The following is a 57,671-nucleotide window of genomic DNA, read 5'->3' on the forward strand; positions in this document are numbered from 1 at the left end:
GCGCAACTGCAGGCGCGGGTCGAGACCAAAGGCGATTACGCGGTGAACGCCCACGGCACATGGACCGCGCCCCTGCCGGACGCCCTGGCGGAAGGCCTGGATACAAACGAAGCGAAGGGTCGACTGGAGCTGGACGGACACCTGCGTGAACGCCTCCGGCTGCACCATGTCCTGAGCGCCGGCGTGGAGCTGACCCTGCAGGCCGAGGTGGTCGATGCGCTGAAGGACCCGCGTTTCGACGCCGAGGCCACCTGGACCCCGTTCACCTACCGTCTCGCCCCGGACCAGACCGCACATGTCACCCCGGGACGGCTCCTTGCCTCCGGCCAACCGGACGACTGGGCGCTGGGCCTGGAGGCGGGCGCGCGACTGGATGAGCTGCCCGCACTCGAACTCGGGTTGCAGGCCCATGGTGATTTGTCCATGGCCGATATCGAGACACTACGGCTGAATTCCGAGGCTGGCCGGCTGGCGCTCACCGGCCCCATCCGCTTCGACGAGGACGCCCTGGGCTGGGACCTGCGACTGGCACTCGACGACCTCGACCCCGCCCCCCTGGGTCTGGAACTCGACGCGGGCCTGGAACGGCTGCGAGCCAACCTGCGGGGACACCTCCCACTGGATACCGAACAGACTCCGCTCGCGGCCCTTGAAGCCACTGTCGACATCGACGAACTCCAAGGCCACTTCGAGGACCATGCCCTGACCGGCCAGCTGGGCCTGACACTCGCGGACGGGACGGCCCGTTTGCGCGAGAGCCAGTTCAAGGTCGATGAAGATGCCCTGACGGCCACCCTTGGCGGCCAGGTCGCGGGACTGGGTGGCGATCTGTCGGATCCGGAACACGTGCTGGATCTCGAGCTGGATCTAGCACTGGAGGCCCCCGATCTCGCCCGCCTCCACGAAGAACTGGAGGGACAGCTGGAACAACTGCAGCTTGCCGCCAGCGGCCACTACACCCCCGCCTCGGGGCAACTCCGGGCCCAGTTGCAGCTGGACCCCCTGCGGGCCCGGAGCCATGGCATCGCGGTGACCGGGGATGGGCGCATGGACCTGACCGAGACCAGCGCCCGAATCGACCGCCTGCGTCTTGCAATGGACGACGGCGGACGCGTGGACCTGGCGGGAGATGTGGATTGGGCCGACGGTCTCGGCTGGGACCTCGCGCTGGCGGCCGAGGGGCTGGACCCGGCCATCATCACACCCGAGGCGCCGGGCCGCCTCGACCTGACACTCAACACCCGGGGCCAGCAGACCGAGGACGGGGCACTGCATCTGCAGGCCGAGCTGGAGCGCCTGACGGGCACACTGCGTGAGCAACCGGTCGAGGGGCGCGGACGGGCCGAGCTGGAAGGCGACGCCCTGACGGTCGATCAACTGGAGCTGGCGCTCGGCGCGAACACCCTGAACGCACATGGCCGCTGGACCGAGGCGCTGGATTTCCGCCTGCGGGTAGATGCCCCGGAACTGCAGCAGCTGTGGCCCGACCTCGCGGGGCGACTGAATCTGGACGCGCATGTGACCGGATCGCCGGAATCACCACAGGTCGCCGCCGAAGGTGACGGTGCCGGACTCCGGCTGGGTGATATCGCACTGGCCCGGCTGGGGTTGAGCGCCCAGGCCGGGCTGGCAGAGGATGCTCCCGCCCGGCTGGATCTGCGGCTTGAAGACCTGGAGCCGGCCACAGGGGTTCAGCTGGCCAGCGTGCGCCTCGGAGCCACGGGGACCATCGACGATCATCGCCTGGATCTGGACGTGGACGGCCAGGAGCTGGGGACGCTGGCACTGTCACTGGCGGGGGGCTTCGACCTCGACGTCACGCACTGGAGCGGCCGACTGACTCGGCTGGACCTGAGCCAGCCCCAGGCGGGGGACTGGTCGTTGCCCGCCCCGGTCGCTCTGGAAGGGGGCCCGGAGTCCGCCCGCCTGGAACGTCTGTGCCTGACCCGGGAAGCCGGGCGCATCTGCGCGGAGGGTCGCTGGCAGGAGACAACTGGCGGCAACTTCAATGCACTACTGGAAGACCTGGAGCTTGGCTGGCTGGAGCCCCTTTTGCCACCTGAATTGGGCATCGAGGGGCAGATCAATGCCGAGGCCAGTGGCCGTCTGGATGACCAGGGGCGTATCGAGGCGGACCTGGCCGTACGGCCGACGGACGGTCGCCTGATGGTGCGCGACGAGGATGGCGAGTTGCAGGATGTGCCTTATCAGGATGCGCACCTCGATGCACGCGTACGCGACCGTGACGTGGACGTCGAGTTTCGGCTCGGCTTTCTCGACGGCGGTATCGCGCGGGCGGCGCTCGAGTTGCGCCCCGACGGCGACGACATGCGCATTGACGGCGACTTCGAGGCACGCCTGGATGATCTTTCCTGGATTGCGGCGGCAAGCCCCGACATTCAGCGTCTGCGGGGCGTGCTGGATGCCCGCCTGACGTTCGGCGGACGCCTGGATGCCCCGTTGGTCGAGGGCGCTGTGCGCTTTAGCGACGGGGGCGTGCTGATTCCGGATGCCGGGATCGACATTGCGATCCCCGAGGTGACCGCCAACGTCGTCTCCGCCGAAGAGATGACCCTGGACGGGCGACTGGAGTCGGGCGATGGTGCGATCGACCTCGCGGGTCGCGTGGACCTGGGGGGCGATGGACCGCGTGCCGAGATGCAACTGCGTGGAGAAGACTTCCTCGCCGTGAATCGGGTGGACGCCGAAGCGACAATCACCCCGGACCTGGAGCTGGTGTTCACCCCCGAGGATGGCATCCGCGTGCGCGGCGAGGTGCTGCTGCCCTGGGCCCGGATCCGTCCACCGGACCTGCCCCCGGGCGCGATCCGCGTCTCCGGAGACGAGATCATTCTGGGCGAGGAGCTGGAAGAGGCGCAGGCGCTGAAGACAGACATCCGTATCCGCATCCGCCTGGGCGATGACGTGCGCTTCGACGGCCACGGGCTTACGGCCCGCTTTGCCGGCGAAGTGGATGTCGAGGAGATCGCCGGGCGCCCGACCCAGCTGTTCGGGGAGATTCGCATCCCGGAGGGCCGTTTCAATGCCTACGGCCAGGACCTGCGCGTGGACCGGGGTATCCTGCTGTTCCAGGGACCCGCGGAAACACCGGAACTGGACCTGCGCGCCGTGCGCACGGTACGCGAATACAATGTAACCGTCGGGCTCGAAATCGGCGGGACCCCGGATAACTTGCGCTCAAGGGTCTTCTCGGAACCCGCGATGGACGAGACCGAGGCCATGGCCTTCCTGCTGACCGGACGGCCACTGTCGGGGGCATCGGAGTCGGACGGCAGCCTGATCGCATCGGCGGCAGCGGCCTATGGTCTGGAGCAGAGCGCGCTGATCACCCAGCGGATCGGGACGGAACTGGGACTGGACGAAGTCACCATTGATACCGAAGGCGGCATTGAGGAAAGCGCCCTGACCCTGGGGCTGTATTTGTCCCCGCGCCTGCTACTGCGCTACTCCGTGGGCCTGTTCGACAATACCTCGCGGGTACTGCTGAGCTACGAGCTCAGCCGTCGTCTGACGCTGGAAACCTCGTCCGGCACTACCGAACAGACCGTGGACCTGATCTACCGGATCGAGCGCTGAAGCCGCCCAGTATTGCGAGTGGCTAACTCGATTCGCCGTTGTCGCGCAGGGCCTGCTGGATACGCTGGCGGATCTGGCTGCGATAAAGCTGCTCGTTGGGTATGCCGATCAGCGGTTCGCCTACCGGATTGCCCTCGGCATCAAAGGCCATGATGGTCGGGACCACTCGCGCACCGTAGGCGCGGCCCAGCTCGTGACCGCGGCGCACCTCGCCATCGAAGTCGCGGACCTCTTCGCGGTCGAGCATCACCTTGCGGATCTGGATGCCGTCATAATTCGCGTCCTCGCTCATCGGGCCCAGATGGCGATGCTCAGCCCGATCACAGTACGGACAGCTGTCCGAGGCAAACATGATCAGGGTCGGCTTGCCGTCGCCATTCTGAGCCAGGGATCGCAGGTCAGTGACCCGCTCGATCCCATGCGCGGAGGCAACACCGGACACCAGCATGCCCCCCAGCATCAGAATGAGCGCCGGGCCAACCAGACCCATCCCCTTGCGCACCTTGAACATATCCAGATTCATGATCGGCAAGACCCTCCGGCTTTTGGACTCAGTCTAGGGCGACTGGCTTAACCGAAACTTAACGGCCCCCGGCATCGCAATCGGCAACCCGAGCTCCGGCCCCCTCATAAAAAAGGCCCCGCCGAAGCGGGGCCTGATTCCCGGACCACCGTACGAACCGGTGGTCGGTTACCGACAAGGGATGACCTTAGTCGACACGCTGGCGCACGTCGGAGGTCACTTCCACGCGGCGGTTGGCCTCGCGGCCTTCGCGGGTAGCGTTGTCGGCGGTCGGGCGCTCTTCACCGTGACCCACGGTGCGGATGTCGCCTTCACGCACACCCTCGCTGACCAGGAAGTCGGCCACGGACTGGGCGCGACGCTCGGACAGACCCTGGTTGTATTCGGCCGGGCCGATGGTGCAGGTGTGACCTTCGACCAGTACCGAGCTGTACTCGGCGTCGTCGGCGGTCAGGCTGCGGGCCAGTTCGCGCAGGGCATCGCGGCCTTCCGGACGCAGATCGGCGCTATCGAAGTCGAACAGCGCCTGGGCGCTCAGGGTGGTGGTCTCGAACTCCGGTTCCGGTTCCGGCTCGGGCTCGGGGGCCGGATCCGGCTCAGGAGCCTCGGCGGTTTCCTGGATGTAGCCCGCGCACTCGGAATGGCGCACGTTTTCCGGCGCCCAGGAACGGGTGCGTACGCACTCGCCTGAACGGTCCATTACAACGTTGCCGCCACGATCGGTGACGTTGGCCGCCGGCGGTTCCTGAGCCACTGCTTGGCTCGCGGTACCGATCAGCAGCGTGGCCACGGACGCGGCCAGAAGATTCTTAACCAGCTTGTGATTCATGTTCATAGCCTCCTTGTAAAAACAAACGACGACTGATCAGAGACAAGCGCGTTGCCGAACGGTTGACTCCCGACCGGAATCTGGAGCAGCGAGCGCCAAGCCCTCTACAGCAGCTTGATAGTGGCACATGCTTTCCGGTTTTGCACGCATTCCAGTCAAGAATTGTATCGGCATCACAACGTTGTCACATTAAGGAAACACCTGTCTGCGATCAGGCGACTCCCTTCTTTTCTCTGGGCAGGGCTACTGCCAGTCAGCAAGTGCGCGATACTGATTAACGCACCTTGTTCCCTTAAGGACACACAGATTACTTGTGGGTTCCTCAGTACAAAAACAGCCCGCCGCGGTCCAGACAAAAGACCCCGCCGAAGCGGGGTCTCGTATGGCCTGGCCAAACAGAAAGGCCGAGCGGCTTACATCATGCCGCCCATGCCGCCCATGCCGCCCATTCCGGCCATGTCGTCCATGCCACCACCGGCACCGCCGCCGTCATCCTTCTTCGGCAGCTCGGCCACCATGGCCTCGGTGGTAATCAGCAGCGCAGCGACGGATGCGGCGTTCTGCAGCGCCGAACGGGTCACCTTGGTCGGGTCCAGGATGCCCATCTCGATCATGTCGCCGAACTCGCCGGTCGCGGCGTTGTAGCCGTAGTTGCCCTTGCCTTCCAGAACCTGATTCAGGACCACGGACGGCTCGTCACCGGAGTTGTAGACGATCTGGCGCAGCGGCTCTTCCATCGCGCGACGCGCGATGTTGACACCCGCGGTCTGCTCTTCGTTCTCGCCCTTGAGCTTGGTGATCGCGGCACAGGCACGCAGCAGGGCCACGCCACCACCGGGGACCACACCTTCCTCGACCGCCGCGCGCGTGGCGTGCAGCGCGTCCTCGACGCGGGCCTTCTTCTCCTTCATCTCGACCTCGGTCGCAGCACCGACCTTGATCACCGCAACACCGCCGGCCAGCTTGGCCACGCGTTCCTGCAGTTTTTCCTTGTCGTAGTCGGAGGTGGCTTCCTCGATCTGGGTCCGGATCTGGTCCACGCGGGCCTTGATGTCCTTGTTCTGCCCCATGCCGTCGATGATCGTGGTGTTTTCCTTGGTCACCTGGACCTTCTTGGCACGACCCAGATCCTCGATCGTGGTCTTCTCCAGCGACAAACCCACCTCTTCGGAAATCACCTGGCCGCCGGTCAGCACGGCGATATCCTGCAGCATGGCCTTGCGGCGGTCGCCAAAACCCGGGGCCTTCACGGCCGCGACCTTCACGATGCCGCGCATGGAGTTCACCACCAGCGTGGCCAGGGCCTCGCCCTCGATGTCTTCGGCGATGATCAGCAGCGGCTTGTTGGACTTGGCCACGCCTTCCAGGATCGGCAGCAGATCACGGATGTTGGAGATCTTCTTGTCGAACAGGAGGATGTAGGCGTCGTCCAGCTCGGCGCTCATGCTCTGCTGGTTGTTGATGAAGTAGGGCGACAGGTAGCCGCGATCGAACTGCATGCCTTCGACGACATCCAGCTCGTTCTCCAGCGAAGAGCCTTCCTCGACGGTGATCACGCCTTCCTTGCCGACCTTGTCCATCGCATCCGCGATGATTTCGCCGATCGCGGTGTCAGAGTTGGCGGAGATCGAGCCGACCTGAGCGATCGCCTTGTGTTCGGTGCAAGGCTTGGACAGCTTCTTCAGTTCTTCGGTCGCCGACTTGACGGCCTTGTCGATGCCGCGCTTGAGATCCATCGGATTCATGCCGGCGGTGACCGCCTTCATGCCTTCGCGGACGATGGACTGGGCCAGCACGGTCGCAGTGGTGGTGCCGTCACCGGCGGCGTCGGAGGTCTGCGAGGAGACTTCCTTGACCAGCTGGGCGCCCATGTTCTCGAACTTGTCGTCCAGCTCGATCTCCTTGGCCACGGACACGCCGTCCTTGGTCACCGTCGGGGCGCCAAAGGCCTTGTCCAGGACCACGTTGCGGCCCTTCGGGCCCAGGGTGACCTTCACAGCGTTGGCCAGGGTATTCACGCCCTTGGCCATGCGGGTGCGAGCGTCGTTACCAAAACGGACTTCTTTAGCACTCATGTCTCGTTCTACTCCTGCAAAAAATGGAAATTGGGGCCGGATCGTGCGGGGGGCTTAGCCCTCGATCACGGCCATGATGTCGTCTTCGCGCATCACCAGGACGTCTTCGCCTTCGACCTTGACCTCGGTGCCGGAATACTTGCCGAACAGCACCTTGTCGCCGGCCTTCACGTCCAGGGCGCGGACTTCGCCGTTTTCCAGGATCTTGCCGTTACCAACCGCGATCACCTCGCCGCGGATCGGCTTTTCGGCCGCCGAGTCCGGGATCACGATCCCGCCGGGGCTGGTGCGCTCTTCTTCCATACGCTTCACGATGACGCGATCGTGCAAAGGCCGCAGGTTCATGGTGCGAACTCCTTATATCGATGTTCTTGACAGGTTGTGAGGATGTCGGGTGGGCGCCCTGTTAGCACCCACCCCGAACGAGTGCTAATAATAGGGACACACCAAGCCGAGTCAAGGGTCTTGACGGAGGAGAATTCTCAGCGGCGGTCGTTGTGGTCCAGACGTTCGTCGGGGGCGGACTCCTCATCGGTGTCGTGGCGACGGAACTCGCCCTCGATCGGATCACCCGGACCGGCCGCACCCGACCCGCTCGTCCGGGCCCGAATCATACCTCGGCGCAAGATACCCTCGGCCGCCCAGCGCCGCAGCGGCGGCACCAGCAATACGAAGCCAGCCGCGTCGGTAAAGAAACCGGGCAACAACAGCAGGACCGCCGCCGACATCAGCAGCCAGCCCTCGACCAGCCCGCGTGCGGGCATCTCGCCGCGCGCCAAGCTCTGCTGCAAGCGACGCCAGTGATAGAGCCCCTGCAGGCGAAACAACAACAAGCCCACGACCGCTGTCGCAACCACCAGCGCCACCGTGGCCAGCGCCCCGACGGCGTCGCCCACCCAGGCAAAACCGAAGATCTCGAGCAACACCAACCCGAGAAAAACAAACAGCGGGAGGAAGGAACTGCGCATGACCAATGGATTCCAGACAAGACGAACGAGTCATTGGAACACGCCCCCACCCCCCTGTCGAACACCCATTCGCGGGGTGCTCCCCAGCCCTCGGACTCGTTCTTCTTTTCCTTGCACCCGTGAGGGAATTGAGGGACGCTCTTGCCCGTCTTAATCGTGAACGACTTCTAAAGATCCGGAGCCCAGTCGCATGAAACCGCGCCGCATCGGCACACTGCTTCCTGCCCTGCTGATGGCCCTGCTCCTGGCGCTCCCGGGGCTGGGCAGCACCGGCGTAGAAGACCCACGCGATCCGAACCACCATTTCTTCGACCCGACCTTCGGAGATTTCCCTGAGGAGCTGGAGGAGGCCCGAGAGGCCGGCAAAAAAGGCATCCTGTTGTTCTTCGAGATGGATGACTGCCCGTTCTGTCACCGCATGAAGAATCAGGTCCTGAACCAACCCGAGGTGCAGGAGTTTTACAAGGAACGCTTCCGCATCTTCGCGGTAGACGTGGAAGGCGCCATCGAGGTCGTCAACTTCGAGGGCGAACCCAAATCGATGATGGACTTCGCGACCCGCGATTTCCGCGTACGCGCCACACCGGTATTCCAGTTCTTCAACCTGGACGGCGAACCGATCGCGCGCTTCACCGGAGCTACGCGTGATGTGGACGAATTCCTGCTACTCGGCGAGTTCGTCGCCGATGGACATTACGAAGACGGCAATTTCACTCGTTTCCGTCGCGAACGCGTCGGGCGATAGGTACCCCAATGCATCCAGCACATGCGGCGCGCCGGAACGGGCGACGCCGGATCGCCACACCCCTTCTGGCAAGCCTCATCGCAGCCACACTGGCTCATCTGCCTGCTATCGCTGCCGCACAGGACGTTCCGGCTGACGGGGTCATCGATGCCGAACCACTGCCCGAACCGCTGCGGCTGCAGAACGCGCTGACCGCGGTCGACGCTCTCCACCCTCAGGTTCGTCGCGCGCGAGCGGAACGCGAGATCGCCGAGCAGGAACTGGCCGGCACCCAGGCCGAACGAGACGTGACCGTCAACGCACGCCTGGAGGCCCGCTGGATCGAGCCCAACGACCTCGCCCCGGACCAGAGCCGCAACGACTCCCGTGCCGCCATCGTCGCCCGCAAGCTGCTGAGCGACTTCGGTCAGTCCAGCGCCCGCGAGGCGGCGGGTACCCAACGCCTGGAGGCGGCCCGGGAGATGGAGACCCTGGCACACGCCCGACACTCACTGCATGTGATGGACCGCTACTTCAACGTCTTGCTCGCCGACCTCGGCTTTGCCCGAGACACCGAGGCCATGGCGGCCGCATTCGTCAGCAAGGAGCGGGCGGAAGAACGCGCCGAGCGCGGGCAGGTCTCGGATATCGAGGTCTTTCGCCTGGAGTCGGAGTACCAGACGCTGCGCGTGCAGCGCCAGCGCGCCCTGCAGAATCAGCGCCGTGCCCGCGACGAGCTGGCCGAGGCCCTGAACCGCCCCGGCGAACGCATCCGTACCGTGTTGCCTCCCGCCCTTCCACTGGAGCTTCCGGACCTCCCGGGGCTCGACGAGCTGATGGCCGAGCTCGAAAGCGCGAATCCAACCCTCGCAGCCGAACGCCTGCAGGTGGAGGCCGCCGCGCGCAGCGTGGACGCGGCCCGCGCCCAGCGGCGTCCACGCCTGTATGCGGAGGCGGAAACGGGCTACTGGAACCGCGAGTTCGGCGGCGATCGCAACCCCTTTGCCGCGGGTCTCGTGCTGGAGGTCCCGCTGTACGAGGGCCGCCGCCAGGACAGCCGGGTGGGGCATGCGGTCGCGGCCCGCCAGCGTGCCGAGGCCGACCTCGGCCAAGCCCGCATCGAGGCCCGCAATCGTCTGCGCGCGCTTTATCACGAGGCCCAGGCGCTGCGCATGCAGCGCGACGAGGCCGAATGGCGCATGGACTACCGCCAGCTGTACATCGACCGCGCACGCTATCTGTACGACATCGAGGACCAGGCCGATCTCGGCGACTCAATGGTGCAGCAAAGTGCCGCGGCCTACTTCAATGCCCAGACCGAATTCGAGCTGGCCATGGTCTACGAGCGCCTGGCGCTACTGACCGGCCGTGGCGATCTGAGCCCCTTCCGCCTGGCCGGCATAGCCACGGCGGAAGGGGAATAACAAACGCGCGCCTCCGGGCGCCCCGAGGGAGAACACCCGATGTCCATCGATCGCCTGATCCCGGACAACCCAGGCCGAAGGCTACTTTCGGTGCTCGCATGCAGCGCCCTTCTGATGCTGACCTCCGTGGGGGCGGCGGCCGAGGATAACGGTGCGCTGGCAGGCCAGCTCGACTGGGGCCAGACCTACCGCATCACGGCCCCGGTCGCCGGCAAGGTTCAGGCGATCGAGGTCCGCCCGGGCGAGCACGTCGATCAGGACGCCGCCCTGTTCCGTCTCGATACCCGAAGGGTCGAGGCCGATCTGCGCGCTGCCCAGGCGGCCATCGAACGCCTGCAACTGGAACTGGACGAGGCCAATCGCGAGGTCGGAAAAGCGGAGGACCTGTACGACCAGACGCTGATCGCCCTGCGCGAGGTGGAGCTGGCGCGCATCCAGCAGGCCACCGTCGCCGCGCGTCTGGCCGAGGCAAGAGCGCAGCGCGATCGCGCACGCGCCGACCGCGATGATGCGACCGTCCGTGCGCCGGCCAGCGGCCGCATCACGCGCATCGATGTGTCCCCGGGGCAGTTCGTGAATCCCGCCCTGGCTCCGGCCGTACTGGCGATACTGGGGCACGGCGATACCATGCGCGCCCGCGCCTTGGTAGCACCGGACCGTATCGACACACTGACCGAGGGACAGGAAGTCACCATCTTCGTCGGCGAGTACGAGTTTTCTGGCACGATTGACAGCATCGGCTGGGAACTTGTGGGGGAAGACGAGGATCAGGGATACCGGATCGAGGCCGAATTTTCCCCGGGCGACGATGCCGTACTGCGCCCCGGGCAACCGGCCCGCATCGAACTTCGCCAGAACTCCTGATGCCCAAGAACCGATGATGCCGGACAAGGAAACCGACAACGCGAACGTGTGCGCCTGGCTTGTGCTCACCACCCTGGATGATCCAGACGAGGCGGAGAGCCTGGCCGGCGATCTCGTCCAGCGCGGGCTGGCCGCATGCGTGCATATCCTCCCCGCCGGACGCTCAATTTATTTGTGGAAAGGGAATATCGAAACCGACTCGGAAGTCACACTGCTGATCAAGACCTCCGTCGATGCCCGCGACGACCTGCAGGCCCACCTGACGGAACATCACCCGTATGAAACCCCGGAGATCATTGCCGTGCCGATCACGCATGGGTCCCCGGATTACCTGAACTGGATAACGCAATGCACCTCCTGAACCTGCGTAACTGGCTGGCGACCTTCCTGGTCGCATTCCTGCTGACTCCGGCCCTGGCGAACGCCATCTTCGATGACGATCTGCTGGATCCGGATGATGCGTTCAGTCTGAGCGCCGAGGCCATTGACGCCGACACGATCCGCCTGACCTGGGAGATCGCGGACGGCTACTACATGTATCGCGAGCAGTTCGAGTTCGAGCCCGAGAGCGAGGGGCTGGAGCTCGGCGAACCGAACATCCCCGACGGCGAGAAGAAGACCGACGAGTTCTTCGGCGAGGTCGAGACCTATCGCGACGAGGTCAGCATCGAGCTGCCCATCCTCGCGGCCGATAGCACCGAGATCGAACTGACCGCGCGCTCGCAGGGCTGCGCGGACATCGGCGTATGCTACCCGCCACATTTCCAGACCGTCTCGCTGGAGCTTCCGGGCCTGCCCGGCGAAAACGGTGAAGAAGCAACCGAAGTAGAGGAAACCACCGAGGACGAGGCGGCCGACGAAGAACGCAGCGCCCTGGATGAATTGGGCGGCCTGACCGGAGACCTGAGCGCTGCGGATGACCTGCTCGAACCGGAAGAGGCCTTCAAGGCGTCGCTCGAGCCGATCAGCCAGAACGCAGTCATCCTGCGCTTCGAAATCGCCGAGGACTACTACCTCTATCGCGACCAGCTCGATGTGCGCATCGCCGAGGGTGACGGGATTGAGCTTGGCCCCGTGAATCCGCCCGAAGGCGAAATGCACGAGGACGAATTCTTCGGCGAAACCCAGATCTACCGCGACGAGGTCGAGATCCTGGTCCCGGTACTGCGCGACGAGGACGACGTTTCCGAGATCACCCTGGCGATTGACTACCAGGGCTGCTGGGACGGCGGTGTGTGCTACCCGCCGCTGACCCAGGAAGTCTCGGTCAGCTTCGATTCCGACCTGGCCGCAGAGGCTGACGCGGACGCCCTGCCGGAAACGGGCGACGAGGCCCTGGACGAGATCGAGACGACCGACGAGGCGGCACCGGAAGAGGACGACGAGACCGCGGCGCCCGTCACCCAGCAGGACCGCATTGCGGCCCAGCTGGCCGATGGTCAGATCTGGCTGGTGGCCCTGGCCTTCTTCGGCTTCGGGCTGTTGCTGACCTTCACCCCCTGTGTGTTCCCGATGATCCCGATCCTGTCGAACATCATCATCGGGCAGAAGAACCTGACTACGCGCAAGGCATTCCTGATCTCGCTGGTGTTCGTGCTGGCGATGGCGCTGACCTACACCATTGCCGGGGTCTTCGCGGGGCTTGCCGGGGCCAACCTGCAAGCGGCCTTCCAGAATCCCTGGATTATCGGCACCTTTGTCGCGATCTTCATCGCACTGGCACTGTCGATGTTCGGCTTCTACGAACTGCAGATGCCGGCCAGCGTGCAAAGCAAGCTTTCGCAGATCAGCAATCGCCAGGAAGGCGGCACCTACATGGGCGCCGGGATCATGGGCTTCCTCTCGGCCCTGATTGTCGGCCCGTGCGTGACCGCACCGCTGATTGGCGCCCTGCTCTACATCAGCCATACCGGAGACGCGGTGCTGGGCGGTATCGCCCTGTTCTCCCTGAGCATGGGGATGGGTGCCCCGCTGCTGGCGATCGGGACCTCCGCCGGCCGCCTGCTGCCGAAAGCCGGCCCGTGGATGGACACCATCAAGGCGGCGTTCGGTGTCGGCCTGCTCGCGATCGGCATCTGGCTGCTCGAACGGGTGATCCCCGGCGAAGTGGCGATGTTCCTGTGGGCCATCCTGCTGATCGTGACCGCGATCTACATGGGTGCGCTGCGCACTCTGCCAGAGGGCACGTCGGGCTGGTACACCCTGTGGAAGGGCCTGGGTGTCGTGCTCCTGATCTACGGCATCCTGCTGATGCTGGGCGCGGCCACCGGCGGCAAGGACGTCTTCCGACCGCTGGCCACGCTGAATCAACCCGCCGTCACCGCCAACGGGGAGCGCGCCGGCCCCACAGAGATGGAGTTCACCTACATCGACAGCCTCGACGATCTCGAGCGCGAGCTGGAGCAGGCGCGCAACAACAACCAGCCGGTGTTCCTGGACTTCTACGCCGACTGGTGCGTGGATTGCGTACGCCTCGATCGCACGACGTTCCAGGATCAGCGCGTGATCAACGCGATGGCGGACGTGCACCTGCTGAAGGCCGATGTGACCGACAACACCTCGGAGCACCGAAACCTGATGCGCGAGTTCAACCTGTTCGGGCCGCCCGCGATGATCTTCTGGGATTCCGACGGCAATGAACTGCGCAACTATCGCAACGTAGGTTATCTGAACGCCGACCGCTTCCTGGCCCATGTGGAAAACGCAATCGGGGTCACGCCATGAAGCATCGCTCGCACACGTTTGGCTGGATCGCCCTCGCAGCCACCAGCACCTTCTTGCTGGCCGGCTGCGAGGAACCTACGCCCGAGATGGATACCGCCGAGGCCAATGGAAGCGGAGCGGCGGAAGCGGCCGCGGAGGAAGCCCAGGGCGACCGCCGTATCGACTTCACGTTGCCGGATCTGGATGGCAACGACCGCCAGCTCAGCGAGTGGGATGGCGATCTGGTCGTGCTGAACTTCTGGGCCACCTGGTGTCCGCCGTGCAAGAAAGAGATGCCCCTGTTCCAGGAAACATGGGAAGAACACCGGGACGCCGGCTTCACGATCGTGGCGGTCGCCGTGGACGAGCTAAGCGCGACCCAGCATTTCGTCGACGACTTCGGTATCGAGTTTCCGATCCTGATCGGTCAGGACGAGGCCGTAGAGGTGGGGCGGCAATACGGCAACCGCATCGGTGCGTTGCCTTATACCGTGCTGATCGACCGCGATGGCATCATCCGCGACACCCATCGCGGCGAGGTCAAGGAAGATGATTTGCAGGCCTGGCTGGACGACTACCTGTAAGGACCGAGTCAGCGTTTTGTCAGCCCTTCGAACCCCGTTTGCTGGAGTTTGCGTTCCGCCAGGCGTACGGCGGACACCAGAGCCTGCTCGGGCGGCTCGCCGGAGGCCAGCGCATCAATCAGGCCGGCATTGAAGGTATCGCCCGCCCCCACGCTGTCGACGACGTGCAGACCCGGCGTGGGCGCGCAGTACACTCGCTGATCATCCTGAACGAGCCAGGCACCCTCGGCTCCGGCCGTCACGGTCACGATGCGGCCTGGGTAACGGCGGGCCAGTTCGGCCGCGGCCTCTTCAGGGCGGGCGGCAATCCCCTCCGCCCAGTCCCGCGACAGCATGAGGACATCGGCCCACTCCAGACACGCCTCCAGCCCTGGGCGCCGCTTTTCCAACTCCAGTGAGATCGGCTGATCGGTGATGGCCTCGCGGACCTGCGGCAGGACCGCTCGTAGGGTCTCCGGACTGCGGCCCTCGAAATGCAGCCAGTCGTACTCCTCCCAGGCAATCGACTGCAGATCTGCCGCGCTCAGTTCAGGCAGATCGCGATGATGCACGATGGTGCGACTGCCCGAGGCGCGCGAACGCAGGATGTGGGATGTCGGGGTCACGCCTGGGTGCCGCGCGCAGGCGTCAATGTCGATGCCGCTTTTGACGAGCCGCTCGCGCAGCCGGTCACCAGACTCATCCTCCGCGAGGACCGCCGCCAGCGCTACGCGATGCCCGAACTGCGCGAGAATACGGGCGGTGTTCGTGGCGTTCCCTCCCGGCTGCGAAGTACTGGCCAATGCACGGATCTCGTCGTCCTCGCACGGATACTGTTCAACATCCAGAGTATGATCCAGGGTGACAATGCCTGTTGCCAGGATGCGCGCCATCGTTGTACTCGTCATTCCACCGATGCGTATTGTGCGCGGTGCGATCGCCAGCGTCATCCGCGACATCCCGATGACAGGCTGCGACAATGCGGGCTCACCCGATGACAGCGAGCGGCATGGCAACCTTCCCCTCCCCGGAAACCGCCGAGGCGGCATTCTACGAGGCCTTTCAGGCTGGCGACTCCAACGCAATGCGCGAGATCTGGCTGGACAGTCCGGAATGCATCTGCATTCACCCTGGCGGCGAGCGGCTGCTGGGCACCGACATCATCCTCGAGAGCTGGGATGACATCCTGCCCAACATGCGTGGCGTGGTGGTCCATCGCACCGAGTTGAACGTGACCCCCGGACAGGACCTGGTAATCCACGCCCTGCGCGAAAATCTCTACGTCGGAGGCGAACGCCGCGGCGTGATGCTGGCAACCAATGGCTATCGTCTGGATGGAGATGGCTGGCGAATGTTCCTGCATCACGCCAGCCCGGACCCGGATCCGCCACCGGCCTGGGATACGGGGCGGATGCACTGATGGGCAGCCCGAGTGACGAATGCCTGGCGGCCTACTATGAGGCCTTTCGCGCCGCGGACATCGAACGAATGATGCGCTTGTGGGCAGAACGCCCGGATATCGTCTGCGTGCACCCGGGCAGCCCGCGAGCGCATCGCGGGGTTTCCGAGGTAATGGAGAGCTGGCTGCTGGTATTCGCACGCGAGCTGAATATCGGGATCGAGCCGCGCATCGTCGGGCGCCAGGAAACCGCCGAGAGCCTGAGTCTCGTGATCGAGGAGGCCATTACCCGCCCCGGGGATGTTGCCGCCACCGGGACCATCCTCATCAGCCAGACCTGGCGCCGTAGTGACGACGGCTGGCGGCTGCAATTCCACCATGCCTCGCACGGCCGGCGCGCACCCCCTTCACAGGAAGGAATGTTCATGCCGGACGGGGGCGGATCCACTCGGCACTGACTTCGAAGCCGTGTTCAGCCCCCCGAACGCGGCTGACACAAGTCGGGGCGCTGGACCTGGAGGGCGTCACAAACCCCGCGAACGGCATCGCGCACCCGTCGTCCGCGCCCCTCCAGCGTCATGCTCGAGACCTCCTGATACAGCGGATCACGGCGCTCGAACAGCTCCTGAAGCTTGGCCCGTGGGTCTGCCACCTCGTTCAGCAGGGGGCGTTTGCGATTGCGGCGCGTGCGCCGGAACTGCTCGTCCACCGGGACGCGCAGGTAGATCACGAAGTGCTGACTCAAGAGATCGCGGTTCTCCGGGCGCTCGACGATCCCGCCGCCCGTGGCGATGACCACTCCATCGCGCTCCAGCAGCGATTGCAGCATCGCCGACTCGCGCTTGCGAAAACCCGCCTCGCCCTCGAACTCGAAGATCGTGGGGATATCCACGCCGGTACGCCGCTGGATCTCCTGATCGGTGTCGAAGAACGGGCGCCGCAGCAGCCCCGCCAGCCCGCGCCCAATCGTGCTTTTGCCGGCCCCCATGGGCCCTACCAGGACAATGTTCTGCATGGCGGCAAGGCTACTGGCCTCGCTGGACAAAGAAAAGCCGGGGACAGGCCCCGGCTTTTCGACCGTCGTGCATCCAGGTGTCAGTCAAGGACGCGCGGCGTCACGAAGATCAGCAGCTCGGCCTTGGTATTCTCCGTGGAACGGTTGCGGAAGAGATTCCCCAGGAACGGGATGTCCCCGAAGAACGGGACCTTCTCGAGGTTGGTGCGGCTGTCGATCTCGTACACGCCGCCCAGCACCACCGTCTCGCCGTTGCCGACAAAGACCTGGGTCTCTACCTCGCGTTTGTTGATCCCTGGCACGCCCAGGATCACGCGCTGGCTTGGCTCGTCCTTCGTCACCTTGATGTCGAGGATCACATTGCCGTTCGGCGTGATCTGCGGGGTCACCTCGGTGGACAGCACCGCCTCGATGAACTGGGTGGAGGTCGCACCGGAGGCAGTGGCCTCCTGGAACGGGATCTCTTCACCCTGCTTGATAGTCGCCGTCTGACCATTGGCCGTGATTACACGCGGACTGGAGATGATCTCACCACGACCCTCGACCTGCAGGGCCGAAAGTTCGAGATCAAGCAGTACACCGCTGCGCAGGAGACTAATCCCGGCTCGCCCTGCATCGCCACTAGCCGGCAGCGAGCTGTTCAGGCGGTCACCGATCGCGATACCCCCCAAACCGGCGGTAGAAGCATCCCGGGCCGCATCCGCGCCCTCGATGGAACCCGCGCCACCGACTCGAGTACGGCGATCCCCCCGCGTTCCGGAGATGCCGAAGCGTGCACCCAACTCGCGGTTGAAGGTGTCCTCCGCAATAACGATGCGGGTCTCGATCAGCACCTGCTGCACGGGCACATCGAGCGTCTGCACCAGACGGCGTACATCCTCGATACGGGTCTGGGTGTCCTGCACCAGCAGGGTGTTGGTACGGCTATCGATGGTGATGCTGCCGCGATCGGACAGGAACTGGCCGGTCTCGTCGCCACGAATCAGCGATGCGATCTGCTCGGCCTGGGCGAAGTTGATCTGAACGAACTCGGTGCGCAGCGGCTCCAGTTCCTGGCGGTCGCGCTGCGCCTCCAGCTCCAGACGCTCGCGTGCCGCGATTTCCTCGCTCGGGGCCACATAGAGCACGTTACCGTCCATGCGCTTGTCCAGCCCACGCGAGCGCAGGATGATGTCCAGCGCCTGATCCCAGGGCACGTTGTTCAGGCGCAGGGTGATATTACCCCCCACGGTGTCGCTGACCACGATGTTGAGATCGGTAAAGTCGGCCAGCAACTGCAGGACCGAGCGCACCTCGATGTCCTGGAAGTTCAGCGACAGACGCTCGCCCTCGAACTGTTCTTCCTCCCGGCGGCGTGCCTCGCGTTCCGCCTCGGTAATCGGTGCCACCTCGAGCACAAAGCGGCGATCGCTCTGGTAGGACAGAACCTCGTATTCACCATGCGCGCCCACTTCCATACGCACACGCTCACGCTCGGCGACGGTATCGATGGTGCGAACCGGTGTGGCGAAATCGAGCACGTCCAGCCGGCGCTCCAGGGATTCGTCCACCCGGGCGCGCGGGAAGGTCAGCTCAACCTTGCCTGCCTGTTCGCGCACATTGACCTCGGCACCGGAACGCGACAGGTCGATCTCGACTCGGCCTTCGCCCTCGGAACCGCGACGAAAATCGATGCCGGTAATCTCGACCGGGCGCGCACTGCGCGTCGCCCGCTCGGAGGGCTCGCCGGCCCGGTCAACCACCTGCTGCACATCGCTGTCGGCCTCGGAAACCCCGCGCCCGAGCGTCAGGATCAGGTTGTTGCCCTCCACCCGGGTCTGATATTCGGAGGGCTGAGTCAGGTTCAGCACCACCCGCGTGCGATCGCCCGATTCGACTGCCGTGGCGGTCAACAGCGGCCCCACATTGAGATCCGTTTCGCGGCTGCGCAGCGCGTTCCCGGCGTTCGGAAGATCCAGCGCAATGCGTGGCGGGGAGTCAATGGCGAAGGCCCGAACATCTTCGGGTGGTGTCCCGGAGAAACGCAGATTCACCTGCACGCGATCACCACTGATGCTGGCCGCCCGAATCTCTTCCAGTTCGGTCGCCGCCACCCCCTGCGAAACCATGAAAAGCACGATCGCCATCACGGTGCCCGCCAGCGCGCGCATGGAAGAACCCATGTGTAGTCCCCTGTAGTTGTTGCCGGTATTGCGGCCCATTCGGTTCATCATTGTTCTGCTCCCCCGACCGCTAGTCGGCCAGCGCCACGGAGTTTTCGCGTTCCACGTACCCGCCGAAGGCATCCGGGACCACCTCGACCAGCTTCACCCGGGTGGCAGTGATCTCGACGATACGGCCGTGGTTTTCGCCCATGTAATTGCCCACTGTCACGCGCTGAATACCCCGATCGGGGGTACGGACCAGGGCATAACGCACCTCGTCCTGCTCCAGCGATCCCACCATCCGCAGGGAATCCAGCGGGAAACTTTCGAGGAATTCGCGTGGGCGATCGGGGTCGATCTCGGCATCGCCGGGCTCGCCCTCGGCTACCGCCAGGCTGGGCTGCGCGATCACGGTGGAATCGAACGGCGAGCGGGTGTGCCCCGGGTACAGATAGGGCTCGTGCGGCTCCAGCGTCGGAATCGGATCGATGCCACTACCCGGGCGCTCGTTGATTTCCGCGATGTAGCGCTCCAGGTCACTCTTGTCCTGGGCACACCCCGACAACCCCAATGTAGCCATCAGGCCGAGCGCGAGGGCCGCCGTCAGGGATCGCTGTGCAGGAGTCCGCATCAGTGATCCTCCAGGTAGCGATAGGTGCGCGCAGTGGCATCCATCAACAGGTCGTTATCCGAGTTGCCCCGACGAATGTGCATATCGTGCATGGTCACCACCCGCGGAAGCGCGGAGGTACCACTGACGAATTCGGCCAGCTCCTCGTAGTCGCCCCGCACCCGCAAACGGATCGGCACCTCGGCATAGAAGTCCCGGCGGTTCTCCCCGCGCGGTTCGAACAGTTCGATCTCGAGCCCGGCCTGCAGACCCGTCTGCGAGATATCCACCAGGAGACTGGGAATTTCTGCAGAACTGGGCAGCAACTCCAGCAGCGAGGCGAACATGCGCTCCATCTCTTCGAGTTGTTCCTCGTAGGCCCCGAGATTCGCGGCTCGCTGCTGCTTGTCCTCGAATTCGGCGCGCAGTTGCTCTTCGCGATTCTCGGCGCGTTCCAGATCGGTGCGCTGATCGCCGATAAAGAAGTAATAGGACAGCCCCAGGATGACCAGAACGATGACGACCAGGATCAGGGCCTTTACGGCCCAGGACGCCTCGCCGATATTGTTGAAGTCGATCTCGTTGAGTTCCTTGATGTTCATCAGGAATCCTCCTCGATATCCGACGGCCGCGTCTGGTTGGCGTCCAGGCGGAAATCACGCACCTGGAGGCGCCCTTCTTCGCGCGTCTCGATGATCTGCAAGTTCGAGTCGGACAACCATGGCGAGGCATCGATGCGGCGCATCAAGGCCGAGATCCGGGTATTGGACTCGGAACGACCCGTCAGGCGGATGCGCTCGCCTTCCTGGCGCACCTCGTTGAGATAGGTGCCGTCCGGCAACGTCTCCACCAACTGATCGAACAGATGCACCGCCTCCGGGCGGCGCGCCTGCAGGGTCTGGATGACCTCCATCCGCGCGATCAGGGCCTGGCGCTGCTCGTCCAGGTCGCGGATGCGGGCAATCTTGCGATCCAGCTCGCGGATTTCGCGCTCCAGCATCTGGTTGCGCGACTGCTGGTGGTCGATCAGCGCATTCATGAAGGTATGCCCGGTGAACGCCAGCAGCACGCCCACCACGAGCGCGCCACCCAGCGCGCCGAAGAATTGCTTGCGCCGCTGCTCACGGGCCTTCTCGCGCCAGGGGAGGAGGTTGATGTAGATCATCCGGCGTACCCCCTGATGGACAGACCACAGGCGGTCAGCAACGCGGGGGCATCATTGGCGAAGCGCTGCTGATTGACACGGCGGGAAAGCGCCATGCCGCGAAACGGGTTGGCAATGGAAACCGGGGTTCCGGAACTTTCCTCGAGCATTTCGTCGACACCCGCAATCGCCGCACAGCCGCCACCGAGCAGGATATGGTCGATCGAATCCTGCGGGCGGGTGACGTAGAAGTACTGCAGCAGCCGCTGGATCTGGTCCATCATCGTCTGCTTGAACGGCTCGAGGATATTGCTGACGTAATCGGCCGGAAGGTCGCCGCTCATTTTGGCGGAGCCCGCCTCCTGATAGTTCATGCTGTAGCGACGCATGATCTCTTCGGTGAGCATGCGCCCGCCAAAATTCTGCTCGCGGGTATAGATTACGCCCTCGGTCTGGCTGACCACATAGACCGCCGTCACCGAGGAGCCGACATCGACGATGGCGACGATGGGCTTGTTCTGGCGGTCGGGGATCTGCTCGACCAGGCGTGAGGAGGCATGCTCGATCGAGTAGGCCTCGACATCCACCAGTTCGGGGGTCAACTTGGCGGATTCGGCGATCGCCACTCGCGATTCGACGTTCTCGCGCCGCGAGGCGACAACCAGGACGTCAACCAACTGAGGGTTCTTTTCGTTCTTGCCAAGAACCTGGAAATCGAGGTTGACCTCTTCCAGGGTGTAGGGAATGTACTGATCGGCCTCGACGAACACCTGGCCCTCGAGCTCGCTGTCGCTGAGGGTGGAGGACATCTGGATGGTCTTGGTAATGACAGCCGAGGACGGGACGGCCATCGCACACTGTTTGAGCCGGGTGCCGGAACGCTTCACCGCACGGGCAAGCGCATTCCCCACCGCCTCGGTGTCCTGGCAGACCTTGTCCACCATCACACCATCCGGCAGCGGTTCCACCGCAAAGGCTTCGACCCGGTAACCCTTACCTTGGCGGGCCAGCTCCAGCACCTTTACGGCGGCCGAACTGACATCCACGCCCAGCAGTCCCTGCTTGCCCTTTCCGAGACTCAGCACACATCCCCCTGTATACCCCAATGAAAGTAACTGGTAGCGTTACAATCAAGTATGCTAGCTCGTTCACAATATACACTCCGAAATCCGGGTTGCAAGTTGCTTTGAAAGCTGATTCTTAACTTGGCCCCACTTTTTTTACAGTCATGAAGCCGATTCTCAAGATTTTTGCGGCGTTGCTGGCCCTGGTCCTGGCGGCCGGAATCGGCGTATCCGCGGCCATTGCGGCCCTTTACGTGCACTACGCCCCCACCCTCCCCGAGGCGGAGGCTGTGCGCGACGTTCGCCTGCAAACTCCGCTACAGGTCCGCACCGCGGATGGCCTGCTGATGGGCGAATTCGCCGAAGAGCGGCGTATCCCCCTGCCCATTGAAGAAATCCCCGAGCAAGTGCGCCAGGCCTTTATCGCGGCCGAGGACGAACGGTTCTACGATCACCCCGGGGTCGACATCGTCGGCCTGGCAAGGGCGGCCATCAATGAGATTTCCACGCGCGGCGATCGCAGCCAGGGTGGGTCCACCATCACCATGCAGCTGGCGCGCAACGTCTTTCTGACACGCGACCGCACCTACGAGCGCAAACTGCGCGAGATCTTCCTGGCCATTCGCATGGAACAGGAAATGACCAAGGACGAGATCCTGGAGCTGTACCTGAACAAGATCTATCTGGGCCAGCGCGCCTACGGGATCGAGGCCGCGGCACGGGTCTACTTTGACCGCTCGGTCGACGAGCTGGAACTGGACGAGATCGCCGTCCTGGCAGCGCTGCCCAAGGCCCCCTCCACAACCAACCCCGTCGCCAGCGCCCAGCGTGCCGAGATTCGCCGCAATTACGTATTGCGTCGCATGTTCGATACCGGCGCGATCAGCGAGTCGGAATACGAGGAGGCCATCGCCCGACCGGTATCATCCGAACGGCACGTGGCCGCGACCGAGGTCGATGCCCACTGGGTGGCAGAGGCGGCCCGCCAGATCGTCTTCAACCTCTGGGGCGAGGATGCCTATCGACGCGGCCTGCAGGTCCATACATCCATCGACTCCCGTTACCAGGAAGCGGCCAACCAGGCCTTGCGCGAGGGCCTGCTGGAATACGACGAGCGCCACGGTTATCGCGGACCCGAGGATCAACTGAGCGACGAAACCATGGCCGACGCCGAATCGCGCATGCGCGCCCTGAAGGCACAGGGCGTTCATGGGCGCCTGCTGTTTCCCGTGGTTGTGATGGAACGCGAGGAAGACGGCACGCTGCAGGTGGACGGCGGCAAGATCGGTGAACTCGTGGTCGAACCCCGCGACCAGCAGTGGGCACGCAACCCCGAGTTCGAACGGGGTGACGTGATCCGCGTCCGACCCTACACCGATGGACGCTGGCGTCTGGCGCAAAAACCGGAAGTGACGGGCGCAGTCATCGCCCAGTCGCCCAAGGACGGGGCCATTGTTGCCCTGGCCGGGGGATTCGACTTCTTCGAGAACCGGTACGACCGGAGCACCCAGGCGCAGCGCCAGCCGGGCTCCGCATTCAAGCCGCTGGTGTACGCGCTGGCGCTACAGGAAGGCTATCGCCCGGAAGGGATGCTGGTGGACGCACCAATGGTCTTCGACGATCCCGCGCTGGGGGCCGAGTGGCGCCCGCAGAACTATTCCCGCCAGTTCCAGGGCGAGATGAGTATGCGCGATGCCCTGGCCCAGTCGCGCAACCTCGCGTCGATCCGCCTGCTCAACAGCCTGGGCCCGCAGCGCGTGCATGAACAATTGCCACGCTTTGGTCTGGACCCGGACAAACACCCGAGTAACCTGTCGATGGTGCTCGGTACCGGGGCAGTTACGCCCCTGCAGCTAAACAATGCCTATGGCGTGTTCGCCTCCGGCGGCAAGCTGCACAGCCCGTGGATCATCACCCGCATCGAGACCGGCGACGGCGAGGTCCTCTATCAAGCGCCGACCGAACGCGCCTGCCCGTCGCCTTGCGAAAACCCGCCCGGCCAGGACCTGTACCTGAATGCCAGCGGGGGGCCACTGCAGTACACCGACCCGGCCCAGGTGCTGGATCCGGGGGCTGCCTGGCAGATGAGCAGCATGCTGGGGCATGTAATCACCGCCGGTACCGGGCGTCAGGCGCAGCAGCTGGGGCGCTCGGACCTGGCGGGCAAGACCGGCACCACCAACAGCTATCGCGATGCCTGGTTCTCCGGATTCAACGCCGATATTGTGGCCACCGCCTGGGTCGGTTTCGACGACAACCGCGAGCTGGGCCGGCGCGAAAGCGGTGGACGCACGGCGCTCCCGCTCTGGGTACGATTTATGGACTCGGTGCTGACCGATGCACCGGAGCGTCCCGTGGAGCGGCCGGATGACCTGCAGCGGGTTGCAATCCTGCCCGACGGCCGTCGTGCACCAAGCGAGGAGACCCCGGGGGCCAACATCCAGTGGCTGATCCCGCAACAGGTACCGGAACGCGGCCAGGCACCCTCAGGCCCCAGCGGGGAGAACGGCCAGAGCCCACCCGAATCGGTGTTCTGATGAATCCTTCCCGCATACGCCAGGAACTGGCACAGGAGGCCGCGCGGATCCTGCTGGACGACGGAATTCGCGATTTCGCGCTGGCCAAGCGCAAGGCAGCGGAGCATCTGGGTATCGAAGCCCGCCACGAGATGCCGGGCAATGCCGAGATCCAGGCGGCCGCCATCGAACGCAGTCGGCTGTTCGCAACGGACGCCAGCCGCCAGGCCTACCGCGAGCGCCTGGAGGCGGCGCGGATCGTAATGGAGCGGCTGGCGGAGCTGGAACCGCGCCTGGTCGGTCCGCTGCTGGACGGGATCGTCGAGCGCCAGCCCCTGGTCAACCTACACGCGTTTGCGGAAACCGTGGAGGAGGTCATCCTCGACCTGGGCGAACGCGGCATCCGCTGCCAGACAGGTGAACGCCGCTACCGCAGCCGCCAAGGGCGCGAGCAGCGGGTACCGTTTCTGAGTTTTCGCGGGCCGAATGACACGGACATCGAGCTGACCGTATTCCCGCTGGATGGACTGCGCCAGGCGCCGCCGTCGCCGGTGGACGGCAAGCCCATGGCCCGCGCGGGTCGCGCGGACGTGGACAGACTGCTGGACGCCGCAAACACCGACGCAGCACAGGCCGACGCGTCCTGACGCCAGGGAGACGGCGCCTTAAGGAGACGCTGATGTAATCGCACGTCCGCGTTGGTGCCCCCTGTTTTCCGAGACAAGGCGCGTCGTGCAGCGGGTAGTGGTTCTACCCGCAAGCGGCGCAACGCAGGATCGGGGAACAGGGGGCACCAACCCCACAAGCCGTTGAAAGCAGGGGCTCGGCCGCCCGTTGTTGATCAAAAACGGGCGCGGGAACGGCGTTGCGGTTCCCTTGTGCAGAATGACTGCACGGCAGTCACCGCGCCTTGTTCCCACGCAAAAGCGACTCGAGCGCGGACGCGCGATTAAATCAGCGTCTCCTTAAGGAGACGCCGACTCAATCGCGGCGGTAGGAGGTGACCGTCTCGACCAGGGTCGCAACCCGGTCCGGGTCAATGCCCGGATGGATCCCGTGCCCGAGGTTAAAGACGTGACCGGTGTCCCGGTCGAACCCGTCCAGCACCCGCAGGGCCTCCTCGCGCACCACTGCGTCCGGCGCGTACAGCACCGACGGATCCAGGTTCCCCTGTAGTGCCACACGGTCCCCGACGCGACGGCTGGCCTCGCCAATCTCGATCGTCCAGTCCAGCCCCAGCGCATCGGCACCGGTCTCGGCCTGCGCCTCGAGCCAGGCATCGCCACCCTTGGTAAACAGCGTAACCGGCACGCGGCGGCCGTCGTGGTCCCGGATCAGACCATCGACAATGCGCTGCATGTAGGCCAGCGAGAACTCGCGATAGCCGCGCGGCGTGAGCGACCCACCCCAGGTATCGAAGACCATCACGGCCTGTGCCCCGGCGCGAATCTGCGCGTTCAGGTATTCAGTAACGGCGCTGGCGACCTTCTGCAGCAGCGCATGCATCGCCTGCGGCTCGCCGTACATCAGCCGCTTGGTTTCGGCGAAGTCACGCGAGCCCTGACCCTCCACCATATAGGTGGCCAGCGTCCACGGGCTGCCGGCAAAGCCGATCAACGGGACTTCGCCATTCAGCTCGCGCCGGATCAGGCGCACCGCGTCCATCACATAACGCAGTTCCTGCTCCGGATCGGGCACCGGCAGGTTCTCGATCGCCTCGAGCGAACGGATCGGGTCGCGAAAGCGCGGACCCTCGCCGGTCTCGAAATAAAGCCCCAGGCCCATCGCATCCGGGATGGTCAGGATGTCCGAGAACAGGATCGCCGCATCCAGCGGGAATCGGCGCAGCGGCTGCATCGTGACTTCGCAGGCCAACTCCGGATTCTGGCACAGGCTCATGAAGCTACCGGCCTGGGCGCGGGTCTCGCGGTACTCCGGCAGGTAGCGTCCGGCCTGGCGCATGATCCAGATCGGCGGGCGGTCCACGGGCTCGCGCAGCAACGCACGCAGCAGGCGGTCATTCTTCAGGGTCTGGGACATCGAAAGGCTCAAACGCCGAGATATTCAAGGATGCCTTCGGCGGCCTCGCGGCCCTCGAAGACAGCGGTTACGACCAGGTCCGAGCCGCGCACCATGTCGCCGCCGGCAAAGACCTTCGGGTTGCCGGTCTGAAAGGCGTGTGAGCCAACGGCCTGCACACGCCCGCCCTCGTCCACGCCGATCTTGAATTCGGCGAACCAGTCCGCCGGGGACGGACGGAACCCAAAGGCAATGAGCACGCGGTCGGCCGGGATTACGTGTTCGGAGCCCGGCACTGGCTCCGGACGGCGGCGGCCGCGCTCGTCCGGTGCGCCCATCTGGGTGCGCACCACCTTGACGCCCTCGACCTTGCCATCGCCTACGATCTCGACCGGCTGAACATTGAACTCGAACTGCACACCTTCCTCGCGCGCATGCACGACTTCCTTGCGCGAACCCGGCATGTTCTCCTCGTCGCGGCGATAGGCGCAGGTCACCGAGGCCGCGCCCTGACGGATCGAGGTACGGTTGCAGTCCATCGCGGTGTCGCCACCGCCGAGGACCACCACACGCTGGCCGGCCACGTCGATGAAACCATCTTCATCGTGCTCCCAGCCCATCACCTGACGGATGTTGGAAATCAGGAACGGCAGGGCCGGATACACCCCCGGCAAATCCTCGCCAGGGAAGCCGCCCTGCATCGCGGTGTACGTCCCCATGCCCAGGAATACGGCATCGTATTCCTCCAGCAGGGCGTCCATCTGGATATCGCGGCCGATCTCGGTGCTCAGGCGGAACTCAACGCCCATGCCCTCGAGGATCTCGCGGCGGGTGCGGATCACGTGCTTTTCGAGCTTGAACGGCGGGATACCGAAGGTCAGCAGACCGCCGATCTCCGGGTGACGGTCATACACCACCGCCTGCACGCCGTTACGCGCCAGGATATCGGCACAGCCCAACCCAGCTGGACCGGCGCCAATCACGGCCACGCGCTTGTCGGTCGGGGTGACGTCAGAGAGATCCGGACGCCAACCGGCCTTCAGGGCCTCGTCGGTAATGTACTTCTCCACCGAACCGATGGTGACCGCGCCGAAACCGTCGTTCAGCGTGCAGGCACCTTCGCACAGGCGATCCTGCGGGCAGACACGGCCGCAGACCTCGGGCAGGGAGTTGGTCTTGTGCGAGAGCTCGGCGGCGGCGAACAGGTTGCCCTCTTCCACCAGCTTCAGCCAGTTCGGGATGAAGTTGTGCACCGGGCACTTCCACTCGCAATACGGATTGCCGCAGGCCAGACAGCGGCCCGCCTGCTGCCCCGCGGTCGCCGGATCGAACTGACCGATGATCTCGCCAAATTCGTGGATACGAATCTCGGCGGGGGTCTTCTGAGGGTCCTGGCGCGGCAGGTCCAGGAACTGCATCGGATTGAAAGCCATGGATCACTCGCTCCGACGGGAACCGGCGGCATGACGCCTCGGGGTTCAACCGTTCATGCGTTCAGGAATGGATCGTTTCGCGCTTGAGCGCGTAACGGTCAGGCCAGCGCGGTACGGACCTTCTGACTGACGACGCCCATGTCCGCGCGGCCGAATACTCGGGGCTTGAGCACGCCCATCACCTTGCCCATGTCACTGGCGCCGGCGGCGCCGGTCTCGGCAATCGCCTCGCCGATCATCTGCTCCAGCTCGGCGTCGCCCAGCGGTTCGGGCATGTAGGCCTCGATCACCGTGATCTCGGCGGCCTCGCGCTCGGCCAGGTCCTCGCGACCACCCTTGCGGTACTGGTCGATGGAGTCGCGGCGCTGTTTGAGCATCCGGTTGAGGATCGCCAGCACCGTGTCGTCATCGGCCTCGCGCCGCTCGTCGACCTCGAACTGCGAGACCTCGGCCTGGATCAGACGCAACGCCCCAAGGCGCTCCTTCTCACGGGCCCTCATGGCCTGCTTCACGTCATCCTGCAAACGGGCCTTGAGCGACATCAAAGGGTCCTCGATCCGGGCCTGATGCCCGACAGACGATTCTACGTAAAGACGTTCAGTACAAACGCACCCGACGGGTCATGTCGCGGGAATTCTTCTTCAGCTGGCGCTTCACCGCTGCGGCGGCCTTGCGCTTGCGCTCGGTGGTCGGCTTTTCGTAATACTCGCGGCGGCGGACTTCCGCGACCACACCGGCCTTCTCACAGGTGCGCTTGAAACGGCGCAGGGCAACCTCGAAGGGCTCATTCTCGCGAACTCGTACGTGCGGCATACAATCTCCGGATGCGAATGCTGATTCGTCTACCAAAACAAAAACGCCACCCGAAACACTCCGGGCAGCCATGCAGAACTCCCTATGGTAATCCAACCGGCGCCATTTGCAAAAGTCCGTGAAACGATGCCCATCCTGACCGCGCACACGCTTACGCCCACAGCAGCACGCACGCTATGATGCCCCTGATGAACGCACCCGGCATGCAAAACCTGAACGTCGAGCTGGGCGAGCGCAGTTACCCTATCCGGATCGGACCGGGCCAGCTCGCCGCCGCCGACACCCTCCGCCCGGCGCTCGAGGGCCGCCGCGTGGCGGTGGTGACCAACACCACCGTGGGCCCGCTGTACGGCGAGGCTCTGCGCGAAACACTCGACCACTGCGAGATCGCTGGCGAGCCCCTCTGGATCGAGCTGCCCGATGGCGAGGCCCACAAGACCCTGGCCACAGTGGAATCGATCATCACCCGCCTGCTGGAGGCCCGGTTCGACCGGGGCAGCCGCATCGTCGCACTGGGCGGGGGTGTGGTGGGCGATATCGCGGGCTTCGCCGCTGCGATCTACCAGCGCGGGATCGACTTTGTGCAAGTCCCGACCACCCTGCTGGCCCAGGTCGACTCCTCGGTGGGCGGCAAGACCGGGGTCAACCACCCGCTGGGCAAGAACATGATCGGGGCCTTCCATCAGCCGCGCGCGGTGCTGGTCGACACCGACACCCTGAAGACACTGCCCGAGCGCGAGCTGCAGGCCGGACTCGCCGAGGTCATCAAGTACGGCCTGATCCGCGACGCCGAGTTCTTCGCCTGGCTGGAGGCGCATATCGACGAGCTGCGCGCCCTGGAACCCGAGGCGCTGGCCCGGGCCATCCACCGCTCCTGCGCCTGCAAGGCCGAGATCGTCGCCGCCGACGAACGCGAAGGCGGCATCCGCGCCCTGCTGAACCTGGGCCATACCTTCGGCCACGCGATCGAGGCCGGGATGGGCTACGGCGAATGGCTGCACGGTGAGGCCGTGGGCACGGGCATGGCAATGGCCGCGCGCATGTCGGAACGCATGGGCTGGTTGAGCCCGGCCGAGCGCGAACGCGCCGAGGCCCTGATCCAGCGCGCCGGCCTGGCACTGGATCCACCGGACCGCATGACCGCCGACCGTTTCCGCGAGCTGATGGCGATCGACAAGAAGGTCGCCAGCGGCCGCCTTCGCCTGGTGTTGCTGCGGGGGATCGGCGAGGCCGAGATCACCGACCAGTTCGACGTGTCGGCACTGGACGCGACCCTGCACGAGGGCGCCCGTGTCGCCTGAGGCCCTGGCCACCACACCCCGGGTCGACCGCGCCTCCGGGCTCGCGACTTACGCCGCCGACCCTGCGGCCTCGCGCGGCCGGGAACACACGGAAGCGCCACCACGCCACCGCAGCGCCTTCCAGCGTGATCGCGACCGCATCGTGCACTCCAGCGCGTTCCGCCGCCTGGAATACAAAACCCAGGTCTTCATCAGCCACGAAGGCGACCTGTTCCGCAACCGCCTGACCCACTCGCTGGAGGTCGCGCAGATCGGGCGCTCGATCGCGCGCGCGCTGCGCCTGAACGAGGACCTGGTCGAGGCCATCGCCCTCGCGCACGACCTCGGCCACACCCCGTTCGGCCATGCTGGCCAGCATGCCCTGAACGACTGCATGAAGGCGTATGGTGGCTTCGAGCACAACCTGCAGTCGCTGCGTATCGTCGACCTGCTGGAGCGCCACTATGCGGAATTCGACGGCCTCAACCTGACGTTCGAGACACGCGAGGGCATCCTCAAGCACTGCTCGCCGCAGCGCGCACGAGAACTGGGCGCGATTGGCGTGCGCTTTCTCGAGAAGCAGCAGCCCTCGCTGGAGGCGCAGCTGGCCAACGTGGCCGACGAGATCGCCTACAACAATCACGATGTCGACGATGGCCTGCGCTCCGGGCTGCTCGGCATGGACCAGTTGACGGAGGTCCGTCTGTTCCGCGAATGCCTGGAGGCGGTGCGCGCCCGCTACCCGGACCTCGAACCACGCCGGGTTCAGCATGAGACCGTTCGCCGCATGATCGACGCCCTGGTATCCGACCTGATCGAGAACAGCCAGGCCGCAATCGACCTCCATCAACTCCACACCCCGGACGACGTCCGCCAAGCCGGCCAGCCGCTGATCCGCTTCAGCCCGGAGATGGCCGACCAGGCGCACGAGCTGAAGGTCTTCCTGCGCGAGAACTTGTACCACCACCATCAGGTCCACGCGGTGATGCACAAGGCCCGCCAGCTGATTCAGGAACTGTTCGCCGCATTCGACTCCGAGCCGCGGCTGATGCCCGAGCACTTCCAGCGGCATGCCGAACAGATCGCCGAGGCCGACCCGAATGCGCCGCAGCGCGCAATTGCCGACTACATCGCGGGCATGACCGACCGCCACGCCATCCGTGAACACCACCGCCTGTTCGATCTGGGCACGCTGACCTGAGACTCAAACCCATGGCGCTCTCTGACCAATGTCTTAAACAGCTCGGCCTGCACACGGCTCCGTTCGACGAAACACCCGACGAACACTTCATCTACAGCGACCCGTTGCTGGACGGATTGCTCGAGTCGGCGCGCGCTGCCCTTGATACCCCAGGCGCCATCGTGATCATGACCGGCGAGAATGGCTCCGGACGCAGCCTGCAACTGATGCGTCTGCTGGCCATGCTGCCCGAACCCTTCGAGCTGATCGCCTTTCGCGCCCGCATCAATACCCAGTTCGAATCGGTGGATCACACCATTCGCAGCTATCTGCGCTCACAGAATGCAGACGACCCCGACCGCCCCCTGACCGAACTGCTGGCCGAGCGCGTTGCGATTGGCATGGACCCGGTCATCGCGATGGACGATGCCCATCTGGTGGGTACCGACATCGTGAACAATCTGATGCGCATGCGCAGCGAGGTGCTCGAATCGCAGGGGCGAGCGCCACGCGTAGTGCTGGTGGGCTCCAGTGGCCTGCTCCGCCGGCGCCTGTACCTGCCGGACCCGTCCGACGAGGATCAGGTCACGCGTGTCAACCTGCGCGCCTTCAACCTCGAACAGACGGCAGCCTACCTGCGTCACAGACTGCATGCAGCGGGTCTCGACGACCCGGAACGCCTGCTCGACCAGGACACGATTCACCACCTGCAAACCACCAGCCAGGGCCTGCCCGGCAACCTGAACCGCGAGGCCAATCAGGTCTTGGAACGCCATTGCCGCAGCGAGCGCCACGCCACCGGCGCGGCTGCCGCATCCTCGGCAGCGGGCACCGCTACTTCCGGCATCGCGCTGGGTGACGAAGCCGAACGCGAGGACGAATCGGCGGCCACGACATCCGAGGCGGCGGGTGTCACCCTGGACTCCGATGCCGAGCCCGATCGCGGAACCGACGTCGAACCGGTGCTACGCGCCCAGCGCGACGAGGACGAATTCACCCCGGCTGCCGAAGCCCTCACGCAAACAAGCGCCAGTGAGGAGCCAGAATGGCGGCCAGAGCCCGATTACGAACTCGAAGAACCCTCGCAAGAAAAACACGCCGCGCCCTTCTGGAACCAGCGCTGGTTCGTGCCGGCGGTCGCGGCCACAGTCGCGATTGGTATCGCTGCACCCGTCGCCATGCAACTGATGGACAGCCGCGAAACCGAGGCGGAGCAGGAGGTCGTCGAACTCCCGTTGCCCGAAACCCGACCCCCGGCATCCGAGGAGGAGGACGATCTTGTCGTCCCCGACCCTCTGGAGCATACCGGCGACACATTGACCAGCCCGGACATCGATCCCCTGCCCGGCCAGGAACGCCCAAGCGGTGACCCGATCGCCGGCATTGAGGCCGAGCCAGCCACCGAGCCGGAACCGACCGAACCCGCACCGGAGCCAGAACCGGAGCCAGAACCGGAGCCAGAACCCGAACCAGAGCCCGAGCCCGAGCCCGAACCGGAACCCGAGCCAGAGCCAGAGCCAGAGCCAGAGCCAGAGACGACGACCGAGGCCCTGGCCGACGAGGATGGTGACGGCGAGCGCCTGCGCGGCGATCTGGAGTGGCTGAGCAACCAGTCTTCCGATGCGTTCACCATCCAGCTGATCGCGGCACCGGACATGTCCACGGCCCGCAGCTATGCGGATCGCCACAATCTGGGTGGCATCCGCTACATCCCCACGCGCGTAAATAATCGCGACTTCGTGGTCGTGCTGGCCGGCTCATTCGCCAATCGAGACGCCGCCGAAGGCGCAGCCTCGGACCTGCCCGAAGCAGTACGCAACGAAGGCCCCTGGATCCGCTCCATCGGCTCGGTCCAGGGCGTGGCGCGCGAATAGGCAGGCCATCCCGGCACCCGCCCAACCCGCGTCGCCCCATGAGTACTTGACCGGCCCCGGTTTGCCGGGAGAATGACGGTTCGGCTATATTCCTGCGCCTTTTTCCGTGTTCTTTTCCAGCCTTACGCGCCGCGCCAAGCGCGCCGTGACCGGAGTTCACCGATGCGACAGAACCAACTGAACGGCACCCTCTACCGTCCCGAATTCGAGCGCGACAACTGCGGCTTCGGCCTCATTGCGCACATGGACGGCGTCGCCAGCCACTGGGTAGTGGACACCGCGATCAAGGCCCTGGAACGCATGACCCACCGCGGCGCGATCGCCGCCGACGGCAAGACCGGCGACGGCTGTGGGCTGCTGATGAAGACCCCCGAGGCCTTCCTGCGCACCTTGGCCGGCGAGGCCGGCATCGAACTGGCCGAGCGCTTCGCCGCTGGCATCGTGTTCATCAACCCGGAGAAGATCGCCGAGACCCGGGCCGCCGTGGAGAGCGCGATCGAGCGCGGCCCGCTGAAGCTTGCCGGCTGGCGCGAGGTGCCGATCAACGCGGAAGACGCCTGCGGGGCCGAAGCCCTGAAGAGCCAGCCGCACATCCTGCAGGTGTTCATCAACGCCCCCGCCGACATGGACGGCGACGACTTCGAGCGCGCGCTGTTCGTGGTGCGCCGTCGTGCCGAGATCGCGATGGGCGACGACCCGGTGTTCTACGTGCCGAGCCTGTCCGCGCGCGTGGTCTCCTACAAGGGCCTGGTGATGCCGGAAAACCTGCCGGTGCTCTACCGCGACCTGCAGCGCCCGGAGCTCGAGACCTCGATCTGCGTGTTCCACCAGCGCTTCTCCACCAACACCTTCCCGCAGTGGGGCCTGGCGCAGCCGTTCCGCTTCCTCGCCCACAACGGCGAGATCAACACCGTGCAGGGCAACCGCAACTGGGCGGTCGCGCGTCAGCACAAGTTCGCCACCGAGAAGCTGCCGGAACTGGCCGAGCTGGAGCCGCTGGTGAACCTGGAAGGCTCCGACTCGCAGAGCCTGGACAACATGCTGGAGGTCCTGCTGGCCGGCGGTATGGACCTGTTCCGCGCGATGCGCCTGCTGGTCCCGCCGGCGTGGCAGAACGTCGCGCACATGGACTCCGACCTGCGCGCCTTCTACGAATACAACTCCATGCACATGGAGCCCTGGGACGGCCCGGCCGGGATCGTACTGACCGACGGCCGCTACGCCGCCTGCACCCTGGACCGCAACGGCCTGCGCCCGGCCCGCTACGTGATCACCAAGGACCGCCACATCACCCTCGCCTCCGAGATTGGCGTGTATGACTACTCTCCCGAGGACGTGGTCGCCAAGGGCCGCCTGAAGCCCGGGCAGATGCTGGCCGTCGATACCGAATCGGGCGAGCTGCTCCATCCCGAGGACGTCGACCGCATCAACCGCACGCGCCAGCCCTACCGCCAGTGGCTGCGCGCCCACGTGAAACACCTGAAGAGCCAGCTGGACGACAACCAGCTGTTCTCCGGCGAGCCGATGCCGGCCGAGCGTCTGGAGACCTACGAGAAGCTGTTCGACGTGACCTTCGAGGAGCGCGACCAAATCCTGCGCGTGCTGGCCGAGGCCGGCCAGGAGGCCGTGGGCTCGATGGGTGACGACACCCCGTTCGCCGTGCTCTCCCGCCACACCCGCTCGCTGTACGACTACTTCCGCCAGCAGTTCGCCCAGGTCACCAACCCGGCGATCGATCCGCTGCGCGAGAGCATCGTGATGTCGCTGGAGACCTGCTTCGGCCGCGAGCAGAACCTGTTCGAGGAGACCCCGGACCACGCCCACCGTCTGGTGTCCGACTCCCCGGTGCTGTCCGAGGCCAAGTTCCGCGAGCTGTGCAACCAGACCGAGGACGCCTTCCGCGTCGAGCGCATGGACCTGAACTACGACGTCCACGCGCACTCGCTGGAAGACGCCCTGAAGACCCTGACCGAGCGCGCGGTCGACGCCGTGCGCGAAGGCGCCGTGGTGCTGGTGCTGTCCGATCGCGGCATCGACCCGGAACGCCGCCCGATCCCGGCCGCACTGGCCGTGGGCGCGGTGCATCACGCCCTGATCCGCGCTAAGCTGCGCACCGACGCCAACATCGTCGCCGAGACCGCCACCGTGCGCGACCCGCATCACTTCGCGGTCCTTCTCGGCTACGGCGCCACCGCGATCTATCCGTACCTGGCCTACTCGGCGCTGCACGGCATGTGCCAATCCGGCGAAATCCCGAACGCGGACCCGCTGACGCTGGCGCAGAACTACCGCCGCGGCATCAACAAGGGCCTGTTCAAGATTCTGTCGAAGATGGGCATCTCCACCATCGCCAGCTACCGCGGCGCGCAGCTGTTCGAAATCGTCGGCCTGGCCGACGAGGTCGTGGCCACCTGCTTCACCGGCACCACCAGCCGCATCAAGGGCACCCGCTTCGCCGATATCGAGGCGGACCTGGAGACGCTGTCCAAGCGTGCCTGGAATCCGCGCAAGAGCGCCGGCCAGGGCGGCCTGCTGAAATACGTCCATGGTGGCGAGTACCACGCCTACAACCCGGACGTGATCCAGACCCTGCACCGCGCCGTACAGTCCGGCGACTATGGCGTGTACCAGGAGTACGCAGCACTGGTAAACGAACGCCCGGTAACCGTGCTGCGCGACCTGCTGAAGGTCCGCGACGACATCGAGCCGATCGATATCGACGAAGTCGAGCCCGAGGCCGAGATCCTGCCGCGCTTCGACTCCGCCGGCATGAGCCTGGGCGCGCTGTCGCCGGAGGCCCATGAGGCCCTGGCCACGGGGATGAACCGCCTCGGCGGGCGCTCCAACTCCGGCGAGGGCGGCGAGGCCGTCTCCCGCTACGGCACCGAGCGCATGTCCAAGATCAAGCAGGTGGCCTCCGGCCGCTTCGGCGTGACCCCGCACTACCTGGTCAACGCCGAGGTGCTGCAGATCAAGGTCGCCCAGGGCGCGAAGCCCGGCGAGGGCGGCCAGTTGCCGGGCCACAAGGTCAACAAGATGATCGCGGAGCTGCGCTACTCGAATCCGGGCGTGGCCCTGATCTCGCCGCCGCCGCACCACGACATCTACTCCATCGAGGACCTGGCGCAGCTGATCTTCGACCTCAAGCAGGTCAATCCGGATGCGCTGGTCTCGGTGAAGCTGGTCTCCGAGGCCGGGGTCGGCACGATCGCCGCCGGCGTGGCCAAGGCCTACGCCGACCTGATCACCATCTCCGGCTACGACGGCGGCACCGGCGCCAGCCCGCTGACCTCGGTCAAGTACGCCGGCACCCCCTGGGAGCTGGGCCTGACCGAGACCCACGCGACCCTGCGCGGCAACGACCTGCGCGACAAGGTGCGCCTGCAGACCGACGGCGGCCTGAAGACCGGCCTCGACGTGATCAAGGCGGCGATCCTGGGTGCCGAGAGCTTCGGCTTCGGCACCGGCCCGATGGTCGCGCTGGGCTGCAAATACCTGCGCATCTGCCACCTGAACAACTGCGCAACGGGTGTCGCCACGCAGGACAAGGTGCTGCGCATGAACCACTTCATCGGCCTGCCCGAGATGGTCATGCACTACTTCCAGTTCGTCGCCCGCGAGACCCGCGAGTGGATGGCGAAGCTGGGCGTGCGCAGCCTGACGGACCTGATCGGCCGCACCGATCTGCTGGAGATCCTGCCGGGCGAGACGCCGAAGCAGCAGCACCTGGACCTGAACGGCCTGCTGGCCAGCGGCGACCTGGCCGACAAGCCGCGCTTCTGCAAGGAGCCGAAGAACGAGCCGTTCGACAAGGGCGAGCTGGCGGAAAAGATGGTCGCCGAGATGCTCGAGGCGATCGAGAACAAGGCCGGTGGCGAATACCGCTTCGACGTCGCCAATACCGACCGCTCGATCGGCGCGCGGCTGTCCGGCGAGATCGCCAAACGCCACGGCAACCAGGGCATGTCCGATGCCCCGATCACCGTGCGCATGAAAGGCACGGCCGGGCAGAGCTTCGGCGTCTGGAACGCCGGTGGCCTGCACCTGTACCTGGAAGGCGACGCCAACGACTACGTCGGCAAGGGCATGACCGGCGGCAAGCTGGTGATCCGCCCACCGGAAGGCTCGAACTTCGCCAGCCAGGACACCACCATCATGGGCAACACCTGCCTGTATGGCGCAACCGGCGGCAAGCTGTTCGCCGCCGGCCAGTGCGGCGAACGCTTCGGGGTGCGCAACTCCGGCGCGATCGCTGTGGTGGAAGGCATCGGCGATCACGGCTGCGAGTACATGACCGGCGGCGTGATGGTGGTGCTGGGCAACACCGGCATCAACTTCGGCGCGGGCATGACCGGCGGCTTCGCGTTCGTGCTGGACCGGGAGAACGACTTCCCGGACCGCATCAACAACGAGCTGATCGACCTGCACCGCCTCGACACCGAGGACATGGAGGCCCACCGCAACTACCTGGAGGAGCTCATCACGGAATTCGTGCACGAGACCGACAGTGACTGGGGCCGCGAAATCCTCGAGCAGTTCGACCACTACCAGGGCTCGTTCTGGCTGGTGAAGCCCAAGGCCTCCGAACTCCGGGGCCTGCTGGCCAACCTGCGCCAGGCCGCCTGACCCGCCACCCGGCGGAATGCAGATACGGGCCCCTGACGGGGCCCGTTTTGTTTTGACCCAACTCAGTGCGAAACCGGGCGGGGGGGTTGAAGAACCGCCGGGCACACCAGGACTACTGCTAGACTGGAGTCCATGGAAACGAGAGCCGAAATTGCGGATGTCCGGCGCGTACTGGAACAACATCCGGAACTGGAGCTGGCCATCCTGTTCGGATCGCTGGCTCGCAGCGGCGCACGGTTCGATAGCGACCTCGACCTCGCCGTCAGCGCCGGATCGCCTCTGGACACCCAGGCGCGCATCGCGCTGATCGATGCCCTGGCCGCGTCCACCGGGCGTCCGGTGGACCTCGTGGACCTGACGCAGGCGGGCGAACCCCTGCTGGGCGAGATCATGACCCGGGGCATCCGCGTGCTTGGCAGCGACGAGGCCCACGCGCGCTACCTGACCCGTCACCTGATCGAGCAGGCCGATTTCCTGCCCTACCGTAATCGCATCCTGGCCGAGCGGAGAGACGCGTGGACCCGCGCGTAGTCGAGCAGAAACTCGAGACCCTGCGGTACTGCGTTAACCGGGTCAATCAGCGTTGCTCCGCCACGGCCGAGGAATTGGCCCGGGACCCGGACACCCAGGACATCATTGCCCTGAACTTGTCGCGCGCCGTGCACAACTACGAACGCATCAACTGGGACATCACCCACGCAGTCTGTTCCCGTCATCGGGATGATTTTCGGGCCTTCGCACGCGTGGTTTCGGACCGGACCTGACCCACAAGCCGGGCAGCCGGTATCATCTGATACCCCCACGGATCAGGTACCCCCAGCAGACCCCCATGGCAGGCCTCATTCCACAGGCATTTATCGACGAGCTGCTCGAGCGCAGCGATATCGTCGAGGTGATCCAGCGCCGCGTGAGCCTGAAGAAGGCCGGGCGCGAGTTCGCCGCCTGCTGCCCGTTCCACGGCGAGAAGACCCCCTCGTTCTACGTCTCCCCGCAAAAGCAGTTCTACCACTGCTTCGGCTGCGGGGCGCACGGCACGGCCATCAGCTTCCTGATGGAGTACGAGAACCAGAGCTTCCCCGAGGCGGTGGAGCAGCTGGCCGAGCAGGCCGGACTGGAGGTCCCGCGCGAGGCCGGGGGCGATGACAAGCGCGAGGCCCACGCGCCGCTGTACGAGGCCCTGAACGCGGCCGCCGAATACTACGTGCAGCAGCTGCGCCACACGCCGAAGGCGGTCGAGTACCTGAAGAACCGTGGCATCGACGGTAACACCGCCCGCGACTACCAGATCGGCTGGGCCCCGCCCTCGGGCCTGATCGAGGCGCTCAAGCCACGCTTCACCCCGCAACAGCTGGTGGATGCCGGCCTGGCCGCACGGCGCGACGACGGGCGCATCCGCGAACGCTTTCGCGCGCGCATCATGTTCCCGATCCGCGACCGGCGCGGGCGCATCACCGGTTTCGGCGGGCGCCTGATCGAGGACGGCGAGCCGAAGTACCTGAACAGTCCGGAGAGTGAAGTCTTCCACAAGGGACAGACCATCTACGGCCTGTTCGAGGCGCGCAAGGCCGGCACCCGGCTGGATGACATCGTGGTGGTCGAGGGCTACATGGACGTGGTCGGGCTCGCCCGCGCCGGTTTTCGGCGCGCGGTGGCCTGCATGGGCACCGCCCTGACCCGCGCCCACCTGGACAGCCTGTTCCGCCAGGTCTCGCGCATCACCCTGTGCTTCGACGGCGACGCCGCCGGACGCCGCGCGGCCTGGCGCTCGCTGGCCGAGGCCCTGCCCGCAATCCAGGGCTTGCGCGAGGTGCGCGTGTTGTTCCTGCCCGAGGGCGACGACCCCGACAGCCTGGTGCTGCGCGACGGCCTCGCCGGCTGGGAGGAACGCCTCACCGGCGCCCTGCCCCTGTCCGAGACGCTTGTGCGGCTGCTGCGCGAGGAACACCCGACCGACACCGCCGAGGGCCGCACCCGCTTCGCGCACGCCGCGATGAAGCTGGTCGCCACCACCCGTGATCCTCTGTTCCGCGACCAGCTGATCGAACGTGTCGCCCAGGAGACCCACCTGAGCCCGGAGCGACTGGGCGAGCAACTCCGCGATGCCGAAGACGGGAGCGCCCGCGCGACGGCCCCGGCCTCCGCACCCACGGACATCCCCGAGGCACCAGACAGCGAGCCGGCGGGCGCCGCGCAGGAGACACCCTCCGCCCTTTGGGGGGCGCTGCTTGCGCGAATCCTGCAGCACCCGGAGCTCGAATGGTCCCAGCCCGAGCTGGCCGAACTCACGGCCTTCCCCGGTACCGCCGCGCAAACACTGGGCAAGCTGCTGGAGGCCCTGCGCGAACGCCCCGGCTGCAGCAGCGCCCACCTGCTGGAACGTTTCCGTGACGATCGCCACTTCAACCGCCTGCAGGCCCTGGCAGCGCGGGAGCTTGGAGATGGCGATCCGAAGGTGACCCGGCAGGTGGCCATGGACTGCGCCCGCCAGCTCCTGCTCCAGCAGGCGCGCACACGGATTCGTGAACTCACTCGCGCAGGCCGAGAACTCGCCACGGAACAACGCGAGGAGCTCGCGCGTCTTACTGCACTACTGCAGAAGACAAACACCGGTTAGGCTCCCCCGAAGTACGCCCATCGAAGGCCGTAACCCATTGAAATCGAAAAGCCTACCCCCAAGTCTCTTGTCGGGATTTCCGTGACCCGGCAGAGGGTTTGGCGGGCGAATCCCGGCAATATAAGAATCTTCTGCTACAATGCAGGATTGATTTTTCTACGACCCATTCAGCGACCCAGGCACCTCGGAGTACGACGTCAATGAACCGTGAAGAGCAACAATCCCAGCTCAAGGAACTGATTGCCAAGGGCAAGGAGCAGGGATACCTCACGTATACCGAGGTCAACGACCACCTGCCCGACTCGATCATCGACTCCGACCAGGTCGAGGACATCATTGCGATGATCAACGACATGGGCATCGCAGTGCACGAGCAGGCCCCGGACGCCGACAGCCTGCTGCTGTCCGACGGCTCCGTTTCCGCTGACGAGGACGCCGAAGACGCCGTGGCCGCGCTCGCCTCGGCCGATTCCGATTTCGGTCGCACCACCGACCCCGTGCGCATGTACATGCGCGAGATGGGCACGGTCGAGCTGCTGACCCGCGAAGGCGAGATCCGCATCGCCAAGCGCATCGAAGAGGGCCTGATGCAGGTCCTGTTCGCGCTCGCCCACCACCCGGGCGCGATCGAACACCTGATCCGCGAATACGACCAGATCGTCGAGAACAACGGTCGCCTGACCGATCTCGTGGTCTCCTTCATCGACCCGAAGAACCCGCTGGACGGCGAAGCCGTCGCGCGCGGGCTGGTCTCCCCGGAAGACGCCCAGAAGGCCGAAGAGGCCCAGAAGGCCGCGGCCGCCGAGGCCTCGCCGGAGCTGGATGCGATCGTGGAAGAGGTCGAGGACTCCGAGGAAGAAGACGCCGAACCGGTGGACACCGGCCCCGACCCGGAAGAGGCCCGCGAACGCTTCAACAAGCTGCGCAAGCTGCACGCCAAGGCCCACAAGGCCTTCGAGAAGGGCGACCGCAAGGCCTACGCCACCGCGCGCGAGGCCACCGCCAAGTACTTCATGGAGTTCAAGCTGGTGCCGCGCATGGTGGACCAGCTAACCACCAAGCTGCACGGCACCATCGACCGCATCCGCAGCCATGAGCGCCGCATCATGGAACTGGCCGTGAACCAGGCGCAGATGCCGCGCAAGGCGTTCATCGACAGCTTCCCGAAAAACGAGACCAACCTCGACTGGATCAAGCAGGCCTGCAAGGCCAAGGGCAAGTACACCAACGCCCTCGCCGAGCACGAGGAAGAGATCGTGCGCCTGCAGAAGAAGCTCGCCGAGATCGAACACGAGGCCAGCCTGAACATCTCCGAGATCAAGGAGATCAATCGCCGCATGTCCATCGGCGAGGCCAAGGCCCGCCGCGCGAAGAAGGAGATGGTCGAGGCCAACCTGCGCCTGGTGATCTCCATCGCCAAGAAGTATACCAACCGCGGCCTGCAGTTCCTCGACCTGATTCAGGAAGGCAACATCGGCCTGATGAAGGCCGTGGACAAGTTCGAATACCGTCGCGGCTACAAGTTCTCGACCTACGCCACCTGGTGGATTCGCCAGGCCATCACCCGCTCCATCGCGGACCAGGCCCGGACCATCCGCATCCCGGTGCACATGATCGAGACGATCAACAAGCTCAACCGCGTCTCGCGTCAGATGCTGCAGGAGATGGGCCGCGAGGCCACGCCGGAAGAGCTGGCCGAACGCATGGAGATGCCCGAGGACAAGATCCGCAAGGTGCTGAAGATCTCCAAGGAACCGATCTCCATGGAGACCCCGATCGGCGACGACGAAGACTCCCACCTGGGCGACTTCATCGAAGACGAAAAGGTCGCCTCGCCGTCGGACTCCGCCGCGCGCGAGAGCCTGTCCGAGGCCACCCGCGAGATCCTGTCCACGCTGACCCCGCGCGAGGCCAAGGTCCTGCGCATGCGCTTCGGCATCGACATGAACACCGACCACACCCTCGAGGAAGTCGGCAAGCAGTTCGATGTCACCCGCGAGCGCATCCGCCAGATCGAGGCCAAGGCCCTGCGCAAGCTGCGCCACCCAACCCGCGCCGAACTGCTGCGCACCTACACCGACGCCGAATAACCGGCGTCCCGGCCAAACCGCCGGAACCTGCCCTGCCGATGCGGCGCCATCCCTGCCTTTCCGGGTAGAATGGCGCCGCAGTCGTTTGTACCCTCCCCAAATACGGGCCTGTAGCTCAGTTGGTTAGAGCAGGGGACTCATAATCCCTTGGTCGTCGGTTCGAGTCCGACCGGGCCCACCACTCGCTTGCGCTCCTGTTGGGCGGGTCGGACTATTCCAGTCGCGCGCCTGCCGGCGCACGCCGTTCCGGCCTCGCGAAGACAGGCTTCGCGCCGCTGCGCGGCCGGCCTCCACCCAACCGGGCCCACCAATCGCTTGCGCTCATGCTGGGCGGGTCGGACTATTCCAGTCGCGCGCCTGCCGGCGCCCGCCGTTCTGGCCTCGCGAAGCCATGCTTCGCGCCGCTGCGCGGCCGACCTCCACCCAACCGGGTCCACCAATCGAACCCTTGCTTCCAGCGCGAGGTCATTCCAGGAGCATTACGCTCAGGCTGCCTCGGCAGTGATGAGGCCTCGCTGAAGGTCGACGGTGATTCGCTGACCCTCTATGACCGTGGCACAGGCCAGCAGGAAGATTTCCACGAACTCGTTGCGCTCCTCCTCCGGCATCTCCGAGGAGGTATTGGAACCATTGAAGGTGCCGAACATGGTGTCGTGGGCGCCTGCTACGTAGAGGATCAGGCGCTGCATGGCGGCCTGGTCGTCCGGCGATGGCGCGGCGGTATCCAGGACTGGCTCGTCCAGCTTCTGCTTGATGGTGGAATAGAGATGGAACAGATATTCCGCCGCGCTCTGGCGACCCCGCCGATCCTGCAGGGTGAAGTTGGCCGACACCGCCTCGCCACTGCGAGCACGCAGGAGGATGTGCTTCGGCTCGGGCTGATCGTCGGCGTACGGGTTCAGGATGTTGGCCACGATGTCTCCCGTGGGGTATGGACGAGTGGCGGGCCAGAGTACGAGACCGCCTTCGAGATTTCCATGACGCCCCCGCCAGCCGTGTAGCTATCCACTGTGGTGGATGCTGAAATGTGGACAGACCTCTAGGCGACCGGCCTTAATCCCACCCGGCGCACCAGCTGTGGCGCGCCCGCTCACGCACCTCGACGGAGGCACTTGAAGGGGCGCACCCTTGCTGGCACGTTTCAAGTCAAAAGCGTGTTCGTGCCGATTCCGGCCCCAAGTGGAGCACCACGATGGCGAAATCCGTTTTGATGTGCCGACCGGAACACTTCGCTATCCACTATGAGATCAACCCCTGGATGGACCTTGAGTGCCCCGTGTGTCCGGAGACCGCGACCCGGCAATGGGAGGCGCTTTATCAGCTGTATACGGAGACCCTTGGCTGGGACGTGCACCTGATCCCGCCCGTCGAGGGGTTCCCGGATATGGTCTTCACGGCCAACGGCGCGCTCGTCGTGGATGACAAGGTGGCGCTACCCACCTTCCGGCATCCAGAGCGTCAGGGCGAGACCTGGTGGTTCGAAAGCTGGTTTCGCGAACAGGGATTCACGGCGCTCTACCAGCCCCGCCACGATTTCGAGGGCGAAGGCGACGCGCTAATCTGGAACGACACGATCTTCGCCGGCTACCCCTGGCGCAGTGATCAGGCGGCACACGCCGAGCTCGCGTCGTTTCTGGATCTGGAAGTCGTTAGCCTGCAGTTAACCGATGCCCGCTTCTACCACCTCGACACGGCTTTCACGGTGGTCGACGGCCAAACCGTTGCGCTCTATCCGCCCGCTTTTACCCAAGAGAGCCTGGAGGCGGTACGACATCGTGTGCCCAATGTGATCGAGGCGGACGAGGCCGATGCGCTGGCTTACGGCCTCAATGCGGTTAGTGATGGCGAGCGAATCGTCCTGAGCGACCGGGCCGCGGGGCTCGCCGAACGCTATCGGCAGCACGGCATGGAGGTGCACCGGGTCGCGATCGACGAATTTCAGAAATCCGGTGGCGGCATGAAGTGCATGACGCTGGACCTGAAAGGGAGACTGAAAGGACACTGACCCCACAGTGCTCCCCTAGCACTTCGAGTAGCCGCAGTCGCGGCAGGTAGGGCAACCGTCGATGATCTCGAGGTGACCGCCGCACTGTGGGCAGGGCGCGGCGCCTGTGGCCACCCGATGCGGGGCTTCCAGGATGGTGGAGGCTTCCGGGGTTCGGGCCCTGTCGCGATAGGCGGCGACCAGTTCGCGGAGCGGGCGGGGGTGGCCGTCGGGGTCCAGGAAACCACGGCGCTGGAGGATGCGTTGCAGGGCGTGGGCGATCGCGGCGACCTCGGAGGGGTGGTACAGCGGCTTTCCGTATTCGTTCTCGCCGCAACGGACCGGGCCGCGGTCCCAGGTGACCTTGCGCAGGTCGCGCAGGGCGCGGGCGGCATAGCCGCCACGGGCCGCCAGCGACAGGCTGCGCATGGTCGCGGAGATCCACTGGTAGGACTCGGAGTGCTGCCCGGTGGGCAGGAAGAACTCGATCGGGCGCTCGATGGTCACGCGCTCGCCGCTGACCGTGCCGGAGACGGCCACGAAGCTGACCACCAGGTATACCGTCTGCGGCCCGTCCTGGGTCCAGTAGCGCACCTTCTCGGTGACCGACTCGAGTTCGCCCTCGGGGCGCGACGGGATGCGCTTGCCCAGCGGGTGGTCGTCGCCGCTGGACGCGCCCTCGCCCTGCGGGGTGTCCGAGCGGCGAAAGGCGATGATGGGCTGGTCGATCCGGTGCATCGTGTCCTCCCAGACGGCGTCAGACGTCGTCGTAGTAGCCCTCCTCCAGCGCGGCGAAGAGATTCGCGGCGTTGTGGATCTGGCCTTCGTATTCGACTTCTTCGTCGCCGCGCAGGGTCAGCTCCCGGCCGTCCACCAGGGTGAAGGTGTACCAGGTGCTGCGCAGGCGTTCGGGGTCCATGAGCACGCCCATCTGTGCCTGCGGGTTGGGCCGGTAGGTGGTGCAGCCCTTGAGCCCGGAGCGCCAGGCCTGCAGGTAGACCTGCTGGAAGTCCTCGAACGGAATATCGCTCGGGACGTTGAGCGTCTTGGAGATGGCCGAGTCCACCCACGGCTGCGCGGCGGCCTGCATGCAGATGTGAGCGTCCACACTGACCTGGTCCGCGGTGATCGCGTTGGCAGGGAGATCCCCCGGCCCGGCCTCGGCATCGATCCGGGCGCGGTAGGCCAGCAGTTCGTAGGAATAGCAGTCCACCGCCTCGCGGGTGCGCCGCCCGGGGCGACGGATATTACGCGTGGTGTGGTGCAGAAAGGTCGGTTCGATCCCGTTGCTCGCGTTGTTGGCGACCGAGAAGCTGATGGTGCCGGTGGGCGCGATGGAGGTGGCGTGGGTAAAGCGCGCGCCCTCCTCGGCCAGCGCCGCGGCCAGCGCCGGATCCTCCTCGGCGATGCGCTGCATGTAGGGGCTGAAGCGCGCATGCAGCTCCCGTCCCTTCAGCACGTCGCCCACCTGATAGCCGGCCTCGGCCAGCGCCGACTGACGCCGAAACATGTCCGCGGTCAGCGTAAACTCCTCGTCCATGATCGGCGCAGGGCCCTTCTCGCGCGCCAGATCCAGCCCCGCCCGCCAGCTCTCCAGCGCCAGGCGGCGACAGACCTCCGCGGTGAAGTCGGCGGCCGACTCCGAGCCGTAGGTCTCCCCCAGCATTGCCAGGGCCGACCCAAGCCCGAGGATGCCCATGCCGTGGCGACGCTTGCGCAGCATCTCGGCGCGCTGTTCCGGCAGCGGCAGCCCGGAGATGTCCGCGACGTTGTCCAGCATGCGCGTGAACACGCGCACCACCCGCTCGAAACGCGCCCAGTCGAAGGCCGCGTCGGCGCTGAACGGCGCGGATACGAACCGAGTCAGGTTCACCGACCCCAGCAGACAGGCCCCGTCCGGTGGCAGCGGTTGCTCCCCGCAAGGATTGGTCGCCCGGATCACCTCGTCGAACGAGGCGTTGTTCTGGCGGTTGACCTGATCGATCAGGATGACGCCGGGTTCGCCGACGTCATAGGTGCTGCGCATCAGCGTGTCCCACAGCTCGCGGGCGCGCACGCGGCGGTAGATGCGACAGGCGACCTGGCCCTGATCGTCGACGCGGTAGCCGTCCTCGACCACCGGCCAGTCGCGATAGACAAGCTCGGATGTCGCCACCCGGTCCTGCTCGACGGGCAGAAGCGGGAAGGCGAGCGCCCATTCGTCGTCGCGCTCCACGGCCTCCAGGAAGGCATCGCGCACCAGCACGGACAGGTTGAACTGGGTCAGCCACCCCTTGCGGCGCTTGGCGAGGATGAAGCGCTCGATATCCGGGTGGCCGATGTCCAGCGTCGCCATCTGCGCCCCGCGTCGGCCACCCGCCGCGCCGATGGTGCGGCAGGTCTGGTCAAAGATCTGCATGAAGGCGACCGGGCCGTTGGTCGGCGCGCCGGCACCCGCGACCAGCGCACCCTTCGGGCGCAGGGTGCTGAAGTCGTAGCCGATGCCGGCCCCGGCCTTGAGCGTCAGGCCGGCGGCGGTAGTGGCATCCAGGATGGCCTGCAGCGAGTCCCGGATCGTGCGCGAGACGGTGCAGTTGATCAGGGTCGTCTGCGGTTTGTGGGCCTCGGCCCCGGCATTGGCCAGGATGCGCCCGGCCGGGATGGCGCCATTGTCCAGCGCCCAGCGGAACTCGCGCTCGATCGGCGCGCGCTTGCCGGGTGCCTCGACCGCGGCGAGGGCCCCGGCGACACGGTCGAACATCGCCTCGACCGAGGGATCCACCGGCTCGCCTTGGGCGTCACGCAACTGATAGCGCTCGACCCAGATCGAAGCCGAGGAGGGCTGCAGGGGCACGTCGGGCGACGTGTCTCGTGGGAGGCGATCGTTGTCCTGCCATTGCCGGCTCTTGCCCATGCTGGCCCGCCGCGTTGCGCTCGATCGAAGGGCGCTGCGCACCCTTCCCCGATCATGGGCGCCGACGCCGCAGGCTGCAAGAACGCACCGCGACCAGTGTCAGAAGCGATCGAGACCCGCGAGCGGGTTGGAGAGCTCGCGCACGCGCATCCAGGAGGCGATGCTGGCGCGCCAGCGACGCGTGGGCAGCACCGCGTGCGGCACACTCTGGCTGAGGAACATCACCAGCGTGCCGGCCGTGGGCTGGATGCGCTCGCATTCGCGGTCCGCATCGTCATAGATCGCGAGCTGGCCTCCGTCCCGCTCGTGCCAGTCGCGGTTCAGGTAGAACACCAGCGACAACCGGCGGCAGTTGCCGGCCTGAAAGGCGTCCACATGCCGGGCGTAATGGGTACCGGGCGGGTACAGGGCAAAGTGCGATTCGGTCTCGAACAGACCCGGGATCAGCGTGCGGCTCACCTGCAGCCGGATCGCATCCAGGCGTTCCATGAACGCCTGCTGGGCCGGGCTGGCGCCATCCAGCCAGTGGATCCAGTCACCACGGGTGGCCCGATCGCGGTGGCGCTCGCCCCCGCGGCCGATGCGCGCCTGCGCCAGCTGCGCGGCATCGCGCAAGGCATAGACCTCGTCGTGCAGCGCATCGACCGTCTCCTCGGGCAGGAAGTCGGGCCAGACGCACCGCTGATCGTGCACCAGCGCATCCAGCCAGCCTGCAGGCTCGAGGGCCTCGGGAACCGGGGATTCAATGACGGCCGGCGCACGGGCCGGAAGTGTCTCGACAGGGTGCGACCACTCGGGGCCGGGAACAGGCAGGTTCACGTGCGGGGTCTTCCATTCGGGCCGCGGATGCGGCACGCAGGCAAGTGCCTGCCCGATGCAATATACCGGGAAAGCAGGGGCGCGCAAGCCCCCACTGGACCGCGCGACACGACCCTGTCAGTGGCTCAGAAAGCCCCCGGAAATCAGCTGCTGGCGCAGCGCGGCCTGTCCCTCGGTAACCCGGGCGCGGGGACCGCGCAGGCCCAGCTCGACCTGCGGGGCCTGGCGGTCCATCCGCGGCAGGCAGGAGATGCGCAGGTCGGGGAAGGCGGCCTCCATGGCCTCGAGCACCGGGACCAGGCGGCTCTCGGTCACGTTCTCGAGCACCAGGACCTCCTCGACCGAGCCGGCAGCGGCGTCACGTCCGGGGAAACGCTGGTCCAGCACCCAGCGCACCATCGGTTCGGCCATGACCGGGAATCCCGGCACGCAGTGATGACGCTGGCAGCTAAGCCCCGGGATACCGTTGACCGGATTCGGGATCAGGCTGGCCCCTTCCGGCAGTTCGGCCATGCGCACGCGGTGCGGCCAGGCCTCTGCGCCAAAGCGTTCCTCGAGGATGGACATGAAGTCCGGGTGCGGCTGCAGGGGAAGCCCAAGCGCCTCGGCGAGGCAGGCGCGGGTGCGATCGTCCGGCGTGGCGCCGATCCCGCCAAAGCTGAAGACCTCCGCCCCGGTCGCCAGCGTCTCGCGAAAGGTCTGCGTCAGGCGGCCTGCGTGGTCCCCGACAATACGAATCCAGGCCAGCTCCAGCCCCTTCTCTGCCAGAGCGGCAGTGAGGTGTTCCTGATGCCGGTCACGGCGCTTCCCGCTGAGCAGCTCGTCGCCGATGATTACGGCGCCGATCTCGGTCTCGCCGGTTTGCTCGGCTCGCCCGGGCGCGGTGGTCTCGTCCATTGCGGCCTACTGCTGCGCGCCCAGGGCCAGCGCCCGTTCGCGGGCGGCGGCGCGGGCCTCGGGGGCATTGTCCGGATCGTCCAACCACGGGGCGATGTGCTGGTGGGCCAGCCCGGCCAGGAAGTCGAGATGGTCGTCCCGGTCGTTCAGCGCCGGGATGTAGTGGAAGCGTTCGCCACCGGCCTTGAGGAAGATCTCGCGGTTCTCGTCGCCAATCTCCTCGATGGTTTCCAGGCAGTCGGCCGAGAAGCCGGGGCAGATCACATCCACCGAGCGCACGCCCTCCTTGGGCAGTGCCTTCATGGTCTTGTCGGTATAGGGCTTCAGCCACTCCTCGCGGCCGAAACGCGACTGGAAGGTCACCTGCCACTGGTCGTCGTTCAGGCCAAGTTGGGCCGCCAGCTTCTGGCCGGTGGCATGGCACAGACAGTGGTACGGGTCGCCCTTGAGCAGATAGCGCTTCGGGATGCCGTGGAACGACATCACCAGGCGGTCTGCCCGGCCGTGCGTATTCCAGTGCTCGCGCACGCTGCTGGCCAGGGCCTCGATATAGCCGGGCTCGGCGTCGTAGGAGGCGACGAACTGCAGATCCGGAACCCAGCGCCAGCCCTTCAGTACGTCGGCCACCGCGTCGAAGGTGGAGCCGGTGGTGCTCCCCGAATACTGCGGATAAAGGGGCAGCACGATCACGCGGCGAACGCCCTGGCGGCGCAGCTCGTCCAGGCCCGCCTCGATCGACGGGTTGCCGTAGCGCATCCCCAGCGCGACCGGCACCTCCTCGCCGACCTGTTCGGCCAGGCGGTTGCGCACGCCCTCGGCCTGACGCCGCGAGATGGCCAGCAACGGCGAGCCGTCGTCGGTCCAGACGGTGGCGTACTTGGCGGCCGAGCGCCGCGGGCGGATGTTCAAAATGACGCCGTTGAGGATCAGCCACCACAGCGGGCGCGGGAACTCGACCACGCGCGGGTCCCAGAGGAATTCCTTCAGATAGCGCTTGAGCGCCGGGGCGGTGGGCTCGTCCGGCGTACCGAGGTTGGTCAGCAGTACGCCCGCCTTGCGCGGCTGGCCATGGCGGTAGTCCGCCTCTCCGAAGTACTTCATGGTGCTCCCTGCGGCAATAGAGGATGGATGACTCCTGTCGGAGTCACGCGGGTCAGGTTGGTTCCCTGCCAAGGATAGCGCGACCCACGCGCGGGGCGCGCGGGTGCGATCAGCCGAGGCGGCCGCGCAGGGGGCTGGTCCGGGGGAAATGTGCCAGCAGGAACTCCATCTGGTCGGCCAGCACCCGCTTGCCTTTTAGATAGATGTACTCCGCATGGGTGGGCGTGAACGGGATCGCCAGCAGCTGCATGTCGGCCTGCTCGGGGGTGCGCCCGGCTTTGTGGTTATTGCAGCGCTTGCAGGCGGTGACCACGTTGTTCCAGGTGTCCGCCCCGTTCTGGCTGATTGGGGTGACATGGTCGCGCGAGAGATCGCGCTCGTAGAAGTGCTGGCCGCAGTACAGGCAGAGATGCGCGTCGCGACGGAACAGCGTGGTGTTGTTGAGCGGCGGGGTGTAGTGATTGAAACGGGACTGGCGGGTACCGAAGGTGGCGATGATCGAGTTGACCTCGACCCGGGACTGCAGCCCGGTGCGGGCGTTGATGCCACCACGCACGCGATACAGCAGACTCCCGCAGGCGTAGGCGACCTGCTCGGTGTAATAGAGGCGCACGGCCTGCTCCAGGCCGATCCACTCCAGTGGCATGCCCGCTGCATCCGTACGCAGGACCTGATGCTCGGTCGGCAACATGACCTCGTCCCGTCTCCAAGGAAACACGGATTTGCTCACGCGGAATTTGAGCAGGCTCTACGCCGCCGGGCGTGAGCAAATCCATGCCCCCTTCGCCAAGTGGGCCGCTTGTGCGGCGCGGGATCGCACGAAACTTGCTTGACAATAAACAGGCCGAGCCCGCAACGCAATTACAGCCGCCTGAACACCGGTTGGCCACGTGGTTGCGGGCCCGGAGAACGCGCCCCATCAACGGGCTGTTTAAGCGCGAAGGCGATTCCGCTACACTTGCTGGCCGTTTTTTCCGCCGAACGGGCCACAAAAGCCACGTCCGGCGTCCTGATTTACCACCCGCGAGCGCGGCCGAACGTCCCGGAGGGATTGCGGGAACGTTTGGCCCGGGGAGAGAGCGCATGGCAATCAAATTATCCGTTCCCAAGGAGAGTGCCAGCGGCGAGCGCCGCGTGGCCCTGGATCCGACGGTGGCGGCCAAGTTCGCCCAGTTGGGTGTCACCGTGCAGTTGGAGAAAGGGGCCGGCACCAACGCCCATTTCCCGGATGCCTCTTACGAGTCGGCCACCGTGGTCGACACCGAGACGGCCTACGGCCAGGCGGACCTGATGGTCCGCGTGGCACCGCCGACGGTGGAAGAGGTCAATCAGCTGCCGGAGGGCTCGACCGTCGTCAGCCTCTTCCACGCCCATCGCAACCCGGACGTGGTCAAGGCGATGCAGGAACGCAAGATCCTGAGCTTCGCGATGGAACTGATCCCGCGTATCTCGCGCGCCCAGAGCATGGACGTGCTGTCCTCGCAGGCAGCCGTGGTCGGCTACAAGGGCGCGATCATGGGGTCGGATCTCTCCTGCCGCTTCTTCCCGATGCTGACCACCGCGGCTGGCACCATCCGCCCGGCCAAGGTCATCGTGATCGGTGCCGGCGTGGCCGGGCTGCAGGCGATCGCCACGGCCAAGCGCCTGGGCGCGATGGTCGAGGCCTACGACGTGCGCTCCGCGACCAAGGAGCAGGTCGAATCGCTGGGTGCGAAGTTCCTGGATCTGGGCGTCTCCGCCGAGGGTGAAGGCGGCTATGCCCGCGAACTGACTGCGGAAGAGAAGAAACAGCAGCAGGATGCCCTGAGCGAGTTCATCGCCAAGGCCGACGTCCTGATCACCACCGCCGCGATTCCGGGCCGCGAGTCCCCGAAGCTGATCCCGAAGGACATGGTCGAGGGCATGAAGCCGGGCGCGGTGATCGTGGATCTCGCGGCCGAGGGTGGCGGCAACTGCGAGCTGTCCAAGCCGGGCAAGACCAGTCGACACAAGGGCGTGATCATTCACGCCCCGCTGAACGTGCCCTCGCAGGTCCCGCTGCATGCCTCCGAGATGTATGCCAAGAACCTGCTCAATTTCCTCACGCCAATGATCGCCGAGGGCGGCGAGTTCAAGCCGGACTGGGACGACGAGGTCATCGCCAAGAGCGTGCTGACCCGCGACGGCGAGATCGTGCACGAGGCCACCCGTGAGGCCCTGAAGGGAGCGCAATCATGATCATCGAAGGCTTTATCGCGCTGTACATCTTCATGCTCGCGGCCTTCACCGGCTACGAGATCATCTCCAAGGTGCCGGTCATCCTGCATACCCCGCTGATGTCCGGTTCCAACTTCGTCCACGGCATCGTGCTGGTCGGGACCATGGTCGCGCTGGGCCATGCCCAGACGCCGCTGGAACAGGCGATCGGCTTTGTCGCCGTGATCCTGGCCGCGGGCAACGCCGTGGGCGGCTATGTCGTCACCGAACGCATGCTGGAGATGTTCAAGACCAGCAAGGACGACAAGAAGGGAGATAAAGCATGAGCCTGATCATCAACCTCGCCTACTTCGCGGCGGCGGTGCTGTTCATCGTCGGCCTCAAGCAGATGTCCTCCCCGACCACCGCGCGTCCGGGGATCATCTGGGCCGGCGTGGGCATGGTGATCGCCACGCTTGTGACCTTCGTGCATCCGGAGATCTCCGGTGGCGTGAACTACACCCTGATCATCCTGGGTATCGCCATTGGTGGTGCACTGGCCTGGTGGAGCGGCAAGAAGGTCGCGATGACCGACATGCCGCAGATGATCGCGCTGTACAACGGCATGGGCGGCGGCGCCGCAGCCGGTATCGGTGCGATCTACCTGCTGCAGGCCACCCCGGAGACGGTCACCAACACCGGCCTGGCGATCGCCGTGACCGGCTCGCTGATCGGCTCGGTGGCTTTCTCCGGCTCGCTGGTGGCCTACGCCAAGCTCGAAGGCCTGATGAAGAAGACCTTTACTTTCGGCGGCCAGCAGATCGTGAACATCGCGATCTTCGCGATCACCGTGTTGCTGGGCTTCATGATGGCCACCAGCGGCGGCGAGATCGGCTCGTTCAGCCTGCTGCTGTTCTTCGTGCTGGCACTGGCCTTTGGCGTGCTGATGACCCTGCCGATCGGCGGCGCCGATATGCCGGTGGTCATCTCGCTGTACAACGCCCTGACCGGCCTCGCGGTCGGCCTGAAGGGGATCGTCCTCGACAACCCGGCCCTGATGATTGCCGGTATCGTGGTCGGTGCGGCCGGTACTCTGCTCACACAGCTGATGGCCAAGGCGATGAACCGCCCGATCAAGAACATCCTGTTCAGCCAGTTCGGCGGCTCCTCCGGCGGTGCCGAGGAAGAGATCGAAGGCACGATGAAGGAGATCCAGGCCAACGACGCCGGGATCATGATGGCCTACGCCGAGAAGGTCATTATCGTGCCGGGCTACGGTATGGCCGTTGCGCAGGCGCAGCACAAGATCTGGGAGTTCACCCAGCTGCTGCAGAAGCGGGGCGTGGACGTGAAGTTTGCGATCCATCCGGTCGCGGGCCGCATGCCCGGGCACATGAACGTGCTGCTGGCCGAGGCCGGCGTGCCTTACGACATCATCTTCGATCTCGACGAGATCAACGAGGAGTTCAAGACCGCGGATGTTGCAATGGTGATCGGCGCGAACGACGTCGTGAACCCGGTGGCCCGGACCAATCCGGATTCGCCGATCTATGGCATGCCAATCCTGAACGCCGACCAGGCCCAGAACGTCATCTGCGTGAAGCGCGGCAAGGGCGCGGGATTCTCGGGCATCGAGAACCACCTGTTCTACGCCGAGAACAACCAGATGCTGTACGGCGATGGCCAGAAGGTGGCCGCCGAACTGGTAGCCTCGGTCAAGGCCCTCGGCTAGGCCAAAGCTGGGCCTCGCGCCCGGTACTCGCTTGCGAGCCCGGCCCCGTTTTTCGGCGGCCGGGCTTTTTTGTGCGCGGCCCCGGCAGGCGAATATCGAAGCAATCCCTGTACACGACCTGTACAGGATACCCACAGGCCGGGCCAAACGATGGCAGTTAGATGACAAAACACCCAACCGGAATCACGAATATCTTTTAAGATACTGATAAATATAAATAAAAATGGATTGGTCGGTTTTTAGCCATTCTGACACGACCCAAGCAGCAACAAGCATTTAGTGCCTTTCACCCCATTTCCTCCACAGAGTTGTCCACAGGTTTTGTGGATAACGATCACACTCTTGTGTCCACACGGACTGGCGTAGACTAGCCACATGCCCGAGACCGGAATTGCCCAGGTCGTACTCGACCGACCGCTGGATCAAGTGTTCGACTACCGCATCCCCGTCGGCACCGATCTGACGCCCGGACAGCGGGTCCGTGTGCCGTTCGGACGGGGTGAAACCATCGGCATCGTCGTCGCACTCGCGAACCAGAGCGACGTGCCCGAGAACAGGCTGCGCGAGGCGCTGCCCTCCCCCGATGCGGGACCCATCCTGACACCCACGGTACTGGAACTTCTGCGCTTCGGGGCCCGCTACTATCACCACCCGCTGGGCGAGGCTGCCTTGGGCACACTGCCACCCGGCCTGCGGCGGGGCCATCCCTTGCCCACCCTGACTCCGGAACCCCTTTGGCGGCTTACCTCGGCAGGTCACACGGCGCTCGCGGAAGGGCAGGTACGGGGCCGCCGACAACTCGCCATCCTGCGCGCCCTGCCCGCGCTCGGGGCCGCGCTGGACCGGACGACGCTGTCCACCACGGCTGCCCTACAGATCACTGCCAAGGACCTGCGACAGCTGGAGGAACACGGCTGGCTGGAACAGACGCGCGCCGATCCGCGCGAGCCCGTCCCCCCAACCGGTACCGACTACACCCTGACTCCCGAGCAGGAGACGGCCATCGCAACGGTCTCACCGGACGATCCTCGCCCGATGCTGCTGGAGGGCGTCACCGGCAGCGGCAAGACCGAGGTCTATCTGCGCATGGCCGCCGATGCGGTCGCGCGCGGCCGTCAGGTCCTGTTCCTGATACCGGAAATCGCGCTGACACCGCAGCTCGCCGGGCGCATCCAGCAGCGCTTCCCGGGACAGGTGGCGCTGCTGCACTCTGGACTGGCCGAGGGCGAGCGCCTGCGCGCCTGGGAGGCCGCCCGGCAGGGCGAGCGCCGCATCGTGGTCGGGACCCGTTCGGCCCTGTTCGTCCCGTTGCCCGAGCCGGGCCTGATCATCGTCGATGAGGAACACGACAGTGCGTTCAAGCAGCAGGACGGCTTTCGCTACAGTGCGCGGGATCTGGCGGTCAAGCGTGGCCAACTGGAGCACACCCCGGTCGTGCTGGGCTCGGCGACGCCCACCCTGGAGACCCTGCACGCCGCGCGCCAGGGCCGCTACACCCATGTACATCTGCGCACCCGGCCGGACGGCACGCAACCACCCGGTGTGGAAACGATCGATACCCGCGTGCACAACCCGGACGAGGGCCTGACCGCACCGCTGCTGGATGCGATGCAGCAGACCCTGGCCGAGGGCCAGCAGTGCTTTGTCCTGCTCAACCGACGCGGCTTTGCCCGTGTCCTGACTTGCGAGACATGCGGCTGGGTCGCCGACTGCCCGGACTGCGATGCTCACCTGACCGTGCATGCCCATGATCGCCGCGCGATCTGCCATCTGTGCGGGCACCAGGAGTCCCGCGCCGAACGCTGTCCGGAATGCGGCGAGACTCTGTCCCATCGCGGACTGGGCACCCAGCGTCTGGAGCAGGCCCTGGCCCGGCACTTCCCACAGACACCGATCATCCGTCTCGACCGCGACAGCGTGCGCCACAAGGGCGCCTTGGAGGCCGCACTGGATCGTATCCGGCAGATGGACGCCGCGATCGTCGTCGGCACCCAGATGCTGGCCAAGGGCCATGACTTCCCGCGCGTCGGACTCGTCGGCGTGATCGACGTCGATCAGGGGCTGTTCAGCGTGGACCTGCGTGCCACGGAACACACCCTGCAACTGATCGTGCAGGCCGCCGGTCGTGCGGGCCGGGGTGACGGTGGCGGGCGGGTCCTGTTGCAGACCGGCCACCCCGATCACCCGCTGATGCGCGGACTGGATGCCGGTAACTACCCGGCGATGCTGGAACCCCTGCTGGCGGAACGCGAGGCGGCCAGGATGCCGCCGTACGGGCATCTGGCCCTGGTCCGCGTCGAGGCCGCCGAGGCCGCGGCGGCGCACCGCCACGCGGAGACCATTGCGGGACACCTGCTCGCGACGCGGCACGGGGACCTGCGCGTGCTGGGCCCGGCCCCCGCCCCGCGCCACCGCGTGAACCGGCGTTTCCGCGAGCAAGTCCTGCTGCGTGCGGCCGAGCGCCAGGCCCTGCACCGAACGCTCGCGCAGGCGCGGCATTCCTGGCAGACCGAGGATCTGCCTCGCGGGGTTCGCATCGCAATCGACGTAGACCCAGTCTCGCTCGCTTGAACCCCGCATCCAGCGGGCACCGGGACCGGATTCTGGTTAGAATGCGGGCCTTTTGAGACGACGGACCCGGTTCCCTTGAAAGACGCCCTTACCCAGGCCCTCGCGGCCGCCCTGGAGACCCTGGTGGCCGATGGCCGTGTACCCGCCGATCACGGTGTCGAGGTACAGGTCACGCGTGCCCGCGACCGCGAGCATGGCGACTTTGCCAGCAACCTGGCGATGCAGCTCGCGCGCCCAGCGAAGACCAAACCGCGCGACCTGGCCGAGGCCCTGTGCGCCGCGATGCCGGCCGTGCCCGGCCTGGCCGGCACCGAGATCGCCGGCCCCGGCTTCATCAACTTCCGCCTCGCCGCGGATGCCCGCACCCAGGTGCTGGGCCGCATCGCCACCCAGGGCGCCGACTTTGGCCGATCGAGCGTGGGGAACGGCCGCCCGGTGCAGGTGGAGTTCGTCTCCGCCAACCCCACCGGCCCGCTGCATGTCGGCCACGGCCGCGGCGCGGCCTTCGGTGCCACCGTCGCCGACCTGCTGGATTTCTGCGGCTTCGACGTCACCCGCGAGTACTACGTGAACGACGCCGGGCGGCAGATGAACATCCTCGCCGCCAGCGTCTGGCTGCGCTACCTGGAACAGCACGGCGTGCAGGTCCTGTTCCCGGCCAACGGCTACCAGGGTGACTACATCTACCCGGTCGCCGAGTCCCTGACCGCGCAGATCGGCGAACAGGCCGTACACCCGGCCGAGGCCGTGACCCGCGACCTGCCGCCGGACGAACCGGCCGGCGGCGACAAGGAGATCTACATCGACGCGGTGATCGCCCGTGCCCGCGAGCTGCTGGGCCCGGAACTGTACCGCACGGTGTTCGACTGTGGACTGAACGCGATCCTCGAAGACATCCGCGACGACCTGCGCGAGTTCGGGGTCGAATACCAGTGCTGGTTCTCCGAGCGCAGTCTGGCCGACTCCGGCGCGATCGACGCCGCGGTGCAGGATCTCGAGGCGCACGGCGCGCTGTACGAGAAGGACGGGGCGCTGTGGTTCCGCTCCTCCGACTACGGCGACGACAAGGACCGCGTGGTGCGCCGCGAGAACGGCGACTACACCTACTTCGCCTCCGACATCGCCTATCACCGCGAGAAGTTCCAGCGCGGCTTCGAGCGCGTGATCAACATCTGGGGTGCCGACCACCACGGCTACGTCCCGCGCGTGCGCGCCGCGCTGCAGGCCCTGGGCCTGGAGGCCGACCGCCTGGACGTGTTGCTGGTGCAGTTCGCGATCCTCTACCGCGGGGGCGAACGCCTGCCGATGTCCACCCGCGCCGGGCAGTTCGTCACCCTGCGCGAGCTGCGCGACGAGGTCGGGTCGGACGCCGCACGCTTCTTCTACGTGCAGCGGCGCTGCGACCAGC

General features: G+C 65.8%; 48 protein-coding genes and 1 tRNA gene (2 of these 49 cut by a window edge). 26 read left to right on the forward strand and 23 right to left on the reverse strand.

From position 1 onward, the window contains the following. Positions 1-3,597, forward strand: partial view of a translocation/assembly module TamB domain-containing protein gene (locus tag C935_RS0101765; RefSeq protein ID WP_018860798.1) — the 3' portion only. 552 nt of this gene lie to the left of the window's left edge; only the last 3,597 of its 4,149 coding nucleotides appear in the window; its start codon lies beyond the left edge, outside the window; the stop codon is at positions 3,595-3,597. Positions 3,598-3,619: 22 nt separating this feature from the next. Here the strand turns inward: C935_RS0101765 and C935_RS0101770 are convergent, their stop codons facing one another. The 5 genes from C935_RS0101770 to C935_RS0101790 all read right to left on the reverse strand — a co-directional run bounded on the left by C935_RS0101770 (position 3,620) and on the right by C935_RS0101790 (position 7,992). After that, positions 3,620-4,120 carry a thioredoxin fold domain-containing protein gene (locus C935_RS0101770; RefSeq protein ID WP_018860799.1) on the reverse strand — a complete coding sequence of 167 codons (501 nt, stop codon included), beginning with the start codon at positions 4,118-4,120 and terminating at the stop codon, positions 3,620-3,622. Positions 4,121-4,307: 187 nt separating this feature from the next. Further along, positions 4,308-4,949 carry an OmpA family protein gene (locus C935_RS0101775; protein ID WP_026278585.1) on the reverse strand — a complete coding sequence of 214 codons (642 nt, stop codon included), beginning with the start codon at positions 4,947-4,949 and terminating at the stop codon, positions 4,308-4,310. A gap of 413 nt (positions 4,950-5,362) precedes the next feature. Further along, entirely contained in the window at positions 5,363-7,024 is a 1,662-nt protein-coding gene (groL, locus tag C935_RS0101780; RefSeq protein ID WP_026278586.1) for a chaperonin GroEL, read from the reverse strand. Positions 7,025-7,078: 54 nt separating this feature from the next. Then, positions 7,079-7,369: a co-chaperone GroES gene (gene groES, locus C935_RS0101785; RefSeq protein ID WP_018860802.1), complete on the reverse strand. Its 291-nt coding sequence runs from the start codon at positions 7,367-7,369 to the stop codon at positions 7,079-7,081. 137 nt (positions 7,370-7,506) lie between these two features. Next, positions 7,507-7,992 carry an FxsA family protein gene (locus tag C935_RS0101790; protein WP_018860803.1) on the reverse strand — a complete coding sequence of 162 codons (486 nt, stop codon included), beginning with the start codon at positions 7,990-7,992 and terminating at the stop codon, positions 7,507-7,509. Between the two features lie 190 nt (positions 7,993-8,182). Between C935_RS0101790 and C935_RS0101795 the strand changes: the two genes are divergently transcribed. The 6 genes from C935_RS0101795 to C935_RS0101820 are packed head-to-tail and all read left to right on the forward strand — an operon-like array spanning position 8,183 to position 14,291. After that, a complete protein-coding gene (locus C935_RS0101795; RefSeq protein ID WP_018860804.1) occupies positions 8,183-8,737 on the forward strand; it encodes a thioredoxin family protein in 555 nt (184 codons plus the stop codon). Between the two features lie 8 nt (positions 8,738-8,745). After that, entirely contained in the window at positions 8,746-10,140 is a 1,395-nt protein-coding gene (locus tag C935_RS0101800) for a TolC family protein (RefSeq protein WP_018860805.1), read from the forward strand. A 39-nt stretch (positions 10,141-10,179) separates the two neighbouring features. Beyond that, the gene (locus C935_RS0101805) at positions 10,180-11,004 is read left to right on the forward strand and encodes an efflux RND transporter periplasmic adaptor subunit (protein ID WP_018860806.1); all 825 of its coding nucleotides are present in this window, start codon (positions 10,180-10,182) and stop codon (positions 11,002-11,004) included. A gap of 13 nt (positions 11,005-11,017) precedes the next feature. Then, positions 11,018-11,365 carry a divalent-cation tolerance protein CutA gene (gene cutA, locus C935_RS0101810; protein WP_018860807.1) on the forward strand — a complete coding sequence of 116 codons (348 nt, stop codon included), beginning with the start codon at positions 11,018-11,020 and terminating at the stop codon, positions 11,363-11,365. After that, positions 11,353-13,728 (forward strand): protein-disulfide reductase DsbD, encoded by a 2,376-nt coding sequence (gene dsbD, locus C935_RS0101815; RefSeq protein ID WP_018860808.1) that lies wholly within the window; start codon positions 11,353-11,355, stop codon positions 13,726-13,728. The genes cutA and dsbD overlap by 13 nt, the downstream gene beginning before the upstream one ends. After that, entirely contained in the window at positions 13,725-14,291 is a 567-nt protein-coding gene (locus C935_RS0101820; protein WP_018860809.1) for a peroxiredoxin, read from the forward strand. Before dsbD ends, C935_RS0101820 begins: the two co-directional genes overlap by 4 nt. Positions 14,292-14,299: 8 nt before the next feature. Here the strand turns inward: C935_RS0101820 and C935_RS0101825 are convergent, their stop codons facing one another. After that, positions 14,300-15,163: a carbohydrate kinase family protein gene (locus C935_RS0101825; protein WP_026278588.1), complete on the reverse strand. Its 864-nt coding sequence runs from the start codon at positions 15,161-15,163 to the stop codon at positions 14,300-14,302. Positions 15,164-15,279: 116 nt separating this feature from the next. On the opposite strand from C935_RS0101825, the gene C935_RS0101830 reads away from it, so the two are divergent. Both C935_RS0101830 and C935_RS0101835 read left to right on the forward strand, forming a co-directional pair. Continuing rightward, positions 15,280-15,690, forward strand: a complete 411-nt coding sequence (locus C935_RS0101830; protein ID WP_018860811.1) for a nuclear transport factor 2 family protein — start codon at positions 15,280-15,282, stop codon at positions 15,688-15,690. Beyond that, positions 15,690-16,127 (forward strand): nuclear transport factor 2 family protein, encoded by a 438-nt coding sequence (locus C935_RS0101835; protein WP_018860812.1) that lies wholly within the window; start codon positions 15,690-15,692, stop codon positions 16,125-16,127. The genes C935_RS0101830 and C935_RS0101835 overlap by 1 nt, the downstream gene beginning before the upstream one ends. Positions 16,128-16,141: 14 nt before the next feature. Here the strand turns inward: C935_RS0101835 and C935_RS0101840 are convergent, their stop codons facing one another. The 6 genes from C935_RS0101840 to C935_RS0101865 all read right to left on the reverse strand — a co-directional run bounded on the left by C935_RS0101840 (position 16,142) and on the right by C935_RS0101865 (position 21,667). After that, positions 16,142-16,684 carry a shikimate kinase gene (locus C935_RS0101840; protein ID WP_018860813.1) on the reverse strand — a complete coding sequence of 181 codons (543 nt, stop codon included), beginning with the start codon at positions 16,682-16,684 and terminating at the stop codon, positions 16,142-16,144. A gap of 80 nt (positions 16,685-16,764) precedes the next feature. After that, positions 16,765-18,885: a type IV pilus secretin PilQ gene (pilQ, locus tag C935_RS0101845; RefSeq protein ID WP_018860814.1), complete on the reverse strand. Its 2,121-nt coding sequence runs from the start codon at positions 18,883-18,885 to the stop codon at positions 16,765-16,767. Between the two features lie 31 nt (positions 18,886-18,916). Further along, positions 18,917-19,459 carry a pilus assembly protein PilP gene (locus C935_RS0101850; RefSeq protein ID WP_018860815.1) on the reverse strand — a complete coding sequence of 181 codons (543 nt, stop codon included), beginning with the start codon at positions 19,457-19,459 and terminating at the stop codon, positions 18,917-18,919. Then, complete coding sequence (locus tag C935_RS0101855; protein WP_018860816.1) at positions 19,459-20,040, reverse strand: type 4a pilus biogenesis protein PilO; 582 nt, start codon at positions 20,038-20,040, stop codon at positions 19,459-19,461. Before C935_RS0101855 ends, C935_RS0101850 begins: the two co-directional genes overlap by 1 nt. After that, positions 20,040-20,603 (reverse strand): PilN domain-containing protein, encoded by a 564-nt coding sequence (locus C935_RS0101860; protein ID WP_018860817.1) that lies wholly within the window; start codon positions 20,601-20,603, stop codon positions 20,040-20,042. The genes C935_RS0101855 and C935_RS0101860 overlap by 1 nt, the downstream gene beginning before the upstream one ends. Further along, positions 20,600-21,667, reverse strand: coding sequence for a pilus assembly protein PilM (locus tag C935_RS0101865; protein ID WP_018860818.1), 1,068 nt, complete (start codon positions 21,665-21,667; stop codon positions 20,600-20,602). The genes C935_RS0101860 and C935_RS0101865 overlap by 4 nt, the downstream gene beginning before the upstream one ends. 143 nt (positions 21,668-21,810) lie before the next feature. Here C935_RS0101865 and C935_RS0101870 point away from each other — a divergent pair, with 143 nt between their 5' ends. Next, on the forward strand, positions 21,811-24,183 hold the full coding sequence (locus C935_RS0101870; RefSeq protein ID WP_018860819.1) for a penicillin-binding protein 1A: 2,373 nt from the start codon (positions 21,811-21,813) through the stop codon (positions 24,181-24,183). Beyond that, positions 24,183-24,809 carry a hypothetical protein gene (locus C935_RS0101875; RefSeq protein ID WP_018860820.1) on the forward strand — a complete coding sequence of 209 codons (627 nt, stop codon included), beginning with the start codon at positions 24,183-24,185 and terminating at the stop codon, positions 24,807-24,809. The genes C935_RS0101870 and C935_RS0101875 overlap by 1 nt, the downstream gene beginning before the upstream one ends. A gap of 334 nt (positions 24,810-25,143) precedes the next feature. Here C935_RS0101875 and hemE read toward each other — a convergent pair whose 3' ends face one another. From hemE to rpsU, 4 genes are all read right to left on the reverse strand, one after another. Then, positions 25,144-26,202 carry a uroporphyrinogen decarboxylase gene (gene hemE / locus C935_RS0101880; RefSeq protein ID WP_018860821.1) on the reverse strand — a complete coding sequence of 353 codons (1,059 nt, stop codon included), beginning with the start codon at positions 26,200-26,202 and terminating at the stop codon, positions 25,144-25,146. A gap of 8 nt (positions 26,203-26,210) precedes the next feature. Next, positions 26,211-27,614, reverse strand: coding sequence for an FAD-dependent oxidoreductase (locus C935_RS0101885; RefSeq protein ID WP_018860822.1), 1,404 nt, complete (start codon positions 27,612-27,614; stop codon positions 26,211-26,213). A gap of 98 nt (positions 27,615-27,712) precedes the next feature. Next, complete coding sequence (locus tag C935_RS0101890) at positions 27,713-28,156, reverse strand: GatB/YqeY domain-containing protein (RefSeq protein ID WP_018860823.1); 444 nt, start codon at positions 28,154-28,156, stop codon at positions 27,713-27,715. A gap of 55 nt (positions 28,157-28,211) precedes the next feature. Beyond that, entirely contained in the window at positions 28,212-28,427 is a 216-nt protein-coding gene (gene rpsU / locus C935_RS0101895) for a 30S ribosomal protein S21 (protein WP_012981683.1), read from the reverse strand. 176 nt (positions 28,428-28,603) lie between these two features. Here rpsU and aroB point away from each other — a divergent pair, with 176 nt between their 5' ends. From aroB to C935_RS0101940, 9 genes are all read left to right on the forward strand, one after another. Beyond that, the gene (gene aroB / locus C935_RS0101900) at positions 28,604-29,728 is read left to right on the forward strand and encodes a 3-dehydroquinate synthase (protein WP_018860824.1); all 1,125 of its coding nucleotides are present in this window, start codon (positions 28,604-28,606) and stop codon (positions 29,726-29,728) included. Beyond that, positions 29,718-30,908: a deoxyguanosinetriphosphate triphosphohydrolase gene (locus C935_RS0101905; RefSeq protein WP_018860825.1), complete on the forward strand. Its 1,191-nt coding sequence runs from the start codon at positions 29,718-29,720 to the stop codon at positions 30,906-30,908. The genes aroB and C935_RS0101905 overlap by 11 nt, the downstream gene beginning before the upstream one ends. 11 nt (positions 30,909-30,919) lie before the next feature. Continuing rightward, the gene (locus tag C935_RS0101910; RefSeq protein WP_026278590.1) at positions 30,920-32,761 is read left to right on the forward strand and encodes an SPOR domain-containing protein; all 1,842 of its coding nucleotides are present in this window, start codon (positions 30,920-30,922) and stop codon (positions 32,759-32,761) included. A 162-nt stretch (positions 32,762-32,923) separates the two neighbouring features. Then, on the forward strand, positions 32,924-37,387 hold the full coding sequence (gene gltB / locus C935_RS0101915; RefSeq protein ID WP_018860826.1) for a glutamate synthase large subunit: 4,464 nt from the start codon (positions 32,924-32,926) through the stop codon (positions 37,385-37,387). Between the two features lie 132 nt (positions 37,388-37,519). Beyond that, the gene (locus tag C935_RS0101920; protein WP_018860827.1) at positions 37,520-37,918 is read left to right on the forward strand and encodes a nucleotidyltransferase family protein; all 399 of its coding nucleotides are present in this window, start codon (positions 37,520-37,522) and stop codon (positions 37,916-37,918) included. Continuing rightward, on the forward strand, positions 37,903-38,151 hold the full coding sequence (locus C935_RS0101925; RefSeq protein ID WP_018860828.1) for a hypothetical protein: 249 nt from the start codon (positions 37,903-37,905) through the stop codon (positions 38,149-38,151). Before C935_RS0101920 ends, C935_RS0101925 begins: the two co-directional genes overlap by 16 nt. A 65-nt stretch (positions 38,152-38,216) precedes the next feature. Beyond that, positions 38,217-40,001, forward strand: coding sequence for a DNA primase (dnaG, locus tag C935_RS0101930; protein ID WP_018860829.1), 1,785 nt, complete (start codon positions 38,217-38,219; stop codon positions 39,999-40,001). A gap of 200 nt (positions 40,002-40,201) precedes the next feature. Further along, positions 40,202-42,091 carry an RNA polymerase sigma factor RpoD gene (gene rpoD / locus C935_RS0101935; protein WP_018860830.1) on the forward strand — a complete coding sequence of 630 codons (1,890 nt, stop codon included), beginning with the start codon at positions 40,202-40,204 and terminating at the stop codon, positions 42,089-42,091. Between the two features lie 104 nt (positions 42,092-42,195). Then, positions 42,196-42,272 (forward strand) — tRNA-Ile (locus C935_RS0101940). A gap of 304 nt (positions 42,273-42,576) precedes the next feature. On the opposite strand, the gene C935_RS0101945 is transcribed toward C935_RS0101940, so the two are convergent. After that, the gene (locus C935_RS0101945; RefSeq protein ID WP_018860831.1) at positions 42,577-43,005 is read right to left on the reverse strand and encodes a hypothetical protein; all 429 of its coding nucleotides are present in this window, start codon (positions 43,003-43,005) and stop codon (positions 42,577-42,579) included. Positions 43,006-43,166: 161 nt separating this feature from the next. Between C935_RS0101945 and ddaH the strand changes: the two genes are divergently transcribed. Beyond that, entirely contained in the window at positions 43,167-44,096 is a 930-nt protein-coding gene (ddaH, locus tag C935_RS0101950; protein ID WP_369771387.1) for a dimethylargininase, read from the forward strand. 15 nt (positions 44,097-44,111) lie between these two features. Here the strand turns inward: ddaH and C935_RS0101955 are convergent, their stop codons facing one another. The 6 genes from C935_RS0101955 to C935_RS0101980 form a co-directional block, all read right to left on the reverse strand. Next, positions 44,112-44,813: a hypothetical protein gene (locus C935_RS0101955; RefSeq protein WP_018860833.1), complete on the reverse strand. Its 702-nt coding sequence runs from the start codon at positions 44,811-44,813 to the stop codon at positions 44,112-44,114. Positions 44,814-44,832: 19 nt separating this feature from the next. Further along, positions 44,833-46,968 carry an adenosylcobalamin-dependent ribonucleoside-diphosphate reductase gene (locus tag C935_RS0101960; protein ID WP_018860834.1) on the reverse strand — a complete coding sequence of 712 codons (2,136 nt, stop codon included), beginning with the start codon at positions 46,966-46,968 and terminating at the stop codon, positions 44,833-44,835. A 99-nt stretch (positions 46,969-47,067) separates the two neighbouring features. Then, positions 47,068-47,787 (reverse strand): 2OG-Fe(II) oxygenase, encoded by a 720-nt coding sequence (locus C935_RS0101965; protein ID WP_018860835.1) that lies wholly within the window; start codon positions 47,785-47,787, stop codon positions 47,068-47,070. A gap of 117 nt (positions 47,788-47,904) precedes the next feature. Next, the gene (locus C935_RS0101970) at positions 47,905-48,684 is read right to left on the reverse strand and encodes a molybdopterin-binding protein (RefSeq protein ID WP_018860836.1); all 780 of its coding nucleotides are present in this window, start codon (positions 48,682-48,684) and stop codon (positions 47,905-47,907) included. Between the two features lie 6 nt (positions 48,685-48,690). After that, entirely contained in the window at positions 48,691-49,785 is a 1,095-nt protein-coding gene (gene hemH, locus C935_RS0101975) for a ferrochelatase (RefSeq protein WP_018860837.1), read from the reverse strand. Between the two features lie 109 nt (positions 49,786-49,894). Further along, positions 49,895-50,476, reverse strand: a complete 582-nt coding sequence (locus C935_RS0101980) for an HNH endonuclease (protein WP_018860838.1) — start codon at positions 50,474-50,476, stop codon at positions 49,895-49,897. Between the two features lie 392 nt (positions 50,477-50,868). Here C935_RS0101980 and C935_RS0101985 point away from each other — a divergent pair, with 392 nt between their 5' ends. The 5 genes from C935_RS0101985 to argS form a co-directional block, all read left to right on the forward strand. Continuing rightward, on the forward strand, positions 50,869-52,002 hold the full coding sequence (locus C935_RS0101985; RefSeq protein ID WP_018860839.1) for an NAD(P) transhydrogenase subunit alpha: 1,134 nt from the start codon (positions 50,869-50,871) through the stop codon (positions 52,000-52,002). Beyond that, positions 51,999-52,307, forward strand: a complete 309-nt coding sequence (locus C935_RS0101990; RefSeq protein ID WP_018860840.1) for an NAD(P) transhydrogenase subunit alpha — start codon at positions 51,999-52,001, stop codon at positions 52,305-52,307. Before C935_RS0101985 ends, C935_RS0101990 begins: the two co-directional genes overlap by 4 nt. Beyond that, positions 52,304-53,692, forward strand: coding sequence for an NAD(P)(+) transhydrogenase (Re/Si-specific) subunit beta (locus tag C935_RS0101995; RefSeq protein WP_018860841.1), 1,389 nt, complete (start codon positions 52,304-52,306; stop codon positions 53,690-53,692). The genes C935_RS0101990 and C935_RS0101995 overlap by 4 nt, the downstream gene beginning before the upstream one ends. 375 nt (positions 53,693-54,067) lie before the next feature. Further along, entirely contained in the window at positions 54,068-56,263 is a 2,196-nt protein-coding gene (locus C935_RS0102000) for a primosomal protein N' (RefSeq protein WP_018860842.1), read from the forward strand. Positions 56,264-56,338: 75 nt separating this feature from the next. Further along, positions 56,339-57,671, forward strand: the 5' portion of a protein-coding gene (argS, locus tag C935_RS0102005; protein WP_018860843.1) for an arginine--tRNA ligase. The gene runs 431 nt beyond the window's last position; 1,333 of the gene's 1,764 nt are visible here — the first part of the coding sequence; its start codon is at positions 56,339-56,341; the stop codon falls past the right edge of the window.

This window comes from Thioalkalivibrio sp. ALJ3, assembly GCF_000377205.1.
Lineage (GTDB): Bacteria > Pseudomonadota > Gammaproteobacteria > Ectothiorhodospirales > Ectothiorhodospiraceae > Thioalkalivibrio.

What these genes read in the sequence shown, in the direction of transcription:
- C935_RS0101770 (WP_018860799.1), bottom strand. Translation starts at nt 4,120, where the DNA reads ATGAATCTGGATATGTTCAAGGTGCGCAAGGGGATGGGTCTGGTTGGC.
- C935_RS0101775 (WP_026278585.1), bottom strand. Translation starts at nt 4,949, where the DNA reads ATGAATCACAAGCTGGTTAAGAATCTTCTGGCCGCGTCCGTGGCCACG.
- groL (WP_026278586.1), bottom strand. Translation starts at nt 7,024, where the DNA reads ATGAGTGCTAAAGAAGTCCGTTTTGGTAACGACGCTCGCACCCGCATG.
- groES (WP_018860802.1), bottom strand. Translation starts at nt 7,369, where the DNA reads ATGAACCTGCGGCCTTTGCACGATCGCGTCATCGTGAAGCGTATGGAA.
- C935_RS0101790 (WP_018860803.1), bottom strand. Translation starts at nt 7,992, where the DNA reads ATGCGCAGTTCCTTCCTCCCGCTGTTTGTTTTTCTCGGGTTGGTGTTG.
- C935_RS0101795 (WP_018860804.1), top strand. Translation starts at nt 8,183, where the DNA reads ATGAAACCGCGCCGCATCGGCACACTGCTTCCTGCCCTGCTGATGGCC.
- C935_RS0101800 (WP_018860805.1), top strand. Translation starts at nt 8,746, where the DNA reads ATGCATCCAGCACATGCGGCGCGCCGGAACGGGCGACGCCGGATCGCC.
- C935_RS0101805 (WP_018860806.1), top strand. Translation starts at nt 10,180, where the DNA reads ATGTCCATCGATCGCCTGATCCCGGACAACCCAGGCCGAAGGCTACTT.
- cutA (WP_018860807.1), top strand. Translation starts at nt 11,018, where the DNA reads ATGATGCCGGACAAGGAAACCGACAACGCGAACGTGTGCGCCTGGCTT.
- dsbD (WP_018860808.1), top strand. Translation starts at nt 11,353, where the DNA reads ATGCACCTCCTGAACCTGCGTAACTGGCTGGCGACCTTCCTGGTCGCA.
- C935_RS0101820 (WP_018860809.1), top strand. Translation starts at nt 13,725, where the DNA reads ATGAAGCATCGCTCGCACACGTTTGGCTGGATCGCCCTCGCAGCCACC.
- C935_RS0101825 (WP_026278588.1), bottom strand. Translation starts at nt 15,163, where the DNA reads ATGGCGCGCATCCTGGCAACAGGCATTGTCACCCTGGATCATACTCTG.
- C935_RS0101830 (WP_018860811.1), top strand. Translation starts at nt 15,280, where the DNA reads ATGGCAACCTTCCCCTCCCCGGAAACCGCCGAGGCGGCATTCTACGAG.
- C935_RS0101835 (WP_018860812.1), top strand. Translation starts at nt 15,690, where the DNA reads ATGGGCAGCCCGAGTGACGAATGCCTGGCGGCCTACTATGAGGCCTTT.
- C935_RS0101840 (WP_018860813.1), bottom strand. Translation starts at nt 16,684, where the DNA reads ATGCAGAACATTGTCCTGGTAGGGCCCATGGGGGCCGGCAAAAGCACG.
- pilQ (WP_018860814.1), bottom strand. Translation starts at nt 18,885, where the DNA reads ATGGGCCGCAATACCGGCAACAACTACAGGGGACTACACATGGGTTCT.
- C935_RS0101850 (WP_018860815.1), bottom strand. Translation starts at nt 19,459, where the DNA reads ATGCGGACTCCTGCACAGCGATCCCTGACGGCGGCCCTCGCGCTCGGC.
- C935_RS0101855 (WP_018860816.1), bottom strand. Translation starts at nt 20,040, where the DNA reads ATGAACATCAAGGAACTCAACGAGATCGACTTCAACAATATCGGCGAG.
- C935_RS0101860 (WP_018860817.1), bottom strand. Translation starts at nt 20,603, where the DNA reads ATGATCTACATCAACCTCCTCCCCTGGCGCGAGAAGGCCCGTGAGCAG.
- C935_RS0101870 (WP_018860819.1), top strand. Translation starts at nt 21,811, where the DNA reads ATGAAGCCGATTCTCAAGATTTTTGCGGCGTTGCTGGCCCTGGTCCTG.
- C935_RS0101875 (WP_018860820.1), top strand. Translation starts at nt 24,183, where the DNA reads ATGAATCCTTCCCGCATACGCCAGGAACTGGCACAGGAGGCCGCGCGG.
- hemE (WP_018860821.1), bottom strand. Translation starts at nt 26,202, where the DNA reads ATGTCCCAGACCCTGAAGAATGACCGCCTGCTGCGTGCGTTGCTGCGC.
- C935_RS0101885 (WP_018860822.1), bottom strand. Translation starts at nt 27,614, where the DNA reads ATGGCTTTCAATCCGATGCAGTTCCTGGACCTGCCGCGCCAGGACCCT.
- C935_RS0101890 (WP_018860823.1), bottom strand. Translation starts at nt 28,156, where the DNA reads ATGTCGCTCAAGGCCCGTTTGCAGGATGACGTGAAGCAGGCCATGAGG.
- rpsU (WP_012981683.1), bottom strand. Translation starts at nt 28,427, where the DNA reads ATGCCGCACGTACGAGTTCGCGAGAATGAGCCCTTCGAGGTTGCCCTG.
- aroB (WP_018860824.1), top strand. Translation starts at nt 28,604, where the DNA reads ATGATGCCCCTGATGAACGCACCCGGCATGCAAAACCTGAACGTCGAG.
- C935_RS0101910 (WP_026278590.1), top strand. Translation starts at nt 30,920, where the DNA reads ATGGCGCTCTCTGACCAATGTCTTAAACAGCTCGGCCTGCACACGGCT.
- gltB (WP_018860826.1), top strand. Translation starts at nt 32,924, where the DNA reads ATGCGACAGAACCAACTGAACGGCACCCTCTACCGTCCCGAATTCGAG.
- C935_RS0101920 (WP_018860827.1), top strand. Translation starts at nt 37,520, where the DNA reads ATGGAAACGAGAGCCGAAATTGCGGATGTCCGGCGCGTACTGGAACAA.
- dnaG (WP_018860829.1), top strand. Translation starts at nt 38,217, where the DNA reads ATGGCAGGCCTCATTCCACAGGCATTTATCGACGAGCTGCTCGAGCGC.
- rpoD (WP_018860830.1), top strand. Translation starts at nt 40,202, where the DNA reads ATGAACCGTGAAGAGCAACAATCCCAGCTCAAGGAACTGATTGCCAAG.
- C935_RS0101955 (WP_018860833.1), bottom strand. Translation starts at nt 44,813, where the DNA reads ATGCACCGGATCGACCAGCCCATCATCGCCTTTCGCCGCTCGGACACC.
- C935_RS0101960 (WP_018860834.1), bottom strand. Translation starts at nt 46,968, where the DNA reads ATGGGCAAGAGCCGGCAATGGCAGGACAACGATCGCCTCCCACGAGAC.
- C935_RS0101970 (WP_018860836.1), bottom strand. Translation starts at nt 48,684, where the DNA reads ATGGACGAGACCACCGCGCCCGGGCGAGCCGAGCAAACCGGCGAGACC.
- hemH (WP_018860837.1), bottom strand. Translation starts at nt 49,785, where the DNA reads ATGAAGTACTTCGGAGAGGCGGACTACCGCCATGGCCAGCCGCGCAAG.
- C935_RS0101980 (WP_018860838.1), bottom strand. Translation starts at nt 50,476, where the DNA reads ATGTTGCCGACCGAGCATCAGGTCCTGCGTACGGATGCAGCGGGCATG.
- C935_RS0101985 (WP_018860839.1), top strand. Translation starts at nt 50,869, where the DNA reads ATGGCAATCAAATTATCCGTTCCCAAGGAGAGTGCCAGCGGCGAGCGC.
- C935_RS0101990 (WP_018860840.1), top strand. Translation starts at nt 51,999, where the DNA reads ATGATCATCGAAGGCTTTATCGCGCTGTACATCTTCATGCTCGCGGCC.
- C935_RS0101995 (WP_018860841.1), top strand. Translation starts at nt 52,304, where the DNA reads ATGAGCCTGATCATCAACCTCGCCTACTTCGCGGCGGCGGTGCTGTTC.
- C935_RS0102000 (WP_018860842.1), top strand. Translation starts at nt 54,068, where the DNA reads ATGCCCGAGACCGGAATTGCCCAGGTCGTACTCGACCGACCGCTGGAT.